The 56,070-nt window shown below is 70.1% G+C and carries 52 protein-coding genes and 1 pseudogene (1 of these 53 only partly in view); 33 read left to right on the top strand and 20 right to left on the bottom strand.

Features of this window, described 5'->3' with window-relative positions:
• Together ACFWP5_RS21960 and ACFWP5_RS21955 are read right to left on the bottom strand one after the other, a co-directional pair.
• Positions 1-197, bottom strand: partial view of a PH domain-containing protein gene (locus tag ACFWP5_RS21960; RefSeq protein ID WP_384158927.1) — the 5' end (the start) only. 1,159 nt of this gene lie to the left of the window's left edge; 197 of the gene's 1,356 nt are visible here — the first part of the coding sequence; its start codon is at positions 195-197; the stop codon falls past the left edge of the window.
• Complete coding sequence (locus ACFWP5_RS21955) at positions 194-694, bottom strand: PH domain-containing protein (protein WP_384158924.1); 501 nt, start codon at positions 692-694, stop codon at positions 194-196. The genes ACFWP5_RS21960 and ACFWP5_RS21955 overlap by 4 nt, the downstream gene beginning before the upstream one ends.
• A gap of 31 nt (positions 695-725) precedes the next feature.
• Here ACFWP5_RS21955 and ACFWP5_RS21950 point away from each other — a divergent pair, with 31 nt between their 5' ends.
• The gene (locus ACFWP5_RS21950) at positions 726-1,877 is read left to right on the top strand and encodes an NADH-quinone oxidoreductase subunit D (protein WP_384158922.1); all 1,152 of its coding nucleotides are present in this window, start codon (positions 726-728) and stop codon (positions 1,875-1,877) included.
• A 36-nt stretch (positions 1,878-1,913) separates the two neighbouring features.
• Here the strand turns inward: ACFWP5_RS21950 and ACFWP5_RS21945 are convergent, their stop codons facing one another.
• Positions 1,914-2,951, bottom strand: a complete 1,038-nt coding sequence (locus tag ACFWP5_RS21945; RefSeq protein ID WP_384158919.1) for an SAM-dependent methyltransferase — start codon at positions 2,949-2,951, stop codon at positions 1,914-1,916.
• Between the two features lie 118 nt (positions 2,952-3,069).
• Here ACFWP5_RS21945 and ACFWP5_RS21940 point away from each other — a divergent pair, with 118 nt between their 5' ends.
• Complete coding sequence (locus tag ACFWP5_RS21940; RefSeq protein WP_384158916.1) at positions 3,070-4,275, top strand: sensor histidine kinase; 1,206 nt, start codon at positions 3,070-3,072, stop codon at positions 4,273-4,275.
• Between the two features lie 98 nt (positions 4,276-4,373).
• The gene (locus ACFWP5_RS21935) at positions 4,374-5,045 is read left to right on the top strand and encodes a response regulator (protein ID WP_384158913.1); all 672 of its coding nucleotides are present in this window, start codon (positions 4,374-4,376) and stop codon (positions 5,043-5,045) included.
• A 92-nt stretch (positions 5,046-5,137) separates the two neighbouring features.
• Here ACFWP5_RS21935 and ACFWP5_RS21930 read toward each other — a convergent pair whose 3' ends face one another.
• Entirely contained in the window at positions 5,138-6,250 is a 1,113-nt protein-coding gene (locus ACFWP5_RS21930; protein WP_384158910.1) for a DUF5937 family protein, read from the bottom strand.
• 99 nt (positions 6,251-6,349) lie between these two features.
• On the opposite strand from ACFWP5_RS21930, the gene ACFWP5_RS21925 reads away from it, so the two are divergent.
• Entirely contained in the window at positions 6,350-6,565 is a 216-nt protein-coding gene (locus ACFWP5_RS21925) for a hypothetical protein (RefSeq protein ID WP_384158907.1), read from the top strand.
• A 67-nt stretch (positions 6,566-6,632) separates the two neighbouring features.
• Here ACFWP5_RS21925 and ACFWP5_RS21920 read toward each other — a convergent pair whose 3' ends face one another.
• Positions 6,633-7,850: a threonine aldolase family protein gene (locus ACFWP5_RS21920; protein WP_384158904.1), complete on the bottom strand. Its 1,218-nt coding sequence runs from the start codon at positions 7,848-7,850 to the stop codon at positions 6,633-6,635.
• A 185-nt stretch (positions 7,851-8,035) separates the two neighbouring features.
• Here ACFWP5_RS21920 and ACFWP5_RS21915 point away from each other — a divergent pair, with 185 nt between their 5' ends.
• The 10 genes from ACFWP5_RS21915 (at position 8,036) to ACFWP5_RS21870 (ending at position 16,337) form a co-directional block, all read left to right on the top strand.
• Positions 8,036-8,956: a Rossmann-like and DUF2520 domain-containing protein gene (locus ACFWP5_RS21915; RefSeq protein WP_384158900.1), complete on the top strand. Its 921-nt coding sequence runs from the start codon at positions 8,036-8,038 to the stop codon at positions 8,954-8,956.
• Positions 8,953-9,960, top strand: a complete 1,008-nt coding sequence (panC, locus tag ACFWP5_RS21910; protein ID WP_384158897.1) for a pantoate--beta-alanine ligase — start codon at positions 8,953-8,955, stop codon at positions 9,958-9,960. The genes ACFWP5_RS21915 and panC overlap by 4 nt, the downstream gene beginning before the upstream one ends.
• Before the next feature lie 11 nt (positions 9,961-9,971).
• Complete coding sequence (locus ACFWP5_RS21905; protein WP_384158947.1) at positions 9,972-11,729, top strand: L-aspartate oxidase; 1,758 nt, start codon at positions 9,972-9,974, stop codon at positions 11,727-11,729.
• 5 nt (positions 11,730-11,734) lie between these two features.
• On the top strand, positions 11,735-12,721 hold the full coding sequence (gene nadC, locus ACFWP5_RS21900; protein ID WP_384158894.1) for a carboxylating nicotinate-nucleotide diphosphorylase: 987 nt from the start codon (positions 11,735-11,737) through the stop codon (positions 12,719-12,721).
• Between the two features lie 2 nt (positions 12,722-12,723).
• Positions 12,724-13,521: a type III pantothenate kinase gene (locus tag ACFWP5_RS21895; RefSeq protein ID WP_384158891.1), complete on the top strand. Its 798-nt coding sequence runs from the start codon at positions 12,724-12,726 to the stop codon at positions 13,519-13,521.
• A 293-nt stretch (positions 13,522-13,814) separates the two neighbouring features.
• On the top strand, positions 13,815-14,474 hold the full coding sequence (locus tag ACFWP5_RS21890; protein ID WP_384158944.1) for a hypothetical protein: 660 nt from the start codon (positions 13,815-13,817) through the stop codon (positions 14,472-14,474).
• 49 nt (positions 14,475-14,523) lie between these two features.
• On the top strand, positions 14,524-14,703 hold the full coding sequence (locus ACFWP5_RS21885; protein ID WP_033286119.1) for a hypothetical protein: 180 nt from the start codon (positions 14,524-14,526) through the stop codon (positions 14,701-14,703).
• A gap of 144 nt (positions 14,704-14,847) precedes the next feature.
• Positions 14,848-15,237: a BlaI/MecI/CopY family transcriptional regulator gene (locus tag ACFWP5_RS21880; RefSeq protein WP_019064251.1), complete on the top strand. Its 390-nt coding sequence runs from the start codon at positions 14,848-14,850 to the stop codon at positions 15,235-15,237.
• 9 nt (positions 15,238-15,246) lie between these two features.
• Complete coding sequence (locus ACFWP5_RS21875; protein ID WP_384158888.1) at positions 15,247-15,777, top strand: amino-acid N-acetyltransferase; 531 nt, start codon at positions 15,247-15,249, stop codon at positions 15,775-15,777.
• Between the two features lie 224 nt (positions 15,778-16,001).
• Positions 16,002-16,337 carry an Lsr2 family protein gene (locus ACFWP5_RS21870; RefSeq protein WP_384158885.1) on the top strand — a complete coding sequence of 112 codons (336 nt, stop codon included), beginning with the start codon at positions 16,002-16,004 and terminating at the stop codon, positions 16,335-16,337.
• Here the strand turns inward: ACFWP5_RS21870 and ACFWP5_RS21865 are convergent.
• Positions 16,316-16,963 carry an SCO3374 family protein gene (locus ACFWP5_RS21865; RefSeq protein WP_384158882.1) on the bottom strand — a complete coding sequence of 216 codons (648 nt, stop codon included), beginning with the start codon at positions 16,961-16,963 and terminating at the stop codon, positions 16,316-16,318. The two genes, ACFWP5_RS21870 and ACFWP5_RS21865, sit on opposite strands and share 22 nt — an antisense overlap.
• 442 nt (positions 16,964-17,405) lie before the next feature.
• On the opposite strand from ACFWP5_RS21865, the gene ACFWP5_RS21860 reads away from it, so the two are divergent.
• Positions 17,406-19,934, top strand: coding sequence for an ATP-dependent Clp protease ATP-binding subunit (locus ACFWP5_RS21860; RefSeq protein WP_384158880.1), 2,529 nt, complete (start codon positions 17,406-17,408; stop codon positions 19,932-19,934).
• Positions 19,935-20,015: 81 nt separating this feature from the next.
• Here ACFWP5_RS21860 and ACFWP5_RS21855 read toward each other — a convergent pair.
• A pseudogene (locus ACFWP5_RS21855) lies at positions 20,016-23,061 on the bottom strand (NACHT domain-containing protein).
• Positions 23,062-23,126: 65 nt separating this feature from the next.
• A complete protein-coding gene (locus ACFWP5_RS21850) occupies positions 23,127-23,750 on the bottom strand; it encodes an HAD family acid phosphatase (RefSeq protein ID WP_384158877.1) in 624 nt (207 codons plus the stop codon).
• Positions 23,751-24,236: 486 nt separating this feature from the next.
• Here ACFWP5_RS21850 and ACFWP5_RS21845 point away from each other — a divergent pair, with 486 nt between their 5' ends.
• Complete coding sequence (locus ACFWP5_RS21845; protein WP_384158874.1) at positions 24,237-24,818, top strand: M23 family metallopeptidase; 582 nt, start codon at positions 24,237-24,239, stop codon at positions 24,816-24,818.
• Between the two features lie 24 nt (positions 24,819-24,842).
• Here ACFWP5_RS21845 and ACFWP5_RS21840 read toward each other — a convergent pair whose 3' ends face one another.
• Entirely contained in the window at positions 24,843-25,439 is a 597-nt protein-coding gene (locus tag ACFWP5_RS21840; RefSeq protein WP_384158871.1) for a TetR/AcrR family transcriptional regulator, read from the bottom strand.
• 126 nt (positions 25,440-25,565) lie between these two features.
• On the opposite strand from ACFWP5_RS21840, the gene ACFWP5_RS21835 reads away from it, so the two are divergent.
• From ACFWP5_RS21835 to ACFWP5_RS21820, 4 genes are all read left to right on the top strand, one after another.
• Positions 25,566-27,158, top strand: coding sequence for an MDR family MFS transporter (locus ACFWP5_RS21835; protein WP_384158868.1), 1,593 nt, complete (start codon positions 25,566-25,568; stop codon positions 27,156-27,158).
• A gap of 602 nt (positions 27,159-27,760) precedes the next feature.
• Positions 27,761-28,264, top strand: coding sequence for a helix-turn-helix transcriptional regulator (locus ACFWP5_RS21830; RefSeq protein ID WP_384158941.1), 504 nt, complete (start codon positions 27,761-27,763; stop codon positions 28,262-28,264).
• Positions 28,261-28,695, top strand: a complete 435-nt coding sequence (locus ACFWP5_RS21825) for a VOC family protein (protein WP_384158865.1) — start codon at positions 28,261-28,263, stop codon at positions 28,693-28,695. The genes ACFWP5_RS21830 and ACFWP5_RS21825 overlap by 4 nt, the downstream gene beginning before the upstream one ends.
• Positions 28,692-29,549 (top strand): class I SAM-dependent methyltransferase, encoded by an 858-nt coding sequence (locus ACFWP5_RS21820; RefSeq protein ID WP_384158862.1) that lies wholly within the window; start codon positions 28,692-28,694, stop codon positions 29,547-29,549. Before ACFWP5_RS21825 ends, ACFWP5_RS21820 begins: the two co-directional genes overlap by 4 nt.
• Before the next feature lie 105 nt (positions 29,550-29,654).
• On the opposite strand, the gene cseC is transcribed toward ACFWP5_RS21820, so the two are convergent.
• The 5 genes from cseC to ACFWP5_RS21795 form a co-directional block, all read right to left on the bottom strand.
• Positions 29,655-30,998: a two-component system sensor histidine kinase CseC gene (gene cseC, locus ACFWP5_RS21815; RefSeq protein WP_384158859.1), complete on the bottom strand. Its 1,344-nt coding sequence runs from the start codon at positions 30,996-30,998 to the stop codon at positions 29,655-29,657.
• Positions 30,999-31,006: 8 nt separating this feature from the next.
• Positions 31,007-31,714, bottom strand: coding sequence for a two-component system response regulator CseB (cseB, locus tag ACFWP5_RS21810; RefSeq protein WP_384158856.1), 708 nt, complete (start codon positions 31,712-31,714; stop codon positions 31,007-31,009).
• A 144-nt stretch (positions 31,715-31,858) separates the two neighbouring features.
• Positions 31,859-32,575, bottom strand: a complete 717-nt coding sequence (locus ACFWP5_RS21805; RefSeq protein ID WP_384158853.1) for a hypothetical protein — start codon at positions 32,573-32,575, stop codon at positions 31,859-31,861.
• A complete protein-coding gene (locus tag ACFWP5_RS21800; RefSeq protein WP_019064956.1) occupies positions 32,563-33,102 on the bottom strand; it encodes a SigE family RNA polymerase sigma factor in 540 nt (179 codons plus the stop codon). Before ACFWP5_RS21800 ends, ACFWP5_RS21805 begins: the two co-directional genes overlap by 13 nt.
• Positions 33,103-33,433: 331 nt before the next feature.
• Entirely contained in the window at positions 33,434-34,372 is a 939-nt protein-coding gene (locus ACFWP5_RS21795; protein WP_384158850.1) for an A/G-specific adenine glycosylase, read from the bottom strand.
• Between the two features lie 319 nt (positions 34,373-34,691).
• Between ACFWP5_RS21795 and ACFWP5_RS21790 the strand changes: the two genes are divergently transcribed.
• Positions 34,692-35,531: a hypothetical protein gene (locus ACFWP5_RS21790; protein ID WP_384158848.1), complete on the top strand. Its 840-nt coding sequence runs from the start codon at positions 34,692-34,694 to the stop codon at positions 35,529-35,531.
• A gap of 13 nt (positions 35,532-35,544) precedes the next feature.
• Here the strand turns inward: ACFWP5_RS21790 and disA are convergent, their stop codons facing one another.
• Positions 35,545-36,669, bottom strand: a complete 1,125-nt coding sequence (gene disA / locus ACFWP5_RS21785) for a DNA integrity scanning diadenylate cyclase DisA (protein WP_384158845.1) — start codon at positions 36,667-36,669, stop codon at positions 35,545-35,547.
• Between the two features lie 82 nt (positions 36,670-36,751).
• On the bottom strand, positions 36,752-38,161 hold the full coding sequence (gene radA / locus ACFWP5_RS21780) for a DNA repair protein RadA (RefSeq protein ID WP_384158842.1): 1,410 nt from the start codon (positions 38,159-38,161) through the stop codon (positions 36,752-36,754).
• 198 nt (positions 38,162-38,359) lie between these two features.
• On the opposite strand from radA, the gene ACFWP5_RS21775 reads away from it, so the two are divergent.
• A complete protein-coding gene (locus ACFWP5_RS21775; RefSeq protein ID WP_384158839.1) occupies positions 38,360-40,057 on the top strand; it encodes a hypothetical protein in 1,698 nt (565 codons plus the stop codon).
• A gap of 4 nt (positions 40,058-40,061) precedes the next feature.
• Here the strand turns inward: ACFWP5_RS21775 and ACFWP5_RS21770 are convergent, their stop codons facing one another.
• Positions 40,062-40,919, bottom strand: a complete 858-nt coding sequence (locus ACFWP5_RS21770; RefSeq protein ID WP_384158836.1) for a hypothetical protein — start codon at positions 40,917-40,919, stop codon at positions 40,062-40,064.
• A 138-nt stretch (positions 40,920-41,057) separates the two neighbouring features.
• Between ACFWP5_RS21770 and ACFWP5_RS21765 the strand changes: the two genes are divergently transcribed.
• From ACFWP5_RS21765 to ilvD, 4 genes are all read left to right on the top strand, one after another.
• Positions 41,058-41,990, top strand: a complete 933-nt coding sequence (locus tag ACFWP5_RS21765; RefSeq protein ID WP_384158834.1) for a Ppx/GppA family phosphatase — start codon at positions 41,058-41,060, stop codon at positions 41,988-41,990.
• A gap of 349 nt (positions 41,991-42,339) precedes the next feature.
• Positions 42,340-43,164: a sugar phosphate isomerase/epimerase family protein gene (locus ACFWP5_RS21760; protein ID WP_384158831.1), complete on the top strand. Its 825-nt coding sequence runs from the start codon at positions 42,340-42,342 to the stop codon at positions 43,162-43,164.
• Positions 43,161-43,766, top strand: coding sequence for a TetR family transcriptional regulator (locus ACFWP5_RS21755; protein WP_384158828.1), 606 nt, complete (start codon positions 43,161-43,163; stop codon positions 43,764-43,766). Before ACFWP5_RS21760 ends, ACFWP5_RS21755 begins: the two co-directional genes overlap by 4 nt.
• A 134-nt stretch (positions 43,767-43,900) precedes the next feature.
• On the top strand, positions 43,901-45,754 hold the full coding sequence (ilvD, locus tag ACFWP5_RS21750) for a dihydroxy-acid dehydratase (RefSeq protein WP_384158825.1): 1,854 nt from the start codon (positions 43,901-43,903) through the stop codon (positions 45,752-45,754).
• A gap of 104 nt (positions 45,755-45,858) precedes the next feature.
• Here ilvD and ACFWP5_RS21745 read toward each other — a convergent pair whose 3' ends face one another.
• Complete coding sequence (locus ACFWP5_RS21745; protein ID WP_384158822.1) at positions 45,859-47,943, bottom strand: PQQ-binding-like beta-propeller repeat protein; 2,085 nt, start codon at positions 47,941-47,943, stop codon at positions 45,859-45,861.
• A 182-nt stretch (positions 47,944-48,125) separates the two neighbouring features.
• Between ACFWP5_RS21745 and ACFWP5_RS21740 the strand changes: the two genes are divergently transcribed.
• The 4 genes from ACFWP5_RS21740 to ACFWP5_RS21725 all read left to right on the top strand — a co-directional run bounded on the left by ACFWP5_RS21740 (position 48,126) and on the right by ACFWP5_RS21725 (position 50,871).
• Positions 48,126-48,452 carry an SH3 domain-containing protein gene (locus tag ACFWP5_RS21740; RefSeq protein WP_384158819.1) on the top strand — a complete coding sequence of 109 codons (327 nt, stop codon included), beginning with the start codon at positions 48,126-48,128 and terminating at the stop codon, positions 48,450-48,452.
• Positions 48,453-48,537: 85 nt separating this feature from the next.
• Positions 48,538-48,828 (top strand): SH3 domain-containing protein, encoded by a 291-nt coding sequence (locus ACFWP5_RS21735; RefSeq protein ID WP_384158816.1) that lies wholly within the window; start codon positions 48,538-48,540, stop codon positions 48,826-48,828.
• 46 nt (positions 48,829-48,874) lie between these two features.
• Positions 48,875-49,399 carry an EamA/RhaT family transporter gene (locus ACFWP5_RS21730; RefSeq protein ID WP_384158813.1) on the top strand — a complete coding sequence of 175 codons (525 nt, stop codon included), beginning with the start codon at positions 48,875-48,877 and terminating at the stop codon, positions 49,397-49,399.
• A 662-nt stretch (positions 49,400-50,061) separates the two neighbouring features.
• The gene (locus ACFWP5_RS21725; RefSeq protein ID WP_384158810.1) at positions 50,062-50,871 is read left to right on the top strand and encodes a class I SAM-dependent methyltransferase; all 810 of its coding nucleotides are present in this window, start codon (positions 50,062-50,064) and stop codon (positions 50,869-50,871) included.
• A 202-nt stretch (positions 50,872-51,073) separates the two neighbouring features.
• On the opposite strand, the gene ACFWP5_RS21720 is transcribed toward ACFWP5_RS21725, so the two are convergent.
• Entirely contained in the window at positions 51,074-51,349 is a 276-nt protein-coding gene (locus ACFWP5_RS21720; RefSeq protein WP_384158807.1) for a hypothetical protein, read from the bottom strand.
• A 228-nt stretch (positions 51,350-51,577) separates the two neighbouring features.
• On the opposite strand from ACFWP5_RS21720, the gene ACFWP5_RS21715 reads away from it, so the two are divergent.
• The 3 genes from ACFWP5_RS21715 (at position 51,578) to proC (ending at position 54,227) form a co-directional block, all read left to right on the top strand.
• Entirely contained in the window at positions 51,578-52,447 is an 870-nt protein-coding gene (locus ACFWP5_RS21715) for an ABC transporter ATP-binding protein (RefSeq protein WP_384158804.1), read from the top strand.
• Entirely contained in the window at positions 52,444-53,259 is an 816-nt protein-coding gene (locus ACFWP5_RS21710) for an ABC transporter permease (RefSeq protein ID WP_384158801.1), read from the top strand. Before ACFWP5_RS21715 ends, ACFWP5_RS21710 begins: the two co-directional genes overlap by 4 nt.
• A 158-nt stretch (positions 53,260-53,417) precedes the next feature.
• Positions 53,418-54,227, top strand: a complete 810-nt coding sequence (gene proC / locus ACFWP5_RS21705; protein WP_384158798.1) for a pyrroline-5-carboxylate reductase — start codon at positions 53,418-53,420, stop codon at positions 54,225-54,227.
• Positions 54,228-54,275: 48 nt separating this feature from the next.
• On the opposite strand, the gene trpS is transcribed toward proC, so the two are convergent.
• The gene (gene trpS, locus ACFWP5_RS21700; protein ID WP_384158795.1) at positions 54,276-55,271 is read right to left on the bottom strand and encodes a tryptophan--tRNA ligase; all 996 of its coding nucleotides are present in this window, start codon (positions 55,269-55,271) and stop codon (positions 54,276-54,278) included.
• Positions 55,272-56,070 lie beyond the last annotated feature (799 nt).

Below are 56,070 nucleotides of genomic sequence, written 5' to 3'. Positions count from 1 at the left end.
GTGACCGTGGTCAGCCGGGTCAGCTGTTCCTGCGCCTGGTTGGGGTCGTGCACCGCCCACCCGATGATGACGGCGACAGGCGCCCACGCCCGACGCAACGGCGTCACCGGATGCAACCGCCGTTCCACGAGCGGCACTTGCTCCCGTACGGCCTCGGTGGCCCCGGGCACGTCCTTGTCGGCGCCCGGCGTCGTCACAGCCCCGCCGATCGGGCCTCGCCCAGCTCGGTGAGCCGGTCGCGCAGCCGTTCGGCCTCGGCCGGGACGAGCCCCGGGATGGTCGCGTCGGTCGCCGCGGCCGCTGTGTGCAACTGCACGCTGGCGAGCCCGAAGTGCCGCTCCACAGGCCCCGAGGTCACCTCCACGAGCTGCATCCGCCCGTACGGCACGATCGTCTCGTGGTGCCACAGCACACCCCTGCTGATCAGCAGGTCGTCGGCGCGCTCGGCATACCTCCAGGAGCGCCAGTTGCGGCCCAGCAGCACCCAGCCCCATGCCATCAGGCCGAGAGGCAGCAGCGCGAACGCCGCCCAGCCGGGCCCGGCGAACAGCCCCAGCGGCACACCCAGGGCCACGGCCAGCAGCCCCAGCCACACCACCAGCAACAGCCGTCGCATCTTCAGCAGCCCCGGCGGCAGCCCGGTCCACACCGGCTCGCGCGCCGCGCCGTCCTGGGCGGCAGTCCCCGTTTCCATGCCGCAAGCGTACGTACGAGAGACTGTGCCCATGACTCCCACGACGGAGACCATGGTCGGGATCGGCGGCGCCGCGGAGAGCACCGACATGGTGCTCAACATCGGCCCCCAGCACCCCTCCACACACGGTGTGCTGCGGCTGCGGCTCGTCCTGGACGGCGAGCGCATCCAGCACGCGGAGCCGGTGATCGGCTATATGCACCGCGGCGCCGAGAAGCTCTTCGAGGCGCGCGACTACCGCCAGATCATCATGCTCGCCAACCGCCACGACTGGCTGTCGGCCTTCTCGAACGAGCTGGGCGTGGTCCTCGCCGTGGAGCGCATGCTCGGCATGGAGGTCCCCCCGCGCGCGGTGTGGACGCGCACGCTGCTCGCCGAGCTGAACCGGGTGCTCAACCACCTGATGTTCCTGGGGTCGTATCCCCTCGAACTCGGCGGTATCACCCCGGTGTTCTACGCGTTCCGGGAGCGAGAGGTGCTCCAGAACGTCATGGAGGAGGTCTCCGGCGGGCGCATGCACTACATGTTCAACCGCGTCGGCGGCCTCAAGGAGGACGTCCCGGCGGGCTGGACGGCACGCGCGCGTGAGGCCGTCGCCGCGGTGCGCTCCCGGATGGACCGCTTCGACGACCTGGTGCTCGGCAACGAGATCTTCCGGGGGCGGACGCGCGGAGTGGGCGAGCTGTCGCCGGAGGCCGTGCACGCGTACGGCGTGAGCGGGCCCATCGCGCGCGCCTCCGGCGTCGACTTCGACCTGCGGCGCGACGAGCCGTACCTCGCGTACGGCGAACTCCAGGACACCCTGAAGGTCGTCACGCGCCAGGAGGGCGACTGTCTCGCCCGCTTCGAGGTGCTCCTGGAGCAGACCCACAACGCGCTCGACCTCGCGGACGCCTGCCTCGACCGGCTCGCCGAGCTGGAGCCCGGTCCGATCAACCAGCGGCTCCCGAAGGTCCTGAAGGCGCCCGAGGGGCACACGTACGCGTGGACCGAGAACCCGCTCGGCATCAACGGCTACTACCTCGTCAGCAAGGGCGAGAAGACCCCGTACCGGCTGAAGCTGCGTTCGGCGTCCTACAACAACATCCAGGCGCTCGCCGTGCTGCTGCCGGGGACGCTGGTGGCGGACATGGTGGCGATTCTGGGGTCGTTGTTCTTCGTCGTCGGAGACATCGACAAATAGCGCCGAGCATCGACCAACAGCGACCAGCAGGGCGCATTACGGCTCTTGGAGCGGGTCCGGAATTCCAACCGGCCGCACGAGCCAGCCGAAGTCACCGAGTCCGCCGGTCGCGGTGAGTTCGGCCGCCTCGCCGGCGCCCGCGAGGGCACGGACGTACGCCGCGGGATCGGTGGAGGCCAGCGTGAGCGGGGGGCGCGCGCCTGTGACGCCGAGGGCGCGCAGGGCGGCGCGTTGCGTGAGCAGGCGTGCGCCGGGCAGTGCGCCTGCGGTATTGGCCGCCATCGCTCCCACTCCCGCTTCCGCGCAGGCGTCCAGCGCCACATGTGCCGTGATGTCGCAGGAACCGTCCGGCACGGGTGCCGTCTCGCGGCCCTCGCGGAAGCCGGTGAGGGTGCCGAACGGGGGGCGCGTGTCCCTGGTGTGCGCGTAGTCGACGGCGATCGCGAGTCCCCGGTCGACGGTGGCGACGGCGGACGCCCAGGCCGTGTCCCTGGGGAGGCCGATCTCGGCGCGCAGCCCCTCCTCGGGCGCCTGTGGCCACCACCGGGTGAGCCACGCGGCCTCCGCACCGGAGAGGGGCTCCCCGAGCCGCTCGGTCCCGTCCTCCCGTACGAGCACGAGCCGCGGTACGCCGGCGGCGTCCACCTCGGCCACCTCCACGGGCACGTTGTCCAGCCACTCGTTGGCGAACAGCAGCCCGGTGACGCCCTTCGGGGGCTCGGCGAGCCACTCGACGCGGGGATCGAGCCCTACGGGAGGGTCGGCGATCTCGACGCCGTACGCACGCACGCGTGCGGCCACTTCGGCGGGCAGCGCGGCGAGCACGCCGGTCACCAGCTCACCGCGGCCGGCGGCCAGGTCCACGAAGCCCAGCGCGGCCGGCCGGTCCAGCGCCTCGTCCACCCGGCACAGCAGCCGCGCCACGGCGCCCGCGAAGAGCGCTGACGCGTGCACGGACGTACGGAAGTGTCCGGCCGGTCCCTCGGGCCCGCGGTAGAAGCCCTCGGGCCCGTACAGGGCGTCCTCGGCCGCCGCCCGCCAGCCGCGCCACCGGCCCGTGGTGTCTTCCGTCACGCGGTCAGACTAAGTGCACAGGACAACGGGGCCTCCACCTTGGGGAGTACGCGGGACGTATACGGATCGGTCCTCCGGTTGACCCCCGCACACTTCACGCGTCCCTACGCTGGGTTACGTGCAGCGCCTCTACGACTTCCTCCGCAGACACCCGACATGGGTCGACACCTTCTGGGCTGTCTTCCTGCTGGGGCTGAGCGGCGTGAGCATCGCGAGTACCAGCTACGCGTCGGGCCGTCACGGGACGGCGCCCGGGGCGATCGCGGCGTCCGCCGTCATGTGTGTGGCGATCGCGCTGCGCCGCCGCTGGCCCGAGAAGATGCTCGTCCTGGCCGGGGCGACGGGCCTCGCGCAGCTGGTCCTCGGCATCGAGCCCGTGGTGGCCGACTTCGCCATGCTGGTGATCGTCTACACCGTCGCCGCGATCGGTGCCCGCTGGGCCTCCCGCTTCGCCCTGGCCGCCGGTCTGTCCGCGGCGACCCTGGCGCAGATCCGCTGGCCGCAGGAGCACACCAGTTCCCTCGGGCTGATCGCGCTGGCGGTCTTCCAGACGGTGCCGTTCGCGCTGGCCTGGGTGCTCGGCGACTCGATGCGCACCCGGCGCGCGTACTTCGCGCAGCTGGAGGAGCGCGCCGCCCGGCTGGAGAAGGAGCGCGAGGCGCAGGCGAAGGTCGCCGTCGCCGCCGAGCGCGCCCGGATCGCGCGCGAGCTGCACGACGTGGTCGCGCACAACGTGTCGGTGATGGTGGTCCAGGCCGACGGCGCCGCCTATGTCCTCGACTCCGCGCCGGACCAGGCGAAGAAGGCCCTGGAGACGATCTCCTCCACCGGCCGCCAGGCCCTCGCCGAGATGCGCCGCCTGCTGGGCGTGCTGCGCACCGGCGAGCACAAGGAGGCCGGCGAGTACGTTCCGCAGCCGGACGTCGAGCAGATCGACGACCTGGTCGAGCAGTGCCGTACGTCCGGACTGCCCGTCGACTTCAAGGTCGAGGGCACCCCCCGTCCGCTGCCGAGCGGCGTCGAGCTGACGGCGTACCGGATCGTGCAGGAGGCGCTCACCAACACCCGCAAGCACGGTGGTCCGAACACGGGCGCCAGTGTGCGGCTGGTCTACTTCGACGACGGCCTCGGGCTGCTCGTCGAGGACGATGGCAAGGGCGCCCCGCACGAGCTGTACGAGGAGGGCGGCGTCGACGGCCAGGGACATGGTCTGATCGGTATGCGTGAGCGGGTGGGCATGGTCGGGGGCACCCTGGACGCGGGCCCGCGTCCAGGCGGCGGCTTCCGCATCAGCGCGCTGCTGCCGCTGAAGCCCGCGCACTGAGGTGTCGTACGCCGAGTAGTGACACCTGTAACGAATTGTTGAACGACCTGTTGAACCAATTGTTGAACGATCCTGTTGACGGAACGGAAGAGGACCCGATGGCGATCCGCGTGATGCTCGTCGACGACCAGGTGCTGCTGCGCACCGGGTTCCGGATGGTGCTCGCCGCCCAGCCGGACATGGAGGTCGTCGCCGAGGCGGGCGACGGCGTCGAGGCCCTTCAGGTGCTCGCCGCGACCGCGGTCGACGTGGTCCTGATGGACGTCCGTATGCCGAAGCTGGACGGGGTGGAGACCACCCGCCGCATCTGCCAGGGCGAGAACCCGCCGAAGGTGCTGATCCTGACCACCTTCGACCTCGACGAGTACGCCTTCTCCGGGCTGAAGGCCGGTGCCTCCGGCTTCATGCTCAAGGACGTGCCGCCCGGCGAACTCCTCACCGCGATCCGCTCCGTGCACAGCGGGGACGCCGTGGTGGCGCCCTCGACGACCCGCCGCCTCCTGGACCGCTTCGCCCCGATGCTGCCCGCCACCGGAAAGGAGCCCCGGCACAAGGAGCTGGAGCGCCTCACCGAGCGCGAGCGTGAGGTCATGATCCTCGTCGCCCAGGGTCTGTCCAACGGCGAGATCGCGGCCCACCTGGTGCTGTCCGAGGCGACCGTGAAGACCCACGTCGGCCGCATCCTGACGAAGCTCGGCCTGCGGGACCGGGTGCAGGTGGTGGTCCTGGCGTACGAGACGGGACTGGTGCGGGCCGGCGGCCACGGCTGAGGAGACCGCCGACGAGCTACGGCGGTGGTACGGCGGTGCGGCTCTATGGGACCGCTGTTCGTCCGGGACGCCTATCTGAGGATGCCCTCCGGCTACCTGAGGATGCCCTCCAGGAAGTCGCTGCCCAGGCGGGCCACCATCGTGACGTCCAGCTGGTGCAGGACGTAGCGGCCGCGGCGGCGGGTGGTGATCAGGCCCGCCTTCTTCAGGACGCCGAGGTGGCGGGATATCTCGGGGGCGGTCATACCGTGCACCTGGGTCAGCTCGCTGGTGGTGAACGCGCTGCGGGCCAGGCTGCGGCACAGGCGCATGCGGACCGGGTGGGACAGCGCGGTCATCCGCAGGGTCAGCTGCTCCAGGGAGGTCGATGCGGCGAGCCTGGGGGTGTTGTGCACGGGGTAGTGCACGACGGGCTGCCAGCCGTACCGGTACAGGACCGTGAGATGCGGCCGGCCCAGGGCCGTGGGCACCAGGAGGAGGCCGCCGTCCTGGGTCGCCGTACGGCCGGTGCCGAGTTTGTCGATCGTGATGCGGGTGGCGCTCTCGTCGAGGGTCACCGCGGTGGACATCGACGTCAGCGCCTCCGCCAGGCCCTTGCGGCGCAGGAGGTCCGTCTTGTGGCGGGCGTCGGTGGCGAGTTGGTGCTGCATCCGGGACCAGGTCTCCGCGAAGAACGCCTCGTCGCAGTCCTCCAGGAACTGCCGCAGCCAGGCCCTGGTCCGCGGCGGGTCGGCCAACAGCCGCTCGGTGAACGCCAGTTGATGCGGGCCGCGCGCGGCCGCCTGCTCCAGGGCGCGCCGCCGGATCCCGGCGTCGGTGAGCGGGCCGGGCCCGCCCGTGCTGTACGAGGTCGCGCAGGTGGTGAACTCCATGGCCGCGTCCACGAACTGCTCGTCCGTCAGCTTGTCCAGCAGGTCCAGCTCCTCGGCGAGCGTGGTCCCGGGGAGCGTGCTCCGGCCCGGGATGCCCGCGTACGGGAGGAACAGGTCGGAGAACGTCGACCGCCACAGGAAGTCGGCCTCGCACATCCGGTCGGCCAGATGCGGGTCGAGCCGGGTGGTGACGCCGGTCACCCAGCCCTGGAGGCCGGGATGGTGCCCCGGCTCGGACATCGCGTGCAGCGCCATGCACAGCTCGCCCAGGGGTGAGGGCGCGAAGGTGATCCGCTCCTGCCGCAGCCCGGTGATGTCGATGTGCACGCTCATGTCCCCAATCGTGCACCCCGCCACTGACAACGCCCCCCTCGTTTGACGGCGCCCGTCAATCGACGCGACAGCCACCGGGCGGCGGCGCAGCCTGGAGACATGAGCATCACCCAGCAGTACCTCCTGGACACCTACCGCGCCCAGCGGCTCGGCGAGACCCCGCCGCCCCCGCCCGGCACCCACGACTGGCGGACCGCCCGCGAGCTGCGCGGCTACTGGCAGTTCCGCGCGGTCGTCGCGGAACGCCCGGCTCACGGTCGGCTACGGCGGGCCCTGGGCCGCCTGTTGCACCCGCACCCGCGTTCCGCCTGCTGACACCACTCGACAACACCCGAGGCCGCGTTCCGCCGCTGACGTCCGAGGGCGCCGCGATCGCCGTCTCCTAGCGGGCCGTCTCCTCCTTCAGCCGGACCACGAAGTCCGCGACCGCCGCCTTCACGTCGTCGGCCGTCCACTCCAGGCCGGCGGCCCGCACGTAGACCTCGGTGACCGCCAGGCCCGGACCCTTCGCGTCCCAGGCGCCGGCGAAGAGGGCCGTCCTCGTCTCCTCGGCCTGCCGGATCGCGGCCTCCGCGACGGCGTCGGGGTCGTACGGCAGCCAGACCTGGAACTCGTTCGTGTGCGGCTGCTCGGGGTGGACGCGCATCCAGGGCACCCCGGCCGCCGCGAAGCCCTCGCGCAGCGCCTCGGCGACCACGCGCGCGTGGGCCACGTACGCGGGCAGCCGGGGCAGCTCCCGGTCCAGGCCCGCGAGTGCCGTCAGCGCGGTGGGGAACTGCTGGAAGACCATGCCCCCGTAGCGGTGCCGCCAGGTCTTCGCCTCGTCGATGAGGGTCTTCGGGCCGACGAGCGCGGCGCCGCCTAGGGCGTCGAGGGACTTGTAGAACGACACGTAGACGCTGTCGGCGAGGTCGGCGATCTCGTCGAGCGGGCGGCCGAAGTGGGTGGCGGACTCCCACAGGCGGGCCCCGTCGAAGTGGACCACCGCGTCGCGTTCGTGCGCGGCCTCGACGACGGCGGAGAGTTCCTCCCAGGAGGGCAGCACGAAACCGGCGTCCCGGAGGGGCAGTTCGAGCATCAGCGTCCCGAAGGGCTCCGGGAAGTCACGCACCTCGTCGGCGGTCGGCTGCCGGGGTTCGCTCGTCACATGGACCGGGCGCAATCCGCTGACCTGGCTGAACGCGTCCCGTTCGTGCACTTCGGGATGGGCGAGCGGGTGCAGGGCGACGGTCGGGTTGCCGGTGCGGCCGGCCCAGCAGCGCAGGGCGACCTGCTGCGCCATGGTGCCCGTGGGGAAGAAGGCCGCGGCCTCCTTGCCGAGCAGTTCGGCGACCCGCTTCTCCAGGAGCTCGACCACGCCGCCGCCGTACAGGTCCGACGTCTCGTCCAGGTCGTACAGCTCGGCCGCCTCCTGTACGAAGGCGAGCCGTTCCCGGAGCGTGCCCAGGAAGCCGAGGCGGGCAAAAGCGCGCTCCGCGCTCCGGTTCGCGCTGGTCCGCCGTTTGCGGCGCTCCAGGATCCGTTCCTCGTCGGTTATGGACTCCGCTCCCCGCTCGCCCTGCTCCGCCTGCTCTTCGCCTTGTTCCGCCGTATCGCTCATGCTCCGGATGATGCCTGGCGCGGGTCCGCGGGAGCATCCGGATTTCCACAGGCTTTCCCCCACTGCGCTGCTGTGTGACAACCCACAGCCTGTGGACAACCGGACGCCCCTCGAACCGATCGCGTTAACATGACGAGAAATCGTCCGGTACCCGGAGCGGACTGGAACGGGAAGGCCGCCGTCGCGTGAGTACATTCCAACAGCCAGAGCCCAAGGACCGCCCCGCGCGGCTCGCCGTCGGTGTCGTCGGCGCCGGCCGGGTGGGCCCCGCGCTGGCCGCCTCGCTCCAACTGGCCGGGCACCGCCCGGTGGCCGTCTCCGGAGTGTCCGACGCGTCCAGGCGACGGGCCGCGCTGATGCTCCCCGACGTGCCGGTCGTCACGCCCGCACAGGTGCTGGAGCGCTCCGACCTGGTGCTGCTGACCGTCCCGGACGACGCCCTGCCCGGGCTCGTGGAGGGCCTCGCCGACACCGGGGCCGTACGCCCCGGGCAGCTGCTCGTGCACACCTCCGGGCGATACGGCGCGAGGGTCCTGGACCCCGCTCTGCGGGTGGGCGCGCTGCCGCTGGCCCTGCACCCCGCGATGACCTTCACGGGCACTCCGGTGGACGTCCAGCGGCTCGCCGGGTGCTCCTTCGGGGTCACCGCGCCCGAGGAGCTGCGGCTGGCCGCCGAGGCCCTGGTGATCGAGATGGGCGGCGAGCCCGAGTGGATCGCCGAGGAGAGCCGCCCGCTGTACCACGCGGCCCTCGCGCTGGGCGCCAACCACCTGGTGACCCTGGTCGCCGAGTCCATGGAGCTGCTGCGCACGGCCGGCGTCGAGGCCCCCGACCGGATGCTCGGCCCGCTGCTGGGCGCAGCCCTGGACAACGCGCTGCGCTCCGGCGACGCCGCGCTCACCGGCCCCGTCGCGCGCGGGGACGCGGGCACCGTCGCCGCGCATGTCACCGAGCTGCGCAAGCACGCCCCGCAGACTGTCGCCGGCTATCTGGCGATGGCCCGCGCGACCGCCGACCGGGCGCTGGCCCACGGGCTGCTGAAGCCGGAACTCGCCGAGGACCTCCTCGGGGTGCTCGCCAACGGCGCCGAGGGAGATGCCGGATGACCGCCACCCTGCTGCGCACCGCCGACGAACTGCACGCACGCACGCGTGCGGGCCGTCGCGTCGTCGTGATGACGATGGGCGCCCTGCACGAGGGCCACGCCACGCTGGTCCGCACGGCGCGCGGGATCGCCGGACCGGACGGCGAGGTCGTGGTCACCGTCTTCGTGAACCCGCTGCAGTTCGGCAAGGGCGAGGACCTCGACCGCTATCCGCGCACCCTGGACGCCGACGTCAAGATCGCCGAAGAGGCGGGCGCGGACGTCGTGTTCGCGCCCTCCGTGGACGAGGTCTATCCGGGCGGCGAACCCCAGGTACGCATCTCGGCGGGCCCCATGGGCGAACGCCTGGAGGGCGCGGTCCGCCCCGGCCACTTCGACGGCATGCTCACCGTCGTCGCCAAGCTGCTGCACCTCACCCGCCCCGACGCCGCCCTGTTCGGCCAGAAGGACGCCCAGCAGCTCGCCCTGATCCGCCGCATGGTGGGCGACCTGAACTTCGGCATGGAGATCGTCGGCGTGCCGACCGTGCGCGAGGCCGACGGCCTGGCCCTGTCCAGCCGCAACCGCTATCTGTCCCCCCGGGAGCGGCGCACCGCGCTGGCGCTCTCGCAGGCCCTGTTCGCGGGCCGCGACCGGCACGCCGCCCAGGAGGCGCTGCGCGCCCGGGCCCGCGAGGTGCCCGCAACGCACGCGCGTGCCGAGGCGCTCAGCGCCATAGGGGAGTCCCGCGCGGCGGCCGACGCGCACGCCGTCGCCAAGGCCGCCCCCGGCCCCGGCAACCCGGCGTCCGTCCGAGCCGCCGCCCGCCTGGTCCTCGACGACGCCGCCCGCCTGGACCCGCCGCTCGTCCTGGACTACCTCGCCCTGGTCGACCCGTCCGACTTCACGGACGTCGAGGAGGACTTCACCGGGGAGGCCGTCCTCGCCGTCGCCGCCCGGGTCGGGACGACCCGGCTGATCGACAACATCCCACTCGCTTTCGGAACCTTCGGAGCCGCCTCGTGACCAGCACAGGCATACGCCCGCCCGTCGCCCACCACCACCCTCAAACGAGAGCGCTACGCGCTCGCCCCCGCTTGTATGCCCCCGCCCCAGGATGGTCCATCGACGCGGACGTCGTGGTCGTCGGCTCCGGTGTGGCCGGCCTGACCGCGGCGCTGCGCTGCGAGGCGGCCGGGCTGCGGACGGTCGTGGTCACCAAGGCCCGCCTCGACGACGGTTCCACCCGCTGGGCCCAGGGCGGCATCGCCGCGGCCCTCGGGGAGGGCGACACCCCCGAACAGCACCTGGACGACACCCTGGTGGCGGGCGCGGGCCTGTGCGACGAGGAGGCCGTACGGATCCTCGTCACGGAGGGCCCCGACGCCGTACGGCGGCTCATCGAGACCGGTGCCCACTTCGACGAGTCCTCCGAAGGAGGACTGGAGCTGGGCCGTGAGGGCGGCCACCACCGCCGCCGTATCGCGCACGCCGGCGGCGACGCGACCGGCGCCGAGATCTCCCGGGCCCTTGTCGAGGCCGTACGCGCGCGCGGCCTGCGCACGATCGAGAACGCGCTCGTGCTGGACCTCCTGACGGACGCCGAGGGCCGTACGGCGGGCGTGACCCTGCACGTCATGGGAGAGGGCCAGCACGACGGTGTGGGCGCCGTGCACGCGCCCGCGGTGGTCCTCGCGACCGGCGGCATGGGGCAGGTCTTCTCGGCGACCACCAACCCGTCCGTGTCGACCGGCGACGGGGTCGCCCTCGCCCTCCGCGCGGGCGCCGAGGTCTCCGACCTGGAGTTCGTGCAGTTCCACCCGACCGTGCTGTTCCTCGGCGCGGACGCGGAGGGCCAGCAGCCCCTCGTCTCCGAGGCGGTCCGCGGCGAGGGCGCCCACCTGGTCGACGCCGACGGCGTGCGCTTCATGGTGGGCCAGCACGAACTCGCCGAGCTCGCGCCCCGGGACATCGTCGCCAAGGGCATCATGCGGCGCATGCAGGAGCAGGACGCCGAGCACATGTTCCTCGACGCCCGGCACTTCGGCGCCGCCATGTGGGAGCACCGCTTCCCGACGATCCTCGCCGCCTGTCGCAGCCACGGCATCGACCCGGTCACCGAGCCCGTCCCGGTCGCCCCCGCCGCCCACTACGCCTCCGGCGGCGTCCGCACCGACTCCCGGGGCCGTACGACCGTCCCCGGGCTGTACGCGTGCGGAGAGGTCGCCTGCACCGGTGTGCACGGCGCGAACCGGCTCGCCTCCAACTCCCTCCTCGAAGGCCTCGTCTACGCCGAGCGCATCGTCGCCGACATCACCGGGAGCCGGACGGAGAACGCCCTGCACGCGCGCGTGCCCCAACCGGTCCCGCACCCCCAGAAGCCCGCGCAGCCGCTGCTCGCCCCCGAGGCCCGCTTCGCGATCCAGCGGATCATGACCGAGGGCGCGGGCGTCCTGCGCTCCGCCGACTCCCTCGCCAGGGCCGCCGGACAGCTCCAGCGGCTGCACACCGACGCCCGCGACGCCCTCGACGAGAACGGCAAGACCGCCGAGCCCGGCGTCGACACCTGGGAGGCCACCAACCTCCTGTGCGTGGCCCGCGTGCTGGTCACCGCCGCCGCTCAGCGCGAGGAGACCCGCGGCTGCCACTGGCGCGAGGACCACGCCGAGCGCGACGACACCGCATGGCGCCGCCACATCGTCGTACGGCTGAATCCGGACCGCACGCTGGCCGTACACACCACGGACACCGCAGACTTCCCCCCGACCCGGCAGCACCGTCCTCAGGAGCAGTGACAGAAGTGAGCACCCACGACCTTCCCCTCGCCGACAGCGGTGGCTGCGGCGACGGCTGTGCCTGTGGCGCGGGCGCCGACGCGGAGGCCGCAGAGTACGCAGTGTGCGGTCTCGACCCCGCCCTCGCCGAGCTCTTGGCCGACGCCGGACTCGACCCCCTGGAGGTCGAGGACATCGCCAACGTCGCCATCCAGGAGGACCTGGCCTACGGCGTGGACGTGACGACCGTCGCGACGATCCCTGAAGAGGCCGTCGCCACCGCCGACTTCACCGCGCGCGAGGCCGGTGTCGTGGCGGGCCTCAGGGTCGCCGAGGCGGTGGTCTCCGTGGTCTGCACGGACGAGTTCGAGGTCGAGCGGCACGTGGAGGACGGCGACCGCGTGGAGGCCGGACAGAAGCTCCTGTCGGTCACCACACGCACGCGTGACCTGCTGACCGCCGAGCGCAGCGCGCTCAACCTCCTGTGCCGTCTCTCCGGCATCGCGACCGCCACGCGCGCGTGGACCGACGTCCTGGAGGGCACGAAGACGAAGGTCCGCGACACCCGCAAGACGACGCCCGGGCTGCGCTCCCTGGAGAAGTACGCGGTCCGTTGCGGCGGCGGCGTCAACCACCGCATGTCCCTCTCGGACGCGGCCCTCGTCAAGGACAACCACGTGGTCGCCGCGGGCGGCGTCGCGCAGGCCTTCAAGGCCGTACGGGAGGCCTTCCCGGACGTGCCGATCGAGGTCGAGGTCGACACCCTGCACCAGCTCCGCGACGTCCTGGACGTCGGCGCCGACCTGATCCTGCTGGACAACTTCACGCCCGGGGAGTGCGCGGAGGCCGTCGGCGTCGTCCACGGCCGCGCCGCCCTGGAGGCCTCGGGCCGGCTCACCCTGGAGAACGCCAAGGCGTACGCCGACACCGGGGTGGACTACCTCGCCGTGGGCGCCCTGACCCACTCCGCGCCGATCCTGGACATCGGCCTCGACCTCCGTGAGGCGCAGTAGTCATGCTCCTCACGATCGACGTGGGCAACACGCACACCGTCCTGGGGCTGTTCGACGGCGAGGAGATCATCGAGCACTGGCGCATCTCCACCGACGCGCGCCGCACCGCCGACGAACTCGCCGTACTCCTGCAGGGCCTCATGGGTATGCACCCGCTCCTCGGAGAAGAGCTGGGCGACGGCATCGACGGCATCGCGATCTGCGCCACCGTCCCGTCCGTCCTGCACGAACTGCGCGAGGTGACCCGCCGCTACTACGGCGACGTGCCCGCCGTCCTCGTCGAACCGGGCGTCAAGACGGGCGTCCCGATCCTCACCGACAACCCCAAGGAGGTCGGCGCGGACCGCATCATCAACGCGGTCGCCGCGGTCGAGCTCTACGGCGGTCCGGCGATCGTCGTCGACTTCGGTACGGCGACCACGTTCGACGCGGTCTCCGCGCGCGGGGAGTACATCGGCGGTGTCATCGCCCCCGGTATCGAGATCTCGGTCGAGGCCCTCGGCGTGAAGGGTGCCCAGCTGCGCAAGATCGAGGTGGCCAGGCCACGGAGCGTGATCGGCAAGAACACCGTCGAGGCGATGCAGTCGGGCATCGTCTACGGGTTCGCCGGCCAGGTCGACGGCGTGGTCAACCGGATGGCCAAGGAACTGGCCGACGACCCGGAGGACGTGACGGTGATCGCGACCGGTGGCCTGGCCCCGATGGTCCTGGGCGAGGCCTCGGTGATCGACGAGCACGAGCCCTGGCTGACGCTGATCGGCCTCAGGCTGGTCTACGAGCGGAACGTCTCGCGGATGTGACCCGGTGCCCGGCGCCGGGCGAGGCTGCCTGCCGCCGGGCCCCGCCCGCGCCGCTCACGCGCGCGAGGTGCCGCCGCCACGTGCGCCCACAGGATGCCGCCGCGCCCCGACGACGGCTGCCGTGCGGGCGACGGAGCCGTAGCAGGGCCGTGGCGCGGCTGCCGGATACGCGGCGGAGCAGCCGCTGGCCGCCCCGGGCGAAAACCCCGCGCCACACCCGCCCCCTATGTCGAATTTGTCTGATTAGCGCGTATCGTCGCCGCATGCCCACGCCATACGGATCCCGAGGCGGCATGGCGTTCGGTGCGGAGGAGCTGCGTGTGCTCCGTCGCGCCCTCGCCCTCGCCCTCCAGCCCCGAACCGCCTCGGCCGAGGACGTCCAGGACTGTCTCCGGCTCGCCGAATCCCTCGACGAGGCGGTACGCGAGGGGGTCCGGCTGCGCGCCTTCCTGGTCGCCGACCTCGCCCGGTACCGCGCCGCCCTGCCCGGCACCACCGCCGGCTACCTCACCCTGCTGGAGGAGGCGCTCGGCGCCGGATACCGCCCGGACGTCGACGACCTCTCCGCCCTGCGGGCGCTGCGCGGAAACCCGTCCGCGGCCGCCCTTCTGGACCGCTGCCTCACTCTCGCCGAACAAGACGTACGCGCGCGGCTCGCCCGCCGTACGACCGTTCGGCCCGCCCCGACCGTCCCCGCCTCGCGCACCCGCCTCCTGGCGCTCCCTGGAGGCCTCTCAGGGGGCCTTTCCGCAGCGAGCGGGGAACCGGCCGGGGAGGATGCCAAGGAGCCCGTACGCAAGCCCCTGGAGCGGCCCGGCGAGCGGCCCACGCCGACGCCGGCGCCCGTGACGCCGAAGCCGTCCCGGCCCGTCCCGACCCCGGGCGAGGTCTTCCCCCGGCGCAAACCGGCACAGCCGCCCGCGAACCCGCCGCAGCAACTCGCCGCCGGCTGAACCCGACCCCGCCCCCTCCTCCTTCGGGCCCGTGGCTACTCTGGAGGACATGGACTATGTCTCCGCGCTCGTGCCCCCGGTCGTCATGGCCGTGTTCTTCATCGGACTGATCCGGGTCATCGTGAAGACCCAGGGCGGGGCCATGAAGGCCAAGGAGGACGCGGCCGTCGACGCCGCCATCGCGCGCGCGGAGAGCGCCCGCCAGGCCTCTTCGGCCGCCGACGCCTGAACCTTCCGCTTTCCGCGGCGCCTTCAAGGGCGTACGACTCCCGCACGCGTGCGCGTGCTTTCCGAGTCGTACGCCCTTTTTGTTCCTTTTCCACTATGGTTCTGAGCTGTGCCTCGCCCATTGGGAGAACTCGAAGACTCGGTCATGACGCGGGTGTGGAAGTGGAACCGCCCGGTGACCGTTCGGGAAGTCCTGGAAGACCTTCAGCAGGAACGGTCCATCGCGTACACCACGGTGATGACCGTTTTGGACAATCTCCATCAGAAGGGCTGGGTGCGTCGTGAGGCGGAAGGCCGGGCCTATCGATATGAGGCGGTCTCCACACGGGCCGCCTACTCCGCCGCCCTGATGAACGACGCCTGGTCCCAGAGCGACAACCCCGCCGCCGCTCTCGTCGCCTTCTTCGGCATGATGAGCGACGAACAGCGTGAGGCCCTGCGCAGCGCCGTACGCATCGTCCAGGGACCGGAAACACCCGAACCCGCGGATGGCGTCCAGAACCCCGGCTCCGCGCCCTCGGGCGGCGGGCGATAGCGTCCGCTCATGTCAGAGCACCCCGAAGTCACCGCGAAAGCCATCACCGTCCGGCGGGCCCGGACCGGCGATGTCGACGCGGTGCGCCGACTCCTTGACGCCTACGTCCGCGGTCGCATCCTGCTCGACAAAGCGACGGTGACTCTTTACGAGGACATCCAGGAGTTCTGGGTCGCCGAACGGGACGACAACGCCGAGGTCGTCGGCTGCGGGGCACTGCATGTCATGTGGGAAGACCTCGCGGAAGTCCGCACTCTCGCGGTGAAGCCCGGGTTGAAGGGCGCCGGCGTGGGTCATCAGTTGCTGGAGAAGTTGCTGCACACGGCTCGCTGGCTAGGTGTTCGTCGCGTTTTCTGTCTCACCTTCGAAGTGGACTTCTTCTCGAAGCACGGCTTCGTGGAGATCGGTGAGACACCCGTTGACACCGATGTCTACGCGGAGCTGTTGCGTTCCTATGACGAGGGCGTGGCGGAGTTCCTCGGTCTCGAACGAGTGAAACCGAACACCCTGGGCAACAGCCGGATGCTTCTGCATCTGTGATCGCGGCGCTCAATTCGGTCCGGTCGCCCTGCCCAGGTTCCCTATGTCCGAAACGCACATCTTTCTGGAGGGGGGAGCTCACTCCGTCTCTCCCAGGGGTTTGTGTTTTTCCAGCAAAAGCGGTTTGCTTTCCGACGTACTGCAGTACTGCATATAACAGGGGACGGCGAAACGGCGGACGCCGCAGACCCCAGGCCCGCAAGTAATCGATGAAAGGAAATCCGGTGGCACAGAAGGTTCAGGTCCTTCTTGTCGATGACCTCGACGGCGGCGAGGCGGACGAGACGGTGACGTTCGCGCTGGACGGCAAGACGTACGAGATCGATCTCACCACCGCGAATGCGGACAAGCTCCGTGGACTTCTCGAGGCTTACGTGAAGGGCGGGCGCCGTACCGGTGGCCGCGCTTCTGGCGGTCGCGGAAAGGCACGCGTCGCTACCAGCGGCAGCCAGGACACCGCGCAGATCCGCGCGTGGGCCAAGGAAAACGGTCACGAGGTCAACGACCGCGGCCGTGTTCCCGCGCTCATTCGCGAGGCCTACGAGAAGGCCAACGGCTGAGCGCACGAGCGCCGCAGCCGTACCCGGTGGCACTGTGTGGCCACCGTGTCCACAAGTCGTACGAGATCAGGGGCATGTCCAACGCCCCCCACGGCCGGCATTGTCGGCAGCGAGGCCTCGACCTCGCACCCCGGCTCGGGGGGTCGCAGCCATACGGCGGCCCCCTGCAAGGGACCCGGGCGACCCGCGGGAAGCGGCTGCCCCTTCGCGGGCCCCGCTCCGGGCAGCGGCGCCTTCACGGGCCTCGCCCCAGGGAATGACGGCGCCTCCATGTGCCCGTCCGCGCCGAGCGCCACCAGATCCAGCGCCGGCGCCAGAGCGCCCCACTCCAGCCAGTCCAGCAGCCCCGGAAGTTCCTCCGCGCTGCCCGCGGCCACCAGCAGCCGCATCCGGTCGCCCCGTACGGCCACCGGAGAGTCCGGGCCCAGCCGCCACAGCGCCGCGACGCCGGCCTCGACCGGCACGTCCAGGACGTCGAAACGCAGGCCTGTCACGAGCCGTAGCGGCTCTCCGGGCACCGTGCGCCACCCCAGTTCGTTCTCGTACCAGTGCCGCTGTCGGTCGTCCGGATCGAGCGGGCGGCGGGGGAGCGGGACCGTGGTGAGAGGGGGGATTGTGCCAACCATGCCAAGAGCAACCGCCGAAGCGGGCCGAGAGTTACGCTGGGTGGTCCAACGAATGCGCTGGGTACGGGAAAAGGGGGCGTTCGGGGGTGCGGAGCGGCGCAACGTTGTTCGCCCGTAGCGGAGGGAACGGGTGCGCTCGGCATGGAGTGTCAGTCCGTGCGGGTAAGACAATCCCTAGTGGGAGGGGGCGACACGCAGAAAAGGCCGTCTCACGTTCGCCATCGGCGTACTCCTGGTGAGGGTAACTGCCTGGCCTGCGGGAACATCGTCTCGCACCATCAGGTTGGAGCAGATGTCGGCGTTCGGGTTCAGGAGGCAGTGTTGGTTCTCGGTCCGGTGTCGGCAGTTGGAATGAGCGGTCCCCGCTTGCGGGACTAAGCTGCGGAAGGACAGGGAGGGGAGCGTCCCCTTACTGCCTGACCGCTCTGAGGAGCGATTAACGATGTTCGAGAGGTTCACCGACCGCGCGCGGCGGGTTGTCGTCCTGGCTCAGGAAGAAGCCCGGATGCTCAACCACAACTACATCGGCACCGAGCACATCCTCCTGGGTCTCATCCACGAGGGTGAGGGTGTCGCCGCTAAGGCCCTGGAGAGCCTCGGGATTTCGCTCGAGGCGGTCCGCCAGCAGGTGGAGGAGATCATCGGGCAGGGGCAGCAGGCCCCGTCCGGGCACATCCCCTTCACCCCCCGTGCCAAGAAGGTCCTGGAGCTGTCGCTCCGCGAGGCTCTTCAGCTGGGCCACAACTACATCGGCACGGAGCACATCCTGCTCGGCCTGATCCGCGAGGGCGAGGGCGTCGCCGCCCAGGTCCTGGTCAAGCTGGGCGCTGATCTCAACCGTGTACGGCAGCAGGTGATCCAGCTGCTCTCCGGTTACCAGGGCAAGGAGACCGCCACCGCCGGCGGCCCTGCGGAGGGCACCCCCTCGACGTCCCTGGTCCTCGACCAGTTCGGCCGGAACCTCACCCAGGCCGCTCGTGAGTCCAAGCTCGACCCGGTCATCGGGCGCGAGAAGGAGATCGAGCGGGTCATGCAGGTGCTGTCCCGCCGTACGAAGAACAACCCGGTCCTGATCGGTGAGCCCGGCGTCGGCAAGACCGCCGTCGTCGAGGGCCTCGCCCAGGCCATCGTCAAGGGCGAGGTGCCCGAGACCCTCAAGGACAAGCACCTCTACACCCTGGACCTCGGCGCGCTGGTCGCCGGCTCCCGCTACCGCGGTGACTTCGAGGAGCGCCTGAAGAAGGTCCTCAAGGAGATCCGCACCCGCGGCGACATCATCCTGTTCATCGACGAGCTGCACACGCTGGTCGGTGCGGGTGCCGCCGAGGGCGCCATCGACGCCGCTTCGATCCTGAAGCCGATGCTGGCCCGCGGTGAGCTGCAGACCATCGGTGCGACGACGCTGGACGAGTACCGCAAGCACCTGGAGAAGGACGCCGCTCTTGAGCGCCGCTTCCAGCCCATCCAGGTCGCGGAGCCGTCCCTGCCGCACACCATCGAGATCCTCAAGGGTCTGCGCGACCGGTACGAGGCGCACCACCGTGTCTCCATCACGGACGAGGCGCTGGTGCAGGCCGCCACGCTGGCCGACCGGTACATCTCGGACCGCTTCCTGCCGGACAAGGCGATCGACCTGATCGACGAGGCCGGTTCCCGGATGCGCATCCGCCGGATGACCGCGCCGCCGGACCTGCGCGAGTTCGACGAGAAGATCGCCGGCGTCCGCCGCGACAAGGAGTCCGCGATCGACTCGCAGGACTTCGAGAAGGCCGCCTCCCTCCGCGACAAGGAGAAGCAGCTCCTGGCCGCCAAGGCCAAGCGGGAGAAGGAGTGGAAGGCCGGCGACATGGACGTCGTCGCCGAGGTCGACGGCGAGCTGATCGCCGAGGTCCTCGCGACCGCCACCGGCATTCCCGTCTTCAAGCTCACCGAGGAGGAGTCCTCGCGCCTGCTGCGCATGGAGGACGAGCTCCACAAGCGGGTCATCGGCCAGAAGGACGCCGTCAAGGCGCTCTCGAAGGCGATCCGTCGTACGCGTGCGGGCCTCAAGGACCCGAAGCGTCCCGGTGGTTCGTTCATCTTCGCCGGCCCGTCCGGCGTCGGTAAGACCGAGCTGTCGAAGGCCCTCGCGGAGTTCCTCTTCGGTGACGAGGACGCGCTGATCTCCCTCGACATGTCGGAGTTCAGCGAGAAGCACACGGTGTCGCGTCTCTTCGGTTCGCCCCCCGGTTACGTGGGCTACGAAGAGGGCGGTCAGCTGACGGAGAAGGTCCGCCGCAAGCCGTTCTCGGTCGTCCTCTTCGACGAGGTCGAGAAGGCCCACCCGGACATCTTCAACAGCCTTCTGCAGATCCTGGAGGACGGTCGCCTGACCGACTCCCAGGGCCGGGTCGTGGACTTCAAGAACACGGTCATCATCATGACGACCAACCTCGGCACGCGGGACATCTCGAAGGGCTTCAACCTGGGCTTCGCGGCCACGGGTGACACGAAGTCCAACTACGAGCGCATGAAGAACAAGGTCTCGGACGAGCTCAAGCAGCACTTCCGCCCCGAGTTCCTCAACCGCGTCGACGACGTCGTCGTCTTCCCGCAGCTCACGCAGGAGGACATCCTCAAGATCGTCGACCTCATGGTCGGCAAGGTCGACGAGCGCCTCAAGGACCGGGACATGGGCATCGAGCTCTCCTCGGCCGCGAAGGAGCTCCTCTCCAAGAAGGGGTACGACCCCGTCCTGGGCGCGCGTCCGCTGCGGCGCACGATCCAGCGCGAGATCGAGGACACCCTCTCGGAGAAGATCCTCTTCGGCGAACTGCGTCCCGGTCACATCGTGGTCGTCGACGTGGAGGGCGAGGGCGAGGCGAAGACCTTCACCTTCCGGGGTGAGGAGAAGTCGGCGCTTCCGGATGTTCCGCCGATCGAGGATGCCGCTGCTGGTGGCGCGGGTCCGAATTTGAGCAAGGAGGCGTAAGGCTCAGCGGTTTGGGCTTTACGGCTGGGAAGGGGTCGGTGCTTTTGGGCACCGGCCCCTTTTGCTTGTTCGGGGGTGGGGTCAGAGGCGGTCGTCGGTTACTTCGGCGGTGGGGAAGATTTCTCCGTACCTGCTGTTGAGGTGGGTCCTTCTGCCGTATGTCCTGATGGTGACCCAGCGCAAGTTCGGGAGGCGGGTAGCCAGGGTCCGGAGCTGGTCAGCGGTGTCCTGTGCGGCCAGGTCGAGGGATTCGACGGAGGGCAGTTCCGGCATCGTATGCACGGCATAGCGGTCGAGGGATGTGTTCAGGGTGAGGTGCCGCAGGGTGGGCAGGCGGCTCACTTCCCGCCAGTCCGTGGCGCTCAGGGACGCTATTGGACGGCCGAGGTTGAGGGTGGTGAGAGTCGGCCATTGCTCCAGGCCGCGCAGGCCGGCGGAGTCGAGAGTGCTCCCACCCAAGTACAGGTACTCCAGCGGCGCGGCGAGCGGTAGACAGCCGAGAAGGCTGCCCTCGATTTGCTGGTTCAGGGAAAGCCGGGTGAGCGCGGACAGGGTGTGCAGACCTGTCGTGCGCCCGATGTGTAGGCATGTCAGGTCGGTCAGGGGCATTTTCGACAGGGCCAGCAAGGAGTGGACGTTGACGCAGTTCTGAAGCCGCAGCTCGGTCAGGGATCGGAAGGCCGGCAGTTCATCCAGAGTGAGCAGTCCGGAGTTCTGGTCGAGCAGCAGGCCCTTGACCGAGTCCGGATCGTCGACGGCATCGATGATTTCGGTTAGCGCGGTTGAACCATCGATCGTCAGCCTGCGCCACGGGCGCATCAGCCGCAGTGCGCGCAACTGTTCCTGGGACGTGCACCGTACGAAGAGATCGTCGTCCCGGAGCAGATGGTCGAGCACCTCGACGGCGTACTCCCGAGCGTCGAACCGGTCCCACGTGCCCGCGAGTTGGCGTCGTACGTCGAGGGACGGATGGTCGCGGAAGCGTCGTAGCACCGCCAGGGCGCCGTCGGGTTCCTCGGCGCCCAGGACCGAGGCGGTGACCGTGACGCAGTGGGCCTCTCTCGGGGTCAACCCTGCCGGGCCCGGGAGGAGTTCCAGGACGAGTGGTCCGGCCTTCGCCAGTGCGTGCGCGTCCTCCGTCGTGCGCGGCGGAACCAGCGCAGCCGCGCGCGTCTCGACCTCCGACCGCACCGCCGGGTCCAACGCCGTCGCATGCTCCAGGCACGCCAGCGCGAGGAGCGTCAGTCGGGGCTGGTCGTAGGACAGCAACTTCCGCAGGAGCACGACCCGTTCGCGCGGGCGGGCGTGGGCGACCGCCATGCGGATGACGTCTTCCCACTGGACGTCCTCCGCGCGGCTGAGGAGGACGTCCAGGTGGCCCTCCTCCACGGCGTAGCGCGCGCCCAGGTAGTCCTGGAAGGTGCGGTGGACGAAGTCCGTCACGCCCTGGGCGGGTTGTCGGAGCAGGCCGCTGCGGAGCATCAGGGTGCGCAGGACAGTGCCCGCGTCCCCTTGCCCCGCCGCCGATGCCACCGTCGGCAGACTGCGCTCCACGATGCCCTCGGCCGTCTCCACGTCCATCTCTGTACGGCCGCTCAACACGAGGGCGTACGCGAGGCGTTGAAGGATCTCCAGCTGAGCCTCCTCGCTCAGCTCGGCCCCTTCCAGCGCACCCATACCCCGCTCCCGGTCCCGCCGAGCCAGCAGCATCGTCAGGGCGGCGTCGTACAACTCCTTGCGGCCGGTGGGGAGATAGCCCCGGCGTTCGCGGTGCAGGGCGCAGATCAGGCCGCACATAAGGGGGTTCGTGGCGAGCCGCGCCAAGTCCCTTTTCGTGCGCAGGGAGTCCAGGAGCGAGCCTTCGTACTCCGGGGCCTGGGCCGCCGTGTGCCAGCGTTCGACGAAGGTCTTGATCTCCGGGCGGCGCATGGGGGCCAGGGTCAGTTCGCGGAAGCCTTCGGGGGCCAGCCAGTCGGGGCGTACGGCCGTGGGGCGGGAGGTGAGGAGCCAGTGGTTGCCGGGGAAGGCGCGGATCAGGGACAGGAGCCAGTGGCGGGTGCGGTGGCGGTCGGCGGACGGGATCTCGTCCAGGCCGTCGACCAGGACCAGGGCGCGGCCGGCGGTCAGGACGCGTTCCGCCCAGCCCTCGGGTGGGGTGTGGGGGCAGCCGGTGGCGGTCAGGAAGGCTGCGGGGGAGGGGAGTTGGCCTGCGCGGATCAGGGTGCGCAGGGGGAGGACGTACGGGATGCGGTCGCCGTCGCTCGCCGCTGTCACCGCGAGCCACTGCACCAGCGTCGTCTTGCCGGAACCCGCGTCGCCGCGCAGCAGTACGCGATCGTGGGCCAACAGGGCTTCCTCGGCGGGGAGTTGGACGGTGAAGGCGGAGCCGGGGTGTTCGCCGGGGAGGTGCCGTTCCCTCCGTCGCGGTCGCCTCCAGGCTCAGGTAGGACACTTCGAGGGGCCAGCGGTCCGGGGAGTCGCGCAGGTCGATGCCGTAGATGGTGATGTGGTTGTGGCGCTCGGCGACGTACGGGAGGTAGCGGCGTTCGAAGGCGCGGTCCTGGAACCCGGGGCGGGGACTGCGCGCGATCAACTCGTCTACGCGGGCGATCAGTTCGGCTTGCGTGCGGGCCTGTTCCACCAGGGTGCGGGCCACGAACGTGGAGCGGCGGGTGAAGAACTCCAGGATCTGGAGGCAGGCCCACGCGGTGGCGTTGTCGAGGAAGTGGCGGGAGTCGGTGGAGAGTCCGGCGGTCGTCGGGGTGCCGTGTGCCAACTGCCTTGCCAGTTCCCGGTGTCCGAGGCTCACCGCCTGTACGTCGTCCATGTCCAGGTCGCCGAGGGCCAGCAGCCTGCGGGCCAACGCATCGGCCACGGCGGTCTGTTCGTCGGGTGGGAAGGGGGCCTCGCCGGGGGAGTCCACGGCCCGCGCGACCAGGTGGTCGGCGAGCTTGTGGACGTCCTTCTCGGTCAGCGTGCGCTTCTCGCCCTTGAAGGACACCAGGTTCGACAGCCGTACCGGTCTGTCGACCAGCCCCGCGCCGGGCCCGTCCGCCACGAACAGTCTCTTCACCAGCGGCGCGATCAGGCTGGACGCCAGTTTGCCGCCGAGTACCGCGGGCTCCATCCGCCACCCCCGTAGCCGTTGGGAAACGGATGGAGCCTATCGACGATCAGGCGATGGCCGTGCGACTAGGACAACTGGCCGTCGTAGTCAGGCAGTTTGAACGTCTTCTCGGCGTGGCCGCCCGACAGGTCGGTGGCGCTGTTGCCGATGTTCGCGATGATCGTGTAGCCCTTGTTCTCGATCGCGGTGCGCTGGGCCGTCTTGTAGTCGGCGACGTCCTTGAAGAGGTCGAAGAGGCCGCGTACGTAGAGGCCGTCGACGTCGTAGCCGTCGTGTTCGAGGTTGTACTCGGTCGGCAGGTAGATGATGCCGGGGCGGGCCGTGACGAAGAACAGCGAAACGCCGTGCTCCTGGGCGTACTTGGCGACCGCGAGGACCGGCTTGTTGGCGGGCTGCGGCCAGCTGAAGCCGAAGTCGGTCTCCAGGGTGGTGTTGTCGATGTCGAAGACGATCGCCTGCTTCTCACCGGGCTTGGTGGCCGCGATCCGCTGCTTCAGGTACGGCAGGGCCTGGTTCATCACCGTCTGGCAGTCGGTCTGCCAGGTGGCGTAGTCGACGGTCGCGGTCGCGGCGGTCGTGGTGGGGCTGGTCGCCGTCGCGGCCTCTGCGGGGACGGTCAGCGTGGCGAGGGCGGCCGCGGTTACGGCGACTATGGCGGTACGGCGAGCCCAGGGGCGTCGTCTCGTCATGGGGGTGGGGGTTCCTCTCACGTATGTGCGCTGCCGGTGCGGAAGGCATGCTCGCGGGCGAGGGTGGCGTGAGGGGAACCGTAAGGTTACTGGACGGTAGGTGTATAGAGGCCGACCCGATCCGAAACGGCCCGCCGCGAGTAGTGCCGGTCACATTCCCCGTACCGGCGATCACCCCGGCCGGTGACAAGCCGCACAGGCGATTCGGTCCCTACTAGGGGAGGTAGTCGCCCGTCCCGATCGGGGCAAAAGGGACTTTCTTCTTGAGGTTGGTGGAACCGAATGACCGATTTCGCCGTCCGGGGGGTGGAATCGTGACACATGGGCTGTCTGTCAAGAAGTCTGAAGTTTTGTGGTGAAGTACTAGGTTCCGTCGTAGAAGGGGGGTTTGGGGGTCCGCGGGGTCCGGGGTTACCAATGAACGTGCCATCCGGCGGCCGTATGTGTCCGGGTGGCTTTTCTGTCCCCGTCCCCCGTGAGGTTTCGATGTTCCAGCGCGCCACGTCCCGCTCTTCCCGTACGTCTTCGCTCCGCACCCGTGTGGCCGTCCTGGCCGTCGGACTGGGGGCCACCGCCGTGCTGGGCACCGGGGTCGCGAGCGCCGCCACCGCGAGCGTCGCGCCGAAGACGGTCAGCGCCAAGACCGCCGCCTCCTGGATCGACCCGGTGAAGAAGTACACGCTGTCCGCGAGCTTCGCCCAGGCCGGCAGCATGTGGCAGTCCACCCACAGCGGGCAGGACTTCGCCGTGGCCAGCGGTACCAACGTCATGGCCGCGCACGGCGGGACCGTCGTCAAGGCCGGCGGCAACGGCGCCGGTGACGGCGCCGCGTACGGCAACGCCATCGTCATCAAGCACGGCAACGGCACGTACTCCCAGTACGCCCACCTCTCGCGCATCGACGTGAAGGTCGGCCAGGTCGTCAGCACCGGTCAGCACATCGCGCTGTCCGGCAGCACCGGCAACTCCAGCGGCCCGCACCTGCACTTCGAGATCCGTACGACCGCCAACTACGGCTCGGCCATAGACCCGGTCGCGTTCCTGCGCGGCAAGGGTGTCTCTGTCTGAGAACGCCCAGGGCTTCTACGGCCCCTACGGCTGTTTCGTGCCCGCGTGGGCCTGCGTGATCATGTCGGTGGCGACCTCCAGGACGGCCTTGCGCTTGTCCTCGGGGTCGCCTTCGAGGTCCTGCACGGCGAACATCCCGGCGTGCAGTGTGAAGATCGCGCTGAGGGAACGGACCTGGTCGACCAGGCTCGCCCCGGGGTCGATGACGATCTCCCGCAGGCCGCGCATCCGCTCCTTGAAGCGCTCGCCGATGCGCAGGTCCCGTACCGTCGCCTGGTTCTCCTGCATGAAGCGGAACAGCGGGGTCGCGCCGTCGAGCGCGTCGCCGTAGCGCCGTACGATCTCCTGCTTGGTCTCCAGGGTGTGCGGCTGGCCGCGGCCCCACTCGATCAGGTCTTCTATCGGCCGGGTCAGGTCCTCGAAGATGCTGACGAGGATCTCTTCCTTGGTCTTGAAGTGGTAGTAGAGCGCCGCCTTCGTGACGTCCAGGTGCTCGGCGATCTCGCGCAGCGAGGTCTTCTCGTAGCCCTGCTCGGCGAAGAGTTCGAGCGCCACGTCCTGGATGCGCTGGCGGGTGTCTCCGCGACGTTGCCGCTTGGTGCCGTCCATGGTGCCGCCCATCCGTTTCATGCTCCAGCAAACTTACTTGACGCCCGGCTAGTTACGGGTCTACTTTCCCTGAGTGTAGTCAACTAGCCGGGCGGCAAGTAAGTAGCCGGCCGGGGCAGTACAAGGGGAGTGGGAACGATGGCGGACACACAGACAGTGGACACCGGTCCGGGGGAGACCGAGAAGCAGCCGAAGAGCGTGCGGGTCGTCCTGCTCGCGCTGATGATCACGATGATGCTCGCGATGCTCGACAACATGATCGTGGGTACGGCGATGCCGACGATCGTCGGTGAGCTGGGCGGGCTGGAGCACCTGTCGTGGGTCGTGACCGCGTACACGCTTGCCACGGCCAGCTCGACGCCCCTGTGGGGCAAGCTCGGCGACATGTACGGGCGCAAGGGCGCCTTCATGACCTCGATCGTGATCTTCCTGGCCGGTTCCGCGCTCAGCGGCATGGCGCAGGACATGGGGCAGTTGATCGGGTTCCGGGCCATCCAGGGTCTCGGTGCCGGTGGTCTGATGGTCGGCGTCATGGCGATCATCGGCGACCTCATCCCGCCGCGTGAGCGGGGCAAGTACCAGGGCATGATGGCCGGCGTCATGGCGCTCGCGATGATCGGCGGACCGCTGGTCGGCGGTACCATCACCGACAACTGGGGCTGGCGCTGGTCCTTCTACATCAACCTGCCGCTCGGCGTCATCGCGCTCGCCGCGATCAGTGCCGTACTGCACCTGCCGAAGAAGCGGTCGCAGGCGCGGATCGACTACCTGGGCGCCGGGCTGCTGACCGTCGGCATCACCTCGATCGTGCTCGTCACCACGTGGGGCGGCTCGCAGTACGCCTGGAGCTCCGCGCGGATCATGGAACTGATCGGGCTCGGTGTGGCCTCGCTCGTCGGGTTCGTGTTCTGGCAGACCAAGGCCGCCGAGCCGGTCGTACCGCTGCACATCTTCCGCAGCCGCAACTTCACCCTGATGGCGATCATCGGCTTCATCACCGGTTTCGTGATGTTCGGTGCGACGCTCTTCCTGCCGCTGTACCAGCAGTCCGTGCAGGGCGCGTCCGCTACGAACTCGGGCCTGCTGCTTCTGCCGATGCTCGGCGCGATGCTCGTGACCTCGATGGTCGCGGGGCGGGTGACCACCAACACCGGTAAGTACAAGGTGTTCCCGGTCGTCGGCAGCGTCCTGATGGGTGTCGGTCTGTACCTGCTGTCCACGATGGACACCGACACGACCCGGGTCATGTCCGGTGTGTACATGGCCGTCGTCGGTCTCGGCATGGGCTGCCTGATGCAGATCACCATGCTGGTCGCGCAGAACAGCGTGCAGATGAAGGACATGGGTGTCGCGTCCTCCACGAGCACCCTGTCCCGGACGCTCGGTTCGTCGTTCGGTGTCGCCATCATGGGTGCGCTGTTCAACAACCGGGTGCAGGACGTCATGACCGAGCGGGCCGGTGCGCTGGGGTCCAAGGTGACCGAGCAGTCCGCGACGCTGAACGCGGCGAGTCTGGCGAAGCTGCCGGCGGTGGCGCGTGAGGCGTACCAGCACGCGGTGTCGGCGGGTATCCACTCCGCGTTCCTGCTGGGGGCTGTGGTCGCGGTGGTCGCGATGGTGGCCGCGGTGTTCGTGAAGGAGGTTCCGCTGAAGGGGGCGGGGCCGGATGCGCCCAAGCCTGGCGAGGACGCGGAGTCGGCGGCGCCGGTGTCGGTCGTCGAGGCCGTCTGATCCGCCGACAGTGAGCTGAAGGTCCCCCGGCTGGTGTCCGCCCCGGGGGACCTTCTTTGTGTGTACGGCTGTGGGGCGTGGGGGCGGCTGTGAGGCGTGCGGGCGGCTGTGACGCGTGGGTTTGGCTGGGGGTCGTGCGTTCGCCTGTGGGTTGTGCGTTTGGCCGCGGGTCCGTTGCCGGGGGCTCTGCCCCCGGGCCCCCGTATCGGCCTGAAGGGCCTCGTCCTCAAACGCCGGACGGGCTAAATTTGTGTGCCTGTGTCGGGGAGTGTCGGACGGGCTGAATTCGTGCGGCGGTGTTGGGGAGTGTCGGACGGGCTGAATTTGTGGGCCTGTGTTGGGGAGCGCCGGACGGGCTGAATTTGTGGGCCTGTGCTGGGGAGCGCCGGAGCGGCTGAATTTGCGGGCCGGTGTCAGGAAGCGCCGGAGCCGCTGGATTGGTCGGGCCGGTGTCGGTGAACCCCGGAGCGGCTGGATCGGCGTCGCCGCGCCCCGGAGCGGCCGGGTCGGTCGGACCCTTGTCACCACGTCCCGGAGCCGTCGGATTCATCGGCCCGGTGTCGATGTCAGTGGGCCGTGCCACCATCGATCGCATGGACAAAATGCGGCAGTTGCGTCTTGCCAAGGACGCCATGGACCGGGACTGGGCCGAGCCGGAGTTCGACCTGGGTGCGGTGGCCGCGCATGCCGGATATTCGCGGTACCACTTCATACGGGCCTTCAAGGAGGCGTACGGCGAGACGCCCGGCCAGTATCTGACGCACCGGCGTATCGAACGGGCCGAGGAGATGCTCCGTAGCGCCGATCTCTCGGTGACGGAGATCTGCAATCTGGTCGGCTTCAGCAGCCTCGGTACGTTCTCGGCGCGGTTCAAGGCGCGGACCGGGCTGACGCCGAGCGAGTACCGGACCAAGCACGTGGGCCGCGGGGCCGCGCTCATCCCCGGGTGCTACGCGATGCTCTGGGCCGGCGGTTTCCCCACCGCAACTTTGAAGAAGCGTCGCGCCGCCCGCCCTGCCTACGGTGATGAGCAGGAAGCAGCCTCACTCGATTCACCCGAATCACCTGACTCATCCGACTCATCCGACAGGAGTGCGGCGTCATGATCCAAGGCTTGGGCATCGCCACCGTGTGGACCTTCGACCAGCAGCGCAGCAAGGCCTTCTTCACCGAGAAACTCGACTTCGAGGTCCGCGACGAGATCTCGATGGGCGACATGCAGTGGGTCACCGTGGGCGCCAAGAACCAGCCCGGCGTCGCGCTCACCCTGATGAGCCTGGACGGTCCGGGCCTCGACCCCGAGTCCGCCGAGGCGCTGAAGAAGCTGATCAGTAAGGGCGTGCTGGGTGCCGGGGCGTTCACTACGGACGACTGCCGCGGTGACCACGCGACCTTCAAGGCGCGCGGGGTCGAGTTCCTCCAGGAGCCGACCGAGCGGCCGTACGGCATCGAGGCGATCTTCCGCGACGACAGCGGCAACTGGTACTCGCTGACCGAGCGCAGCGAGGAGCTGGACCTCTCGAAGGACTTCGGATGAGCCCGGAGCCGGTGACGGAGGTCGAGCCGGACCACACGGCGGTGCGGGTCGCCCTGTGGCGGGCCCTGCACGTCCAGGCCGATCCGCCGCCGCATGTCATCGAGGACGAGGTCGGGCTGCGGCTCGCGGACCCCGGGGACGACTGGCGGGAGCGTCCCGACATGGACGTCGAGGCCACGCGCCGCGTCCGTGCGTCGATCGTGGCGCGGGCCCGCTATGTCGAGGACGTGGTGGAGGAGCAGGCCGGGCGGGGCGTCGACCAGTACGTCGTGCTCGGCGCCGGCCTGGACACCTTCGCCCAGCGGCGACCCGAACTGGGCGCGAAACTAACGGTGTTCGAGGTCGAGCAGCCCGGCACACAGGCCTGGAAGCGACGGCGGCTGACGGAACTGGGGTACGGCATCCCGGACTGGCTGCGGTTCGTGCCGGTCGACTTCGAGGGCGACTGGTGGGGGCAACTGGCCGCCGCCGGGCTCGACATGGGGCGGCCCGCCGTGGTGGCCGCGACCGGCGTGACCATGTACCTCACCCTGGACGCGATCACCACCATGTTCCGCCGGGTCGCCGGTCTCGCCCCGGGCTCCACCCTGGTCACCACGTTCCTACGACCCGTGGACGACGTGGAGCCGGAGCAGCGCGCGCAGTTGGAGGTCGCGGTGCGGGGCGCTCGTGCCGCGGGCACACCGTTCCTGAGCTTCTTCACCCCGGAACAGATGCTGGCGCTGGGCCGCGAGTGCGGGTTCCGGGAGGTACGGCACGTACAGGCCGCTGAGCTTGCGGAGCGGTATTTCGGGGGCCGGGTGGAGGGGGCTGCGCCGTCTCGGGGGGAAGAGGTGATGGTGGCGAGTACGTGAGGGGACCGATGCCCAGGGGACCGATGCCCAGGGGACCGGGGTCCATGGGTCTGGGGGACCAGGGGGCCGGGGTCCGAGTCCCGAGTCGTCCCGGCACTGAAAGCCCTACGGCAGCATCGGATAGCTTCCCGTACTCGTCGGCGCATGCTCCGGCAGCCACAGCACGGCGACCGCGCCCTCCGCCGGAATGTACTCCGGCGCGCCCGCAGGCCGTACGTTGCGGAAGGTCAGGCGGGCGCCGAGGACGCGGGCCTGGCCGGCCGCGATGGTCAGGCCGAGGCCGTGGCCGTGGCCCGCGCGGTCCTTGCTGCCGGTGCGGAAGCGGCTCGGGCCCTCCGCGAGGAGTTCCTCGGGGAAGCCGGGGCCGTGGTCGCGGACCCGGATGACCCGGCCCTCGACCGAGACCTCGATCGGCGGCTTGCCGTGCCGGGCCGCGTTGGCGAGCAGGTTGAACAGCACGCGCTCCAGGCGGCGCGGGTCCGTGGTGACCTCCGACTCGTGCACGACGTGCACCACCGCGTCCGGGTCCTTCGCGAGCACCCGGCGGCTCACGAACTCGCCCAGCATGAGGTCCTGCAACTCGGCCCGCTCGGACGCCCCGTCGAGCCGGGCGACCTCCAGCACGTCCTCGACGAGCGTGCGCATCGCCTTCGCGCGGTCCAGGACCAGCTCGGTCGGGCGGCCCGGCGGCAGTAGTTCGGCCGCGGTCAGCAAGCCCGTCACCGGAGTGCGCAGCTCGTGCGCGATGTCCGCCGTAACCCTTCGTTCCGCCTCAAGTCGCTGCTGCAGCGCGTCCGTCATCGCGTCCACCGCGCGCGCGAGGTCGTCGGTCTCGTCCCGGACGACCCCGCCGATCGCGTCCCGCACCCGTACGTCCGTCTCGCCCTTGGCGACCTGGTTCGCCGCGGCCGCCGCCTTGCGCAGCCGGCGCGAGAGCTGGCCGCCGATCAGGACACCGAGCGCACTGCCGCCGAGCACGGCCGCGATCGAGCCGATCACCAGGGCCTGGTCGAGATCCTTGAGGATGTCCGTGCTGCGGTCGGTGAACCCGGTGTGCAGGGACATCACATGGCCGTCCTTGAGCGGCACGGCCGCCCAGATGTCCGGCACGCCGTGCGGCCGGTCGGTGACGTACGTCGCCCGGCGGCCCTCCTCGACCTTCTCGCGCAGCGCCGGCGGCAGGCTCGGGTCGTCGATCTTGATGCTGGGGAAGTTCGGCCGCCCGGACAGCTCGTAGTTGCGCTGTGCGATCTGGACGCGCTCGTCCGATAGGTCGCGCGCGTTGTCCAGCATCGAGACCCGGGCCGCGTTGTGCACGACCAGGCTGAGCGCGATCGCGACCAGCGTGCCGACCAGCGCGATGGCCGCGCTGAGCTTCCATCTCAGGCCCGTACGGATACCCGCTCTGTCCATGAACGACGGGACCCTGCGCCGTGAATTCCCCCGCATACCCCTGCTCAGGCCTTCAACTTGTAGCCGAAACCGCGGACCGTCTCGATCCGGTCCTGGCCGATCTTCGTCCGCAGCCGCTGCACATGGACGTCCACGACCCGGGTGTCACCGCCCCAGCCGTAGTCCCACACCCGCTCCAGCAGCTTGTCGCGGGACAGGACCGTGCCCGGCGCCGACGAGAACTCCAGCAGCAGCCGCATCTCGGTCGGCGTCAGCGCCACCGGCTGCCCGGCCTTGCGCACCTCCATGCCCTCGGTGTCGATCTCCAGATCGCCGAAGGTCAGCACCCCGCCGCCGACCGGGGCCGCCGCCGCGTCGGTCGTACGGTCGCTGCCGCTCGCGTGTCCGAAGCGGCGCAGTACCGCGCGGATCCGGGCCACCAGGACGGCGCCGTCGAAGGGCTTCGTCACGTAGTCGTCCGCTCCGGCTTCCAGGCCGAGTACGACGTCGATCGAGTCGGCGCGCGCCGACAGCATGATCACCGGGACCGTCGACTCGTCCCGGATACGGCGGCACAGGCTCACCCCGTCCAGGCCCGGGACCATCACGTCCAGCAGCGCGATGTCGGGGCGGTCCGCCCGGAACGCCTCCAGGCCCGACAGCCCGTCGGGCATGGCGGTCACCGCGAAGCCGTCCCGCTCCAGGGCGAGTTGGGTGGCCTCGCGGATGACGTCGTCGTCCTCGACGAACAGGACGTGGGTCTGGTCTGCCATCCCGGTGCTCTCAGTCCTCGTGTGGGTCGTTCTCAAGCATGGGACGCCTGGGGTGGCGTCCGCGTTCACTGAAGCATCGGATCGGGGCGCCCGATCGGTTCAGTTCCGACCGGTTCGGTTGCGACGAGGCCGGTTCCGATCGGTTCAGTTCTTGCTCGGGGCGGGCGAGGCGTCGCCCCCGACCGCGTTGCTGTACTCGTTGTGGGTGCTGTACTCCTGGACGAAACGGCCCGAGGTCCAGCGGTACGTGATCACGTTCTCCCCGGAGGGACTCGACACCGGGTCGCCCTTCTCGTACACCTGCTTGGTGACGACCAGATCGCCGCGGTCTATCTCCGCGTAGACCGGGGGTTCCTCGGCCTTGAACACATTCTCGTACGTCCCGCCCTTGTCGCGATACACGTACGAGCCGATCCCCACCGCATCGCCGCAGGTCATCACGTTGACGACGACGTCGTTCGCGGTGCTTCCGGTCAGCTCGCCGTACGACACGTCAACCGCGTACTCGTCGGCGACGCACGGCTTCAGCTCGTGCTTGACCGCCGCCGAGACCTTCGGGTCGTCCATGACGAGTTTGACCGCGTCCACGTGGTCGTCGACGGTCGCGGAGGGGGTCGGTGACGCCGCTTCCGCCACGCCCGCCACCGAGTCGGAGTGTGCCGGGCCCTCGTCACGGGCGCCGGTGCCGCCCGTGGCACAGCCGGACACCAAAAGGGCCAGGGCGGCGAGCACGGCCATCGCCGTGAACGCCGCCTCCAGACTCCCGCGCACCCTCCCGGGCCCGGGGGTGTCCCTCGGGCCGGACCTCGGCGGGTCGTGGCTCGGGCCGGGCACAGGGGTGTCGTCGCTCAGGCCGCGCAACGCTCCCGCTCCTCACGCTCCAGCGCGCGTGCGTCCAGGTCGCGGGCCTCCAGCTCCTCCCGGAGCCGGGCGAGCGCCCGGTGCAGCGTGCTCTTGACCGTCCCGGCCGACATGCCCAGGGCAGCGGCCGTCTCCTCCGTGGACATCTGCTCCCAGTGTCGCAGGACGACCACACTGCGCTGCTTGGGAGCGAGAACTTTCATGATGTCCATAAGAAGCGCCCGGTCCGCGTGCTGCTCGGTCGCGTCGTCGACGCTCGCGTCCGGCAGCTGCTCGGTGGGCACCTCTTCGAGCTTGCGGGCCCGCCACCACTCGGTCCGCGTGTTGATCATGACGCGGCGCAGGTACGCGTCCGCCAGGCGCTTGTCCTCGATGGTCTCCCAGCGGCCGTACGTCCGTACCAGCGCCGTCTGGAGCAGGTCCTGGGCGTCGACCGGGTCCGGCACCAGCCGGCGGGCGCTGCGCAGCAGCGCGTCCTGTCGGGTGCGGACGTACTCCTCGAATTCGAGCACCTCGCCCTGCGCCATGATCAACCGCCTCCATCCCCGTTTCCGACCCGCCTGCTGCCGGTTGTCCTCTGCTGCTGTCCCGCCGGTCTGCGGTACACAAATGAAGTTACGGAGGGGTTGTCACGGCACTGTGCGGAGCAGCCTGCGGGGAGCGCTCGGCTGTCCGTCGGTTGTGTAACGGAAGTAGGTCCGGGGTAAGGGGGGTGGGTTTTTGGGGCGGTTATGGGGTGTTTTGCCTGTCGGGACGGAGCTGCGGGAGTGTTGCGGGAGCTGGGTGTGGGCTGTGGGGCGGGGTGGGTGGAGGGCTTTGTCTGTGAAGTGACCGTGCGTCAGGTCGTGTCAGGTTGTTTCAGGTGCGGGTCGCGGGGAGTCGGTACAGGCCGTCGGGGAGGGGTTCGACCAGGCCGTCGGACACCAGGCCGTCCAGGGCCCTGGCTCGCTGCACCGGCTCGTGCCACACGCGGTCCAGTGCCGACTGCGGGACGGGGGTGTGCGCTTCGCGGAGTACGGCCAGGAGCTTGCCGCGGACCTGGCGGTCCGTGCCGGCGTACGTCTGGCCCCGGCGGGCCGGGCCCTCGTGTTCCGGCTTGCCGGCGAGGTTCCAGGCGCACTGGGCGGAGATGGGGCAGCGGTGGCAGGTCTCGTTCTTCGCCGTGCAGACCAGTGCGCCGAGTTCCATGGAGGCTGCGGCCCAGCGGGCTGCGGTGTCGTCGTCCTGGGGGAGCAGGGCGCGGGCCAGCTTGCGTTCGGCGGCGGTGGTGGCGTTCGGGGGGTACTGGGTGCCGGTGACCGCGCGCGCGAAGACCCGGCGGACGTTCGTGTCGAGTACGGCGTGGCGTTGGCCGTAGGCGAAGGACGCCACGGCCGCGGCCGTGTACTCGCCGATGCCGGGCAGGGCGAGGAGTTGGGCGTGGTCGGTGGGGACGTCGCCGCCGTGGCGTTCCGTTATGGCGGTGGCGGCGCCGTGCAGGCGGAGGGCGCGGCGGGGGTAGCCGAGGCGGCCCCAGGCGCGGACGGCTTCGCCGGGGGCGTCCTGGGCGAGGTCGGCGGGGCGGGGCCAGCGGGCCACCCACTGTTCGTAGACCGGGAGGACGCGGTTCACCGGGGTCTGCTGGAGCATGAACTCGCTGACCATCACGCCCCAGGGGCCGGCGTCTGGGCGGCGCCAGGGGAGGTCGCGGGCGTTGTCCTCGAACCAGTCGATGACGGGGGTGTGGAGGCGGGCGCCTTCTCCTCCGTCCGGTGTGGTGGCGGATGTGGTGTGCGGGGGTTTCGTGGGCGCAGTCATGGCCGTTCGATCCTGCCATGTGCGGGCGGTTCGGCGGGTGCGGGTGCGTGGGTGGTTCGCCGGCCGTTTCGTTGTGGGTCGGTGCCGCGCCGGGGGGTGTCCGCCCTCGGAACGGCGCGGAATCGGTTGCTCAAGAATGTGGCGGTGTTGACGCGCCAACCGCTGCGGGCGGACACCCCCCGACACGTCACCTTCGCGCCGTACGCGGGTGGCGGGCCGCTCCGCCCAACTCCGTTACCGGGATGATGATCCGGAAAAGTTGGGGCTGGGGCGGCGGGTGGGGCGAGGTAACTCCCCGATCTCTCGTACAGTTTGCGCCGTGGGATCACTGCGCAATCCGGTCGGGCCGCTTCCCTCCTCCATCTATTGGCGACGGAGGGTCCTCATGGTGTCCGTGGTCGCCTTGTTGGCGCTGCTGATCACCTGGATCGTCAACTCCGGTGGCGGGGGCGGCAAGAACGGTGCGGACGGGTCGAAGAACGGCAAGACTCCCGCTCCTACGATCACTGCCGGGCCGTCGGGATCGGGTCCCGCCATCAGTCAACACCCGGGCGGGCGTGATGACTCGGGCGGCGCGAGTAGTTCGAGCGGGGCGAGTGGGTCGAGCGGGGCGAGTGGGGCCAGTGGTGGGGGCTCCGGGTCTGGCTCCGGCTCCGGTGGGTCCAGTGCCGGGGCGGGTGGCAGTGGCAGTGGCTCCGGTGGTGGGGCCAACGGCGGTAGTAGTACGGGGACTACGGTTCCTGCCGACTCCACGCTTCCCAACTGCACTGCCGGCGCTGTGCAGTTGAGTCTGCGGAGTCTGCACAACTCGTACTCGCCGGATCAGACGCCTACGTTTGTGCTGACCGCCAAGAACTCCTCCGGCAGTGACTGCAAGGTCGATCTCGGGCCCAAGAGTGCCGTGTTGACCATTACGGAGGCGGGGGGCGGGTCCGACTTCTGGTCCTCGGCCGACTGCCCGAAGAGCTCCGCGAGTGTCTACTACCGGGTGTCCGCCGGGAGCAGCGTCACGTACACCCTGAAGTGGGACCGCAAGCCGAGCGCGCCCGAGTGCGCGACGCCGGCTGCCGGTTCGGCCGGGGCCGGGACCTATCTGGTGGAGGCGCAGGCCTCCGGGTTCGCCAAGGCGCAGACCTCGTTCGTCCTGGCGAGTGACTGACGGGCTGTTTTCGTCAGACGTAGCGTTCCAGGATCGAGGACTCCGCCAGGCGGGAGAGGCCCTCTCGTACGCTTCTTGCCCTTGCCTCTCCTACGCCGTCGACCGTCTGGAGGTCGTCGACGCTTGCTGCCAGGAGTTTTTGCAGGCCGCCGAAGTGCTCCACCAGGCGGTCGATGATCGCGCCGGGGAGGCGCGGGACCTTGGCCAGGAGGCGGAAGCCTCGGGGGGAGACCGCCGAGTCGAGGGCCTCGGGGGAGCCGGTGTAGCCCAAGGCGCGGGCCACGGTGGGGAGTTCGAGGAGTTCCGCGTGGGAGAGGGCGTCGAGTTCGCCCAGTGCCTCGTTCACCGTGCGGGAGCGTTTGGCCGTGGGCTCGGGGACGTAGTCGCGCACTACCAGTTCGCGTTCCGGTTCTACGCCCGCGATCAACTCCTCCAGCTGGAGGGCGAGTAGGCGGCCGTCCGTGCCCAGTTCGAGTACGTACTCGGCGATCTCCGTGGCGATCAGGCGGACCATTTCCAGGCGTTGGACCACTGCCGAGACGTCTCGGACCGTCACCAGGTCCTCGATCTCCAGGGCCGACAGCGTTCCCGCTACCTCGTCCAGGCGGAGCTTGTAGCGCTCCAGGGTGGCGAGTGCTTGGTTCGCTCGGGACAGGATTGCCGCCGAGTCCTCCAGGACGCGGCGTTGGCCGTCTACGTAGAGGGCGATCAGGCGCATGGACTGAGAGACGGAGACCACTGGGTAGGCGACCTGTTTGCTTACGCGGTCCGCCGTGCGGTGGCGGGTGCCTGTCTCTTCGGTGGGGATGTTGGGGTCCGGGACCAGTTGGACGCCTGCTCGGAGGATTTTGGAGAGGTCCGAGGAGACGACGATGCCGCCGTCCAGTTTGCAGAGTTCCCGTAGGCGCGTGGCTGTGAACTCCACGTCCAGGATGAAACCGCCTGTGCACATCGCTTCGACTGTTTTGTCGGAGCCGAGCACGATGAGTCCGCCCGTGTTGCCGCGGAGGATGCGCTCCAGGCCGTCGCGCAGGGCCGTGCCGGGGGCCACGGCGCTCAGTGAGGCGCGCATCAGGCCATCGGCACCGGAGCTCCCGCCGGACTTTCCGGGAGCTGACGCCCGGTCGTTGGCTGCCACTGCACTCCTCCGGTCGCAGGTTTTTCTGGTGCTCGCGTTCCGCACACTCTGTTCGTACGGACGGGCGAGACCAGGGCAAAGTCTACCGGCGGTCCTCGGCGTCCCGTGGGGCCTCTCGCTTACGGGACCTTGGAAGGACCCGGAGAGCGTCTCCTATGTCGGCCACTTCGATGACCTTCATGCCTGCGGGGATCTTGCCCGGGTCGGTCGGAACCAGGGCGTGGGTGAAGCCCAGACGGTGTGCTTCGGAGAGTCTGCGCTGGACGCCCGTGACCCGTCTGACCTCGCCCGCGAGGCCCACTTCGCCGATCGCGACCAGGTTCTTGGGGAGGGGGGTGTCGCTCGCCGCGGAGGCCAGGGCGAGCGCGATGGCCAGATCTGCGGCCGGTTCGGAGAGTTTTACTCCGCCCACCGTTGCGGAGTAGATGTCCCGCTTGCCCAGGGCGCTGATCCGGCCGCGCTGTTCCAGGACCGCGAGCATCATCGAGACGCGGGACGTCTCCAGGCCCGAGGTGGTGCGGCGGGGGGAGGGGATCTGGGAGTCGACGGTGAGCGCCTGGACCTCGGCCACCAGGGGGCGGCGGCCCTCCAGGGTGACGGTCAGGCAGGTGCCGGGGACCGGCTCCGCGCGGCGGGTCAGGAACAGGCCGCTCGGGTCGGCCAGGCCGGTGATGCCCTCGTCGTGCAGCTCGAAGCAGCCGACCTCGTCGGTCGTGCCGTAGCGGTTCTTGACGCCCCGTACGAGGCGGAGCCGTGCGTGGCGGTCGCCCTCGAAGGAGAGGACCACGTCCACCAGGTGTTCCAGGAGGCGGGGGCCCGCGATCGCGCCGTCCTTGGTGACATGGCCCACGAGGAGGGTGGACATGCCGCGTTCCTTGGAGGCGCGGATCAGGGCGCCGGCCACCTCGCGGACCTGGGCCATGCCGCCGGGCGCGCCGTCGATCTCCGGGGAGGCCACCGTCTGGACGGAGTCCAGGATCAGCAGGGAGGGCTTCACCGCGTCCAAGTGGCCCAGGATCGTGGCCAGATCGGTCTCGGCGGCGAGATACAGGTGGTCGTCGATCGCCTTGATGCGGTCGGCGCGCATCCGGACCTGGCTCGCCGACTCCTCGCCGGTCACATAGAGCGTGCGGTGCTCGTCGCTCGCCGCCTTGGCCGCCACGTCGAGGAGGAGGGTCGACTTTCCCACGCCCGGCTCGCCCGCTACGAGGACGACCGCTCCGGGGACCAGGCCGCCGCCGAGGACCCGGTCCAGCTCGGGCACGCCGGTCGAGCGGGCGGTGGCCTGACGGGCGTCGACCTGGCCGATCGGTACCGCGGAGGTGGTGACGCGGCCGGGGGAGGTCGTCCGGACTGCGGGCGCGCCGTACTCCTCGACCGTCCCCCAGGCCTGGCACTCGGAGCAGCGGCCGAGCCACTTGGCCGTCTGCCAGCCGCACTCGGTGCAGCGGTAGGACGGACGGTCCTTGGTGGTCTTCGTACGGGCAGCCATGCTTGAACCGTAACCGCCGCCACTGACAACGCGGCCGGCGCACGGAGCGCGCCCCTGCGGTATCCGGCCACCCCCCGTCAGGAACGAGCCAGGGAAGCAAGGGTTCCCGTCCCCTTATGAGGGATCGTTTCACCCGTACGGATTAAAAGTGCTCAAGGGGGCGGAAGGGGGCATCACCAGCCGCCTACGGTCGCACGGGTGATGAGCAGCAGTCCGGAGACCTCGACCCGCACCACCGGCGCACACCGGGCGCATCGGGAGGCGCGCGACCGCGCTGCGGCGCGCACGCTGGCGCAGCGCCCGCCCGCGCGCTACGAGCCTTATCTGGACGGCCTGTTCACGTACTGCCTGTCCGTGCTCTGCGACCACGACGCGGCGACCGCCGCCCTGGGAGACGTGCTGGCGCTGGCCGAACGCCGGGGCGCGCGCGTCCCGGAGACGGCCGGGGACCGTCGGGCCTGGCTGTACGCGCTGGCCCGCTGGGCATGCCTGCGCAAGCTGGCCGAGGCCAAGCAGAAACGTCAGGGCACGCACGCGGCGGGGCGTAGTGAGGTGGAGGAACCGGCTGTCTCCGAGGAGTTGAGGGAGCAGCGGGGGCGTGAACTCGCCCTGCTCGCCTGGCCGGAGGCCGCCGGGACCACCCCGGAGCAGCGCGAGGCACTCGAACTCGCCGTGCGTCACCGGCTCGCCGCCCACGAGGTCGCCGCCGTCCTCGGCATGGACCTCGCCACCGCCCGGGAGCTGCTGGCGTCCGCCGCCTGCGAGGTGGAACGCACGCGTGCCGCCCTCGCCGTCGTGGAGACCGGGAGCTGCCCGAGCGTCGCCCGCCTCACCGGAGACCACCAACTCGTGCTCAGCAGCGCCCTGCGCCGCGAACTCGTCCGGCACGTCGACGACTGCCCACACTGCCGCCGTACCGCCGAGCGCGCGGTCCCCGGCAGCTGGCCCGGCGCCAGTGTCACGCCCGCCGAACTGCCCGTCCTGGAGGCACCCCGCGCGGCCCTGCATGTCGCCATGGCGCATCTCCCACGCGCGCGTGGGGCCGCGGCACCCCGTTTCGACCGGCGCGGTTTTCCGATGGACCCGAAGGACCGCGCCGCCCGAAGAGACCGGCTCCGCGCGCGTGCCGTCACGACGACCGTCGTCGCCACCGTCATCGCGGCGCCCGTCCTCGCCCTGTGGGCCGCCTACCGGGGCACACCGACCGGCGAGGGCGTCGACGGCCGGGCCGCCACCGCGAGCGAGCAGAGCGGCACCGGCAGCCTGGAGGGCGAGGTCGCGAGCGGCGGCTACGAGAACACCGGCAACGCCAGCACCGGTCCCCGTCCGGGCAAGGGCGGCAAGAACGATGTCTCCGTAGAGGTCATCAGCGTCACCGGCGCCGGTCAGAAGGGCGCCGGTCATCTGGCTGTCTCGGCCGCCAACAGCAGCGACACCACGATCGTCACCCTCACCGCGTCCGGCTCGGCCCCGGTCCGCTGGTCCGCGACCACCGCGGCGCCCTGGCTCTACCTCAGCCAGTCCTCGGGAACTCTCGCACCGGGCGAATCGTTGACGATCAAGGTGTACGTCGACCATCTGCGCGAGCCCTCCGGCCACTGGACCGCGCGCGTGGCCGTCTCACCGGCCGGGGCCATCGTCTCGATCGAGGGCTACGGCACCGCGCCCGCCCCGACCGACCCGGGCAACCCCACGCACCCCACGGATCCCGACCCCGGCGAGCCGCCCTCGTCCGGCCCGGACCCGACGCCCACCAGCACGGCGCCCACCGACCCCACGCCGAGCAGCCCGCCGCCCACGTCCGCCGACCCGACCCCGACCCCGACGGGCTCGTCCCCCGCCGACCCGGGCGGCTCGACGCCGCCCGGCGACGACCCGAGCCCGGGTTCGTCGTGACCCGTCAGGCGACGGGGTCCGCCGGATGCGGTGCCAGCAGCGGGAGTTGCGAGGCCAGGCGCTGCTCGCAGAGTTCGACCAGGCGGTCGTAGCCGGCCTTGCCCATCAGCTCGGTCAGCTCCGGGCCGTAGGACACGTACACGGGGTCGCCCGCGCCGTGCGCCGAGGTCGCCGACGTGCACCACCAGTGCAGGTCGTGGCCGCCGGAACCCCAGCCCCTGCGGTCGTACTCGCCGATCGACACCTGGAGCACGCGCGTGTCGTCCGGGCGGTCGATCCACTCGTACGTCCGCCGCACCGGCAGCTGCCAGCAGACGTCCGGCTTGGTCTCCAGGGGCTCGCGGCCCTCCTTGACGGCCAGGATGTGCAGCGAGCAGCCCGCTCCGCCGGAGAAACCGGGGCGGTTCTGGAAGATGCACGAGCCCTTGTAGGGACGGGTCTGGCGGTCGCCGTCCTCGTCCTCCGAGGTCCAGCCGTGCTTCACGCCCTCGTCGTGGTGCTGCCAGATGTCCGGGGTGAGCCTCGCCACATGCCCGGCGACCCGTTTCTCGTCGTCCTTGTCCGAGAAGTGCGCGCCCAGGGTGCAGCATCCGTCGTCCGCGCGGCCCGCCTGGATGCCCTGGCAGCCGCTTCCGAAGATGCAGTTCCAGCGAGAGGTCAGCCATGTCAGATCGCAGCGGAAGAGCTGCTCCTCGTCCGCCGGATCCGGGAACTCCACCCACGCGCGCGCGAAGTCGAGCCCCTTCTCGTCGGCTTTCAGGGCCTTCTTCGACGGCTTCGGGGACTTGGCCGACGTCACCGACGAAGAATCGCCGGGTGATTTGGCCGCCTTGTCGGTCTTCGCCTTTTTCGTCTTTGGCACGGGTCCAGGGTAAGTCGCCCGGGGCGGCCCCAGAAACCGCTCCGGGGGCTGTCCCACCCGCCACCCGACCACCACCCCTCAACGAGGGGCTGCGCCCCGCCCCTTCTGGATCGTGCAGGTGGCAGTAGCGTTCCGTATATGAGACTCGGTGTCCTCGACGTGGGATCGAACACGGTGCATCTGCTGGTGGTGGACGCACACCCGGGCGCCCGCCCGCTGCCCGCGCACTCGCACAAGGTGGAACTCCGCCTTGCCCAACTCCTCGACGAGGACGGCGCGATCGGCCCCGAAGGAGTGGACAAACTCATCGGCGTCGTCCACGAGGCGCTCCAGGCCGCCGAGGACAAGGGCGTCGAGGAACTCCTCCCGTTCGCCACCTCCGCCGTCCGCGAGGCCAGCAACGCCGACGACGTCCTCGCGCGCGTGCAGACCGAGACCGGCGTCGAACTCCAGGTCCTCACCGGCGCCGAGGAGGCCCGGCTCACCTTCCTCGCCGTCCGCCGCTGGTTCGGCTGGTCAGCGGGGAAGCTCCTCGTCCTCGACATCGGCGGCGGCTCCCTGGAGATCGGGTACGGCATCGACGAGGAGCCCGACGCGGCCGTGTCGCTGCCCCTCGGCGCGGGCCGCCTCACCGCCGGCTGGCTCCCCGGGGACCCGCCGGAATCGGACGCGATAAGGGCCCTGCGCCGCCATGTGCGCGCCCAGATCGCCCGCACGGTGGGGGAGTTCAGCCGTTTCGGCGCCCCCGACCACGTCGTCGCCACGTCGAAGACCTTCAAGCAGCTCGCCCGGCTGGCCGGCGCCGCCCGCTCCGCCGACGGCCTCTACGTCCAACGCGAGCTGAAGCGCGAGTCCCTGGAGGCGTGGGTGCCCCGCCTGGCCGGCATGACCACCGCCCAGCGCGCCGTCCTGCCCGGTGTCTCCGAGGGCCGCGCCGAACAGCTCCTGGCGGGCGCGATGGTCGCCGAGGGCGCGATGGACCTGTTCGGCGTCGAGACGCTGGAGGTCTGCCCTTGGGCGCTCCGCGAGGGCGTGATTTTGCGACGGCTGGATCAGATGCCGACGGCGTAGGTGCGGGGGCGGGAGTGGGCTCAGGTGTGGGGGCGGGCGCGCTGCCGTTCGCGGTGCACGCGCGCGTGGCCGTTCGTGACGTACGCGCGCGTGGCCGTTCGTGACGTACGCGCGCGTGGCCGTTCGTGATGTACACACGCGTGGCTGTCCGTGATCCACGCGCGCGTGGCCGTTCACCGCGGCACACGCGGCCTACTGAACGCCCGGACGGTACGTGACGTATCAGACCCGCATGAAGTATCGCCACAACGCGGCCCCGCGCCGGAGATGGCCGGTTGCCGTACCCCGCACAGCGCGGGCACAGCAACCGGCTCCCCCGCGCAAAGCGCCGCCCCGTAGTCTGTCCTCCGTGGCAGAACCAGTCGTGCGCATCCCGGATGCGAAGGTCGCGCTGTCCACGGCGTCCGTGTATCCGGAGTCGACGGCGACGGCCTTCGAGATCGCCGCACGCCTCGGCTACGACGGCGTCGAGGTCATGGTGTGGACCGACCCGGTCAGCCAGGACATCGACGCGCTGCGCCGGCTCAGCGACTACCACCAGGTCCCGATCCTCGCCGTGCACGCGCCCTGCCTGCTCATCACGCAGCGGGTGTGGTCCACCGACCCGTGGATCAAGCTCCAGCGCGCCCAGGCGGCCGCCGAGAAGCTCGGCGCGAACACGGTCGTGGTGCATCCGCCGTTCCGCTGGCAGCGCCAGTACGCGAAGGACTTCGTCAGCGGGATCTGGCGGATGGCGAACGAGACGGGTGTGCGGTTCGCCGTGGAGAACATGTACCCGTGGCGCTACCGCGACCGCGAGATGCTCGCCTACGCCCCCGACTGGGACGTGACGAACGAGGACTACCGGCACTTCACGATCGACCTCAGCCACACCGCGACCGCCCGCACCGACGCGACCGAGATGATCGACCGCATGGGCGACCGTCTCGGCCATGTCCACCTCGCGGACGGCAACGGCTCGAACAAGGACGAGCACCTCGTCCCCGGCCGCGGCACCCAGCCCTGCGCCGAACTGCTGGAACGGCTCGCGACGACAGGTTTCGACGGCCATGTCGTCATCGAGGTCAACACCCGGCGCGCGATGTCCAGCGCCGAACGCGAGGCCGACCTGGCGGAGGCGCTCGCCTTCACGCGGCTGCATCTGGCCTCGGCCGTGAAGGTGCCCCGGCGGTGACCGACGCCACCGCCAAGCGCCGGGGCCGGCCCCCTCGTACGGAATCCGCCGACACCCGGGACCGCATCCTGAGCGCGGCCCGGGAGGAGTTCTCCGAGCGGGGGTACGAGAAGACGTCCGTGCGCGGTATCGCCAAGGCTGCCGGGGTCGACTCGGCGCTCGTGCACCACTACTTCGGCACCAAGGAACAGGTCTTCGAGGCGGCCATCGAGGTCGCGTTCGCACCGGCGCAGAACGCGCCGGCGGCGGTCGCCGAGGGGCCGCTGGACGGCGTCGGCGAGCGGCTGACCCGCTTCATCTTCGGGGTCTGGGAGAACCCGGCCACCCGTACGCCGCTGCTGGCGATCGTCCGTTCCGCCGTCAACAACGAGGCCGCCGCGGCCGTCTTCCGCCGACTCGTGGTCTCCCAGGTGCTGAGCCGGGTCGCCGCCCGGCTCGACCTCCCGGACGCGGAGCTGCGGGCCGAACTGGCGGCGGCGCAGTTGGTCGGTACGGCGATGCTGCGGTACGTGATCAAGGTGGAGCCGCTGGCCTCGGCGGACGTGGAGCAGATCATCGCGCGGGTGGCGCCGGTGGTGCAGGGGCATCTGACGGGGCCGTAATCCTGTCGCCGATCCCGTCGTCGATCCCGTCTTCCACGTGAGACATCTGTCCCGGGATGTGGACACCGTGTCCGACCCCTGGATGACCGGCGTACGCTCAATAGCAGCCATATCTGCCTGAAGGAGCGACGACGATGCCCGAGCTGAGGTCCCGCACAGTCACCCACGGCCGCAACATGGCGGGCGCACGCGCCCTTATGCGCGCCTCCGGTGTACCCGGTGCGGACATCGGCCGGAAGCCGATCATCGCGGTGGCGAACAGCTTCACGGAGTTCGTGCCCGGCCACACCCACCTCCAGCCGGTCGGCCGGATCGTCAGCGAGGCGATCACCGAGGCCGGCGGCATCCCGCGCGAGTTCAACACGATCGCGGTGGACGACGGCATCGCGATGGGCCACGGCGGCATGCTGTACAGCCTGCCCTCCCGCGACCTGATCGCGGACAGCGTGGAATACATGGTCGAGGCGCACTGCGCCGACGCCCTGATCTGCATCTCCAACTGCGACAAGATCACGCCCGGCATGCTCATGGCGGCGCTGCGCCTGAACATCCCGACGGTCTTCGTCTCCGGCGGTCCCATGGAGGCCGGGCGCGCCACCTTGCAGGACGGCACGGTCCGCACGCTGGACCTGATCGACGCGATGGTCGACGCCGCCAACGACAGCATCTCCGACGCGGACGTCCTCAACATCGAGGAGAACGCCTGTCCGACCTGCGGCTCCTGTTCCGGCATGTTCACCGCCAACTCGATGAACTGCCTGACGGAGGCGATCGGCCTCTCCCTCCCCGGCAACGGCTCGGTCCTCGCCACGCACACGGCCCGCAAGGGCCTGTACCAGGACGCGGGCCGCACGGTCATGGACATCACCCGCCGCTACTACGAGCAGGACGACGAGACGGTCCTGCCGCGCAACGTCGCCACCTTCGCGGCCTTCGAGAACGCGATGGCCCTCGACATCGCGATGGGCGGCTCCACCAACACGATCCTGCACCTCCTCGCCGCGGCGCAGGAGGGGGGCGTCCAGTTCGGCCTGGACGAGATCAACGCGGTCTCGCGCCGCGTGCCGTGCCTCGCGAAGGTCGCCCCGAACGTCGCGAAGAACCGCACGTACTACATGGAGGACGTGCACCGCGCGGGCGGCATCCCCGCCCTCATGGGCGAGCTGCACCGTGCGGGCCTGCTCAACGAGGACGTCCACTCCGTCCACAGCCCGTCCCTCGCGGACTGGCTGAAGACGTGGGACGTGCGCGGCGGTTCGCCTTCCCCGGAGGCCGTGGAACTGTGGCACGCGGGACCCGGCTGCGTCCGCTCCGCCGAGGCCTTCTCCCAGTCCGAGCGCTGGGAGGCGCTGGACGAGGACGCGGCGGAGGGCTGCATCCGCTCCGCCGAGCACGCCTACTCCAAGGACGGCGGCCTCGCGGTCCTCAAGGGCAACCTGGCCGTCGACGGCTGCGTGGTGAAGACCGCAGGCGTGGATGAATCCATCTGGACGTTCGAGGGCCCGGCGGTCGTCTGCGAGTCGCAGGAAGAAGCGGTCGAGAAGATCCTCAACAAACAGGTGACGCACGGCGACGTCGTCGTCATCCGCTACGAGGGCCCCAAGGGCGGCCCCGGCATGCAGGAGATGCTCTACCCGACGTCCTTCCTCAAGGGCCGCGGCCTCGGCAAGACCTGCGCACTGATCACCGACGGCCGCTTCTCCGGCGGCACTTCGGGCCTGTCGATCGGCCACGCGTCCCCCGAGGCGGCGTCCGGCGGCACGATCGCCCTCGTCGAGAACGGCGACCGCATCCGCATCGACATCCCGAACCGCACGATCGAACTCCTCGTGGACGACACGGAGTTGGCGCGCCGCGAGGCCGCGCTGGACGGGCAGTACGCCCCGAAGCAGCGCGAGCGCAAGGTGTCGGCCGCGTTGCGCGCGTACGCGGCGATGGCGACCAGTGCGGACCAGGGGGCTGTGCGGGACGTCAGCAAGCTGGGCTGAGGTTCACTGAGCGCCCTGTAACTCCTGTAGTTCCTAGAGCTCTTGTGGCTCGTTCGGCCTTGGGTCGTCCTCCTTCGCGGGGACGGCCCTTTGGCTTGCCGCTGCTACCAGGCGCCCGGGGTACGGGAGTTGACGGCGAAGACTGTGCCGTCGGGGGCGGCTGCGTAGACGTGGTTGTTCGCTACGACGGGTTCGGGCAGCGTGGCGACCACCTGCCCGGAGTTCGTGCCGAGCTGAGCGGTCGTCTGTCCGACGAGTTGCCCTGTGTCGGCGTCGACGGCCAAGAGGCGTCCGTCCGGGGCGGTGACGTACACGTGTTTGTCGTCGACGACCGGCACGGAGCCGCGGCTCACGGACGTCTCGAGATGCCACAGCCGCTTGTGGGTGTCCGTGTCGATGGCCTCCAGCGAACCACCGGTGGCCAGTACGTACATGACGTTCCCGCGCATGGTGGCCACGGCGTCCTGACGCGGGACGGGCAGCGCCACCCGGCTCGATTTCTTGGTCCCGGGGATGTAGCGGACGATGGCCTTCGTGTTGCCGGAGCTCCAGTCGGTGGACAGAAAGAACGCTGATCCGTCCTGGACGCCGACGGGCCTCAGCATTCCCTGCACCCGTGCTTTCCACCGCACGTCGCCCGTGTCCGGATCGACCGCGGTGACCTGAGTGTTCGACCCGTCGTCGGACGGTCTCGTCGCGTATGCCAGCGGGCTCCCGGCGAACGAGACGAAGGAAGAAACGCCGGGGATCGGGCGGCTCCACTTCGTCTTGCCCGACGCGGCGTCGACGCCCGTGACCGTGCCGTCCGCACGGGTGAGCAGGACCATGCCGCCGACGTAACGCACGGAGTCGTTCCCGGGCATGTTCCGCTGCCAGACCCTCGCGCCCGAGGACGGATCGAGCGCCTCCAGATGCCGGCCCTCGCCGATGTACGGATGCACGAGCCCGCTGGCGACGACCGGTGCGCCACCGGGTCTCTCCTTGGTGACGGAATGCCGCCACAACAGGGTGCCGTCGGCCGGTGCGAGTGCGTAGACGACTCCGGGCTGCGCACACAGCAACTCGCCCGCACCGTAGGCGCATTGGGGTACACCCCCGGCCTTGGCCGCAGGTTTCACGGCCCAAGCTTTGAACGCCGCCGGCGAGGTCCGCGTGCCGGTGCTCTTCGGTGTGGGGTCCGCCCCTCCGGCCAGCTGTACCGAGGCGAGGACACCACCGGCGACCAGCGCCGCGGTCCCGGCCGCGAGCATCGCCAACCGGCGCCGCCCGGTCTTCGGTTCGGCCTTCTCCACCGGTTCGGGCTTCGGATCCGGTGCACCACCCGTCCTCTGCTCCGGTATGAACGCCTGCGTGTCGTACGAGGCCGCCACGGACCGCAGTTCCCGCATCAACTCGTCAGGTGTGGGCCGGTCTTCGGGCTCCTTGGCGAGACAACGCAGCACGAGCGGCGCCAGGTTGCCCGGCACCTCGGCCAAGTCCGGCTCGTCGTGCACGACTTGGTACGCCACGACGTATGGGCTGTCCGAGTCGAACGGCCCGCGCCCGGTCGCCGCATGCACCATCAAGGACCCGAGCGCGAAGATGTCCGCGGCGGGCCCGACCTCCCTGGGTCGCCGGAACTGCTCGGGTGCCATGAAGGGCGGCGTCCCGATCAACTTGCCGGTCTCGGTGCGCAGTTCGCTGTCTTTTGGCCGAGAGATACCGAAGTCGATGACCTTCGGCCCGTCCTCGGCGAGCAGCACATTGCTCGGCTTGAGATCTCTGTGTACGACGCCGACCCGATGGATGTCGCGGAGTGCCTCGGCGAGTCCGGCCATCAGCTGGCGCAACTGGGCCGGAGCCATGGGCCCGTTCCGCTTCACGTGCTCGGACAGGGTCGGCCCGGGAATGAACAGCGTCGCCATCCAAGGCCGTCGGGCCTCCGGGTCGGCATCGACCACCGGCGCGGTGAAGGCGCCGCTCACCCGCCGCGCGGCAGCCACCTCCTGCCGGAACCGCCCTCTGAACTCGGGGTCCTGGGCGAACTCCGCGTGGACGACCTTCACGGCGACCTTCATCCCGGAGGTGCTCTGCGCCAGATGCACCACGCCCATACCGCCGGAGCCCAGGCATGTCTCCAGGCGGTAGTGACCGGCGTACTCGGGAAGTTCCGCTTCCGCGCCCGCTCCGGTGTTGCGCTGTGGCGCCATGGAACCACCCCCGTGCTGATCGTTCGCGCGCGCGACGCACGGAGCCTAGTCCATGACCTGCACGGGACGGAGGCGGCTTGCCAGCCTCCCTGTGCGAATTGCGCACATGTGTTTCATGGCGTGTTTTAGGGGAATCAACGGGACCCCATGGCAGTCATGGGGTGCAACGGGGGAGGTTTTTCATGTCTGTTGACCGCGCTCAAGAGGCTGAGGGCAGCGAGACCGAGGGCAGCGGGGCCGAGGCTGTCGCGACGGCAGCGGCCGTGCACACCTACACGACCGCCGACGTCCGCCTCAACATCCGCAGCGGCCCGGGAACGAGCTACGGCATCGTCGGCAGCCTGCCCGGGGGTTCGCGGGTCCCGATCTACTGCCAGACGCCGGGAACGACAGTCACCGGCACCTACGGCACGTCGAACATCTGGGACAACATCAGCAGCGGCGAGTTCATCTCGGACGCCTACGTGAACACCGGCAGCGACGGCTATGTGGCCTCCCGCTGCTCCTGATCCCACGTCACCGACTCGAAGGACACGCATGTCATCCCGTAGACGCAGATCCGTCCTACTCGCCGGCGCGGCCGGAGCCCTGCTCATGGTGATGGGCTCACCGGTTCAGGCCAATGCGGCCGCGGCGCTGACGTACTACTCGACCGCACCCGGTATCAGCATCAACGTGCGCAGCGGTCCCGGCACGGGCTACACCGTCGTCCGCGTCCTGGCCGCCGGCTCGAAGGTTCCGATCTACTGCCAGACATCGGGCACCACGGTGTCCGGCTACTACGGCACATCGAGCATCTGGGACAACATCGACGACGGCGAGTACATCTCGGACGCCTACGTGAACACCGGCAGCGACGGCTATATAACGTCCCGCTGCGCCTGAGCCCCCAACGGGAGCCCGCACCCACCCTCGGAGCCATAATCGTCCCGTGAACGACGAGACGACCGGCACCCAGGACACCCCCGCGGGCTCCCCAGGCGAAGGCGCGGGCGCAGGCCCCCGCCCCGAACCCCTCCGCTTCTTCGGCACCACCTGGGTGAACCACGACGACGGCTACACCGCGCGCCGTATCGCCACGGCGGCCGGCTCCCTCGCCGCCGCCGTCGCCGCCTGCCTGATCCTCCGCTTCGCCTACCAGGGCATCCAGATCGCGAACATCGGCAGCTTCGTCACCCTCCTAGTCATCGTGATGTTCGCGATCTGCAGCGCCCTGGCCTTCGGCCACACCTGGGAAGCCTTCAAAAAACGCCCCGACCCCGACCGCCAGGCCTCCCTCCGAGGCCTCCTGGCCATCGGCTTCGTAGGCTCCCTCCTCGCCTATTTCGCCCGCTCCCTCACAGAGGCCCCCGGCGAACACCTCCACCGCCAGGAATACGAGACGGCACTGACCCAGCACGAGAAGCGCACGTCCCGCCGCACCCGCAACCCGTCGAAGAAACGGCGAGGCGCCTGACACGGGAGCCCACGAGATCCGGCGCAGCCACGAGACGAGGCTCTGGCCCCGGGCAACTCTTCGGGCACGCGGAACCCTTCGAGCACGTAAGAGCCGGTCCTACGGCGGCTCACGACTGTGCGGGTCGCGACGATTCCTCGGGTTGCGCGATTCCCCGGGCACGCATGGCTCGCGGCATGCCGGTCGCGCACGGTCTCTGGCGCCCTGGGGGAGGACCCACGTCCTCTGGGCACGCACGGCTCGGGGCACGCCGGCTGCCAACGGCCCCTGGCACCCTGGACCCCTCGCCCCTCCGCGGGCACGCACGACGTCGGCCAGGACAGTCACGATTCCCCGGGCTTCCACGGTTCACGACACCCCGGGCACCCGGCACCCGGGCAGTCACGACCCTCGAAACGCCCCAGGCATCCAAGCCGCCCAGGTACGCCTAAGGCACCGCACACCGGCCGGCCCCGAAGCCCTGAACCACGAGAGCCAGCCAAGGCACGCTCCCGCCTCCACCCCGCCCGAACCAAGCCGTTCCGCCGAACACCCCCACTCCACCACCCCGACGTCCCACCCCCTCCTTGCTCCCCCTCTCCTTACTCCCCCCCTCAACCCCCAACCCCATTTCTCACCAAAAACCACCTGCACCCTGCACCCACCCCAGTAACCATGGCCATATGACCACCTCCCCCAAGCCCACTTCGCCCTCCTCGCCCACCCCTCCCCCCTCACCCGCCACCCGAGCCCACTCCTTCAACGCCGCCGCAGCCCAGTACGCCGAGAACCGCCCCTCCTACCCACCCGCCCTCTTCGACGCCATCGAGGAACTCGCAGGCCACCCCCTCGCCGGCGCCCGCGTCGCAGACGTCGGCGCGGGCACCGGCATCGCGACCGCCCTCCTGCACGCCCGCGGCGCCGAAGTCATCGCGATCGAACCCGGCGACGGCATGGCCGCCCAGTTCCGCCGGACCCTCCCCGACGTCCCGATCGTCCGAGGCAACGGCAACGCCCTCCCCCTCACCGACCACTCCGTTGACTTCCTCACCTACGCCCAGGCCTGGCACTGGACCGACCCCGCACGCTCGGTCCCGGAGGCGCTCCGCGTACTGCGCCCGGGCGGCGCGCTGACGCTGTGGTGGAACACCGGCGCTCTCGACGTCCCGTGGATCGCCGAGCAGTCGGAACGCATCAGGATCCACTTCGGCATCGACCGCGTCGTGGAGCAGAACGGCAGCGGCGTGCGTTCCGCGCTCGCCGACCCCACCGGCCGACTCGACTTCGCCCACCGGAAGGTCCGCTGGAGCCGCCACGTCCCGGTCGACACACACCTGGCCAACATCGGCAGCCACTCGGCCTTCCTCGTCCACGACGAGGAAAGCAAGGACGCCTTCCTCACCGATGAGCGGAACCACCTGAGGGCCGTCTTCTCGGACGAAATCGTGGAGGAGACCTACGTCGTGGAACTCGTCGTAGCCCTCACGCCATGACCCCCTGACGGCCACCACGTCACGCCCCGGCAGTCACCGACTGACCGCGTCACGCTGCCGGCAGCCACCGAGTCACCACGCCGCGCCCCGACAGCCGCCTGACGGCCACCCCTTCCCGCCCCCGACAGTCACCGACTCACCACGCCGCACTCCGAAAGTCGCCGACTCCCCAACTCGCCTCCCCCTCACGGCCGTTACCCCCTCATCCCGCCCCCGCCCCCGCCCCCGCCCTCGCCCTCGCCCTCGCGCTATTCCCCCGCCCGGCAGCCCACCCCTCCAGCGCCGCCGCACACGCGTGATCCACATGCCGCAACCCACCCAACTCCAGCCGCACCACCCGATCGCACGGCAACGCCTCCAACGCCTCCAACGCGTCCAACAGCTTCGGCAACCGCAGAAACGTCGAATGCCCCAGCACCCGTACGACGATCCCCGCGTCCCCGAGATCCTCCGCCTCCACCTGCACGGCCACCGACACCCGCCGCAGCACACAGCCGCACCCGCCGGTAGCCGCAGCCGCGCCCACCGAACGGCCCCGCCGCACCTACGAGGCCGACACCACCGCACCCACCAGCCAACCCCGCCGCCCCGCCGGAAGCCCCACCCGCACACCCACCCCAACCCGCACACCCACCCCCACCCCCACCCAGCCCGAACCCACCCCACCCGCTTGACGCCCCCACCCGGCGAGAGCATTATTCATCACATGATGAATTACCTCCCCGGCCCGTCCGGATCCCCCGACACCCCTGCCGACGCCTCGCCCGTCACCACAGTCGGCACCTCACCCGACACTTCCCCCCGCGCAGAACACGACCCCGCCGTCCAAGCCGAAGCCCTCACCGTCGCCCGCGGCCCCCGTACCGTCCTCCGCGCCCTCGACTTCACCGTCCCGCGAGGTCAGATCACCGGCCTGCTCGGCCCCTCCGGCTGCGGCAAGTCGACCCTGATGCGCTCGATCGTCGGCACTCAGGCCAAGGTCACCGGCACCCTGAACGTCCTCGGCCGCCCCGCAGGGCACCCCACCCTCCGCACCCGCATCGGCTATGTCACCCAAGCCCCGTCCGTCTACGACGACTTGACGGTCCGTCAGAATCTCGACTACTTCGCCGCGATCCTCGACCCGGGCCGCGCCGCCGCCACCCGCCGCCACGAGGACGTCACCCGCGCCATCACCGACGTAGACCTCACCACCCACGACGACGCCCTCGCCGGCAACCTCTCCGGCGGCCAACGCAGCCGCGTCTCCCTGGCCGTGGCGCTCCTCGGCACCCCCGAACTCCTCGTCCTCGACGAACCCACCGTCGGCCTCGACCCCGTCCTCCGCCGCGACCTGTGGGCCCTCTTCCACGACATCGCCGCCTCCCGCGGCGCCACCCTCCTCATCTCCTCCCACGTCATGGACGAGGCCGAGCGCTGCCACCGCCTCCTCCTGATGCGCGAGGGCGAGATCCTCGCCGACGACACCCCGGACGCCCTCCGCACCAGCACCGGCTCCGACACGGTCGAAGCCGCCTTCCTGCACCTGGTCGACCAGGCCGTAGCCACCGCCCGCCAGAAGGAGACGACCCGATGAGCTCGACCACGAACGCGAACACGGCCGCTACGCCGACCGGTGCCCCCGCACTCACGCCCACCCCCACCAGCGCCCTCAGCGCCTCCCGCACCACGGCCACCGCCGCCCGGGTCCTGCGCCAGCTCCGCCACGACCCCCGCACGATCGCGCTGCTGATCCTCATCCCGTGCGTGATGCTCGTCCTGCTGCGCTACGTCTTCGACGGCAGCCCGCGCACCTTCGACAGCATCGGCGCCTCACTCCTCGGCATCTTCCCCCTCATCACGATGTTCCTGGTCACCTCCATCGCCACCCTGCGCGAACGCACCTCCGGCACACTCGAACGCCTCCTCGCCATGCCCCTCGGCAAGGGCGACCTGATCGCCGGCTACGCCCTCGCCTTCGGCATCCTCGCGATCATCCAGTCCGCCCTGGCGACAGGCCTCGCCGTCTGGTTCCTGGGCCTCGACGTCACCGGAAGCCCCTGGCTGCTCCTCCTGGTCGCCCTCCTCGACGCCCTGCTCGGCACCGCCCTCGGCCTCTTCGTCTCGGCCTTCGCGGCCTCCGAGTTCCAGGCCGTCCAGTTCATGCCGGCGGTGATCTTCCCCCAACTCCTCCTCTGCGGCCTCTTCACTCCCCGCTCCGACATGCACCCCGCCCTGGAGGCCATCTCCGACGTCCTGCCCATGTCGTACGCCGTCGACGGCATGAACGAAGTCCTCAAGCACACCGACATGACCGCCACCTTCGTACGCGACGCGCTGATCGTGGCCGGCTGCGCACTGCTGGTACTGGGACTGGGCGCCGCCACCCTGCGCCGCCGCACCGCCTAGCCCACCCACCGTCCAGCCGACACACCGCCAGCCACGCACCCGCGCCAGCCACGCACCCGCGCCCCCCCCCATCCCGCCCACCGGACATCAGCCCCGCACACCCGGCCCCGATGGGAGGATGAACCCGGACGACACACCCCCGGGAGGACACCCCAGCCATGGCTCAGAAAGTCGCAGTCCTCGGCACCGGCAAGATCGGTGAAGCCCTGCTCAGCGGAATGATCCGAGCGGGCTGGGCACCGGCCGACCTGCTGGTCACCGCCCGCCGCCCCGAGCGCGCCGAAGAACTCCGCAGCCGCCACGGGGTCACCCCGGTCACCAACCCGGAGGCCGCGAAGACCGCCGACACCCTGATCCTCACGGTCAAGCCGCAGGACATGGGCACCCTCCTCGACGAACTCGCCCCGCACCTTCCCGCCGACCGCCTGATCATCAGTGGCGCGGCGGGCATCCCCACCTCCTTCTTCGAGGAGCGCCTGGCCGCAGGCACCCCCGTCGTCCGTGTCATGACGAACACCCCCGCCCTCGTCGACGAGGCCATGTCCGTCATCTCCGCCGGCAGCCACGCCACCGAGGCCCATCTCGCGCACGCCGACGAGATCTTCGGCGCCGTGGGGAAGACGCTCCGCGTCCCCGAGTCCCAGCAGGACGCCTGCACCGCCCTCTCCGGCTCCGGCCCGGCGTACTTCTTCTACCTGGTCGAAGCCATGACGGACGCGGGCATCCTGCTCGGCCTGCCGCGCGACAAGGCACACGACCTCATCGTCCAGTCCGCGATCGGCGCCGCCGTCATGCTCCGCGACAGCGGCGAGCACCCGGTGAAGCTCCGCGAGAACGTCACCTCGCCCGCCGGCACGACGATCAACGCCATCCGCGAACTCGAGAACCACGGCGTACGCGCCGCACTCATCGCCGCCCTGGAAGCCGCCCGCGACCGCAGCCGCGAACTGGCCTCCGGAAACAGCTAGCCGGTCTGCCAGCTGATCAGTCAACCGATCCGTCAGCCGGCCAGGCCGCTACGCAGGCAGAAGCCCGATGGCCCGATACGCGCTGTCGACCATCGGCTTCGCCATCTCTCTCGCCTTCTCCGCCCCATCCCGCAACACCCCTTCCACATACGCGGGATCCGCGCACAACTCCTTGTGCCTCTCCTGCACGGGCCTGAGCAGCTCGACCACGGCCTCCGCCGTGTCCTTCTTCAAAGTGCCGTACGACTCATATACACCGCTCAGGTCCTCGGGGTTCCCACCACCGCAAGCGGCCAGGATCTCCAGCAGATTGGCCACCCCCGGCCGCGCCTCCCGGTCGTAGACGACCTCCGCCCCACTGTCGGTCACGGCCCGCATGACCTTCTTGCGTACGACCTCCGGCTCGTCCAGCAGATAGACGATCCCCGGCCCGGAGTCGTCCGACTTCCCCATCTTCGAAGTCGGCTCCTGGAGGTTCATCACCCGAGCCGCCACCCCCGGCCGGGTCGCCCGAGGCACCACGAACGTGTGCCCGTACCGCTGGTTGAACCGCACCGCCAGATCCCGGGTCAGCTCCACATGCTGCGTCTGGTCGTCCCCGACCGGCACCTCGTCCGTCCCGTACGCCAGGATGTCCGCCGCCATCAGCACGGGATACGTCAGCAAGGACAGCCGCACACTCCCGCCCCGCTCCCGCTCACGCGCGGCCTTCTCCTTGTACTGCACCATCCGCCGCATCTCACCGTCGGTGGCCACACACTCCATGACGTACGACAGCCGCACGTGCTCGTCCACATGACTCTGTACGAACACGGTGCACAGCTCGGGATCCAGCCCCGCCGCCAGCAACAGCGTCGCTGCCTGCCGACTGAGCCTGCGCACCCGCGCCGGATCGTGGTCCACGGTGAGCGCGTGCAGATCGACCACACAGAACAGCGCGTCGCTCTGCCGCTGATCCACGTCGACCCACCGCCGGATGGCGCCCAGGTAGTTCCCCAGCGTCAGGTGCCCGGTCGGCTTGACCCCACTGAAGACCCGTGTCATCTCTCCACCTCCTGATAGAGACCGCCGCACCCGGCCGGCCGACCCTCTGGAGGGAGATACGCGAACGGCCGCCGAGGCGGCGGCCGTTGAGTACATACGTGTGTACGGCCGCCGTCAGGCGGCCCACCACTGCTGGGTGCACGTATGCGTAGTCACGTCACACAGCGTACGCCTCCGCAGTGCTCTCCGGAGCGGAGTTGACACGCCCCTACCTCGTACGTAGTGTTCTCCGAGTTGTCCGACGTGAGCGCCGACTCCGGTCGGTCCCCGGACAGCCATTCCGCAAGTACCTACAGACAATCGACGATCCGTCGTCGCGTTGTATTGGCATGCGTATTTGCGAAATGAGGAATCCGCGTTCGAAAGGACGCACCCCCGATTCGCTCGGGACTCAGGAATCCGCTAAAGTCTCACTCGTCGGAACGGCTCAACGGCCGGGATGGCAGCCCACTCTGACTGGGAGTCAGGCCCGAAAGGATCTGATAGAGTCGGAACCGCCGGAAAGGGAAACGCGGAAGCGGAAACCTGGAAAGCACCGAGGAAATCGGGGCCGGAAACGGTCTGATAGAGTCGGAAACGCAAGACCGAAGGGAAGCCCGGAGGAAAGCCCGAGAGGGTGAGTACAAAGGAAGCGTCCGTTCCTTGAGAACTCAACAGCGTGCCAAAAATCAACGCCAGATATGTTGATACCCCGTCTCCAGTCATCATCTGATGGTTGGGGCGAGGTTCCTTTGAAGAAAACATACAGCGAGGACGCTGTGAACGGCCGGGCTTATTCCGCCTGGCTGTTCCGCTCTCG

Source organism: Streptomyces sp. NPDC058469 (genome assembly GCF_042721125.1).
Classification (GTDB): Bacteria; Actinomycetota; Actinomycetes; order Streptomycetales; family Streptomycetaceae; genus Streptomyces.
The sequence above is the reverse complement of the archived record's forward strand: the minus strand, read 5'-3'. Positions and strand labels throughout refer to the sequence as shown.

What these genes read in the sequence shown, in the direction of transcription:
- ACFWP5_RS21955 (WP_384158924.1), bottom strand. Translation starts at nt 694, where the DNA reads ATGGAAACGGGGACTGCCGCCCAGGACGGCGCGGCGCGCGAGCCGGTG.
- ACFWP5_RS21950 (WP_384158922.1), top strand. Translation starts at nt 726, where the DNA reads ATGACTCCCACGACGGAGACCATGGTCGGGATCGGCGGCGCCGCGGAG.
- ACFWP5_RS21935 (WP_384158913.1), top strand. Translation starts at nt 4,374, where the DNA reads ATGGCGATCCGCGTGATGCTCGTCGACGACCAGGTGCTGCTGCGCACC.
- ACFWP5_RS21930 (WP_384158910.1), bottom strand. Translation starts at nt 6,250, where the DNA reads ATGAGCGTGCACATCGACATCACCGGGCTGCGGCAGGAGCGGATCACC.
- ACFWP5_RS21925 (WP_384158907.1), top strand. Translation starts at nt 6,350, where the DNA reads ATGAGCATCACCCAGCAGTACCTCCTGGACACCTACCGCGCCCAGCGG.
- ACFWP5_RS21920 (WP_384158904.1), bottom strand. Translation starts at nt 7,850, where the DNA reads ATGAGCGATACGGCGGAACAAGGCGAAGAGCAGGCGGAGCAGGGCGAG.
- panC (WP_384158897.1), top strand. Translation starts at nt 8,953, where the DNA reads ATGACCGCCACCCTGCTGCGCACCGCCGACGAACTGCACGCACGCACG.
- ACFWP5_RS21895 (WP_384158891.1), top strand. Translation starts at nt 12,724, where the DNA reads ATGCTCCTCACGATCGACGTGGGCAACACGCACACCGTCCTGGGGCTG.
- ACFWP5_RS21890 (WP_384158944.1), top strand. Translation starts at nt 13,815, where the DNA reads ATGGCGTTCGGTGCGGAGGAGCTGCGTGTGCTCCGTCGCGCCCTCGCC.
- ACFWP5_RS21885 (WP_033286119.1), top strand. Translation starts at nt 14,524, where the DNA reads ATGGACTATGTCTCCGCGCTCGTGCCCCCGGTCGTCATGGCCGTGTTC.
- ACFWP5_RS21880 (WP_019064251.1), top strand. Translation starts at nt 14,848, where the DNA reads ATGACGCGGGTGTGGAAGTGGAACCGCCCGGTGACCGTTCGGGAAGTC.
- ACFWP5_RS21875 (WP_384158888.1), top strand. Translation starts at nt 15,247, where the DNA reads ATGTCAGAGCACCCCGAAGTCACCGCGAAAGCCATCACCGTCCGGCGG.
- ACFWP5_RS21865 (WP_384158882.1), bottom strand. Translation starts at nt 16,963, where the DNA reads ATGGTTGGCACAATCCCCCCTCTCACCACGGTCCCGCTCCCCCGCCGC.
- ACFWP5_RS21860 (WP_384158880.1), top strand. Translation starts at nt 17,406, where the DNA reads ATGTTCGAGAGGTTCACCGACCGCGCGCGGCGGGTTGTCGTCCTGGCT.
- ACFWP5_RS21850 (WP_384158877.1), bottom strand. Translation starts at nt 23,750, where the DNA reads ATGACGAGACGACGCCCCTGGGCTCGCCGTACCGCCATAGTCGCCGTA.
- ACFWP5_RS21845 (WP_384158874.1), top strand. Translation starts at nt 24,237, where the DNA reads ATGTTCCAGCGCGCCACGTCCCGCTCTTCCCGTACGTCTTCGCTCCGC.
- ACFWP5_RS21840 (WP_384158871.1), bottom strand. Translation starts at nt 25,439, where the DNA reads ATGGGCGGCACCATGGACGGCACCAAGCGGCAACGTCGCGGAGACACC.
- ACFWP5_RS21835 (WP_384158868.1), top strand. Translation starts at nt 25,566, where the DNA reads ATGGCGGACACACAGACAGTGGACACCGGTCCGGGGGAGACCGAGAAG.
- ACFWP5_RS21830 (WP_384158941.1), top strand. Translation starts at nt 27,761, where the DNA reads ATGCGGCAGTTGCGTCTTGCCAAGGACGCCATGGACCGGGACTGGGCC.
- ACFWP5_RS21825 (WP_384158865.1), top strand. Translation starts at nt 28,261, where the DNA reads ATGATCCAAGGCTTGGGCATCGCCACCGTGTGGACCTTCGACCAGCAG.
- ACFWP5_RS21820 (WP_384158862.1), top strand. Translation starts at nt 28,692, where the DNA reads ATGAGCCCGGAGCCGGTGACGGAGGTCGAGCCGGACCACACGGCGGTG.
- cseC (WP_384158859.1), bottom strand. Translation starts at nt 30,998, where the DNA reads ATGCGGGGGAATTCACGGCGCAGGGTCCCGTCGTTCATGGACAGAGCG.
- cseB (WP_384158856.1), bottom strand. Translation starts at nt 31,714, where the DNA reads ATGGCAGACCAGACCCACGTCCTGTTCGTCGAGGACGACGACGTCATC.
- ACFWP5_RS21800 (WP_019064956.1), bottom strand. Translation starts at nt 33,102, where the DNA reads ATGGCGCAGGGCGAGGTGCTCGAATTCGAGGAGTACGTCCGCACCCGA.
- ACFWP5_RS21795 (WP_384158850.1), bottom strand. Translation starts at nt 34,372, where the DNA reads ATGACTGCGCCCACGAAACCCCCGCACACCACATCCGCCACCACACCG.
- radA (WP_384158842.1), bottom strand. Translation starts at nt 38,161, where the DNA reads ATGGCTGCCCGTACGAAGACCACCAAGGACCGTCCGTCCTACCGCTGC.
- ACFWP5_RS21765 (WP_384158834.1), top strand. Translation starts at nt 41,058, where the DNA reads ATGAGACTCGGTGTCCTCGACGTGGGATCGAACACGGTGCATCTGCTG.
- ilvD (WP_384158825.1), top strand. Translation starts at nt 43,901, where the DNA reads ATGCCCGAGCTGAGGTCCCGCACAGTCACCCACGGCCGCAACATGGCG.
- ACFWP5_RS21745 (WP_384158822.1), bottom strand. Translation starts at nt 47,943, where the DNA reads ATGGCGCCACAGCGCAACACCGGAGCGGGCGCGGAAGCGGAACTTCCC.
- ACFWP5_RS21740 (WP_384158819.1), top strand. Translation starts at nt 48,126, where the DNA reads ATGTCTGTTGACCGCGCTCAAGAGGCTGAGGGCAGCGAGACCGAGGGC.
- ACFWP5_RS21735 (WP_384158816.1), top strand. Translation starts at nt 48,538, where the DNA reads ATGGTGATGGGCTCACCGGTTCAGGCCAATGCGGCCGCGGCGCTGACG.
- ACFWP5_RS21725 (WP_384158810.1), top strand. Translation starts at nt 50,062, where the DNA reads ATGACCACCTCCCCCAAGCCCACTTCGCCCTCCTCGCCCACCCCTCCC.
- ACFWP5_RS21715 (WP_384158804.1), top strand. Translation starts at nt 51,578, where the DNA reads ATGATGAATTACCTCCCCGGCCCGTCCGGATCCCCCGACACCCCTGCC.
- ACFWP5_RS21710 (WP_384158801.1), top strand. Translation starts at nt 52,444, where the DNA reads ATGAGCTCGACCACGAACGCGAACACGGCCGCTACGCCGACCGGTGCC.
- proC (WP_384158798.1), top strand. Translation starts at nt 53,418, where the DNA reads ATGGCTCAGAAAGTCGCAGTCCTCGGCACCGGCAAGATCGGTGAAGCC.
- trpS (WP_384158795.1), bottom strand. Translation starts at nt 55,271, where the DNA reads ATGACACGGGTCTTCAGTGGGGTCAAGCCGACCGGGCACCTGACGCTG.